38 protein-coding genes are annotated in these 44,862 nt (G+C 41.7%); 11 read left to right on the plus strand and 27 right to left on the minus strand.

Features of this window, described 5'->3' with window-relative positions; translation table 11 throughout:
- Positions 1-498: 498 nt before the first annotated feature.
- The 3 genes from AAGC65_RS08905 (at position 499) to AAGC65_RS08915 (ending at position 4,058) form a co-directional block, all read left to right on the plus strand.
- A complete protein-coding gene (locus AAGC65_RS08905; protein WP_343112089.1) occupies positions 499-1,497 on the plus strand; it encodes a zinc-binding dehydrogenase in 999 nt (332 codons plus the stop codon).
- A gap of 72 nt (positions 1,498-1,569) precedes the next feature.
- A complete protein-coding gene (locus AAGC65_RS08910; RefSeq protein ID WP_343112090.1) occupies positions 1,570-3,024 on the plus strand; it encodes an amino acid permease in 1,455 nt (484 codons plus the stop codon).
- A gap of 5 nt (positions 3,025-3,029) precedes the next feature.
- On the plus strand, positions 3,030-4,058 hold the full coding sequence (locus AAGC65_RS08915; protein ID WP_343112091.1) for a ferredoxin--NADP reductase: 1,029 nt from the start codon (positions 3,030-3,032) through the stop codon (positions 4,056-4,058).
- Positions 4,059-4,121: 63 nt separating this feature from the next.
- Here AAGC65_RS08915 and AAGC65_RS08920 read toward each other — a convergent pair whose 3' ends face one another.
- The 9 genes from AAGC65_RS08920 to AAGC65_RS08960 form a co-directional block, all read right to left on the minus strand.
- On the minus strand, positions 4,122-5,114 hold the full coding sequence (locus tag AAGC65_RS08920) for a hypothetical protein (protein ID WP_343112092.1): 993 nt from the start codon (positions 5,112-5,114) through the stop codon (positions 4,122-4,124).
- A 39-nt stretch (positions 5,115-5,153) separates the two neighbouring features.
- Positions 5,154-5,519 (minus strand): hypothetical protein, encoded by a 366-nt coding sequence (locus tag AAGC65_RS08925; RefSeq protein ID WP_343112093.1) that lies wholly within the window; start codon positions 5,517-5,519, stop codon positions 5,154-5,156.
- A 60-nt stretch (positions 5,520-5,579) separates the two neighbouring features.
- The gene (locus AAGC65_RS08930) at positions 5,580-7,763 is read right to left on the minus strand and encodes a carboxypeptidase-like regulatory domain-containing protein (protein WP_343112094.1); all 2,184 of its coding nucleotides are present in this window, start codon (positions 7,761-7,763) and stop codon (positions 5,580-5,582) included.
- A gap of 13 nt (positions 7,764-7,776) precedes the next feature.
- On the minus strand, positions 7,777-8,742 hold the full coding sequence (locus AAGC65_RS08935; RefSeq protein ID WP_343112095.1) for a FecR domain-containing protein: 966 nt from the start codon (positions 8,740-8,742) through the stop codon (positions 7,777-7,779).
- Entirely contained in the window at positions 8,739-9,290 is a 552-nt protein-coding gene (locus AAGC65_RS08940) for an RNA polymerase sigma-70 factor (protein ID WP_343112096.1), read from the minus strand. The genes AAGC65_RS08935 and AAGC65_RS08940 overlap by 4 nt, the downstream gene beginning before the upstream one ends.
- A gap of 219 nt (positions 9,291-9,509) precedes the next feature.
- A complete protein-coding gene (locus tag AAGC65_RS08945) occupies positions 9,510-9,818 on the minus strand; it encodes a putative quinol monooxygenase (protein WP_343112097.1) in 309 nt (102 codons plus the stop codon).
- Positions 9,790-10,425, minus strand: a complete 636-nt coding sequence (locus AAGC65_RS08950; protein ID WP_343112098.1) for an NAD(P)H-dependent oxidoreductase — start codon at positions 10,423-10,425, stop codon at positions 9,790-9,792. The genes AAGC65_RS08945 and AAGC65_RS08950 overlap by 29 nt, the downstream gene beginning before the upstream one ends.
- A gap of 254 nt (positions 10,426-10,679) precedes the next feature.
- On the minus strand, positions 10,680-12,218 hold the full coding sequence (locus AAGC65_RS08955; RefSeq protein WP_343112099.1) for an aldehyde dehydrogenase (NADP(+)): 1,539 nt from the start codon (positions 12,216-12,218) through the stop codon (positions 10,680-10,682).
- A 217-nt stretch (positions 12,219-12,435) separates the two neighbouring features.
- Positions 12,436-13,164, minus strand: coding sequence for a GntR family transcriptional regulator (locus AAGC65_RS08960; RefSeq protein ID WP_343112100.1), 729 nt, complete (start codon positions 13,162-13,164; stop codon positions 12,436-12,438).
- A 271-nt stretch (positions 13,165-13,435) separates the two neighbouring features.
- Here AAGC65_RS08960 and AAGC65_RS08965 point away from each other — a divergent pair, with 271 nt between their 5' ends.
- Positions 13,436-15,256 (plus strand): class I mannose-6-phosphate isomerase, encoded by a 1,821-nt coding sequence (locus AAGC65_RS08965; protein WP_343112101.1) that lies wholly within the window; start codon positions 13,436-13,438, stop codon positions 15,254-15,256.
- Between the two features lie 117 nt (positions 15,257-15,373).
- On the opposite strand, the gene lgt is transcribed toward AAGC65_RS08965, so the two are convergent.
- Both lgt and AAGC65_RS08975 read right to left on the minus strand, forming a co-directional pair.
- Positions 15,374-16,216 carry a prolipoprotein diacylglyceryl transferase gene (gene lgt, locus AAGC65_RS08970; RefSeq protein ID WP_343112102.1) on the minus strand — a complete coding sequence of 281 codons (843 nt, stop codon included), beginning with the start codon at positions 16,214-16,216 and terminating at the stop codon, positions 15,374-15,376.
- A 19-nt stretch (positions 16,217-16,235) separates the two neighbouring features.
- The gene (locus tag AAGC65_RS08975; protein ID WP_343112103.1) at positions 16,236-17,216 is read right to left on the minus strand and encodes a GTP-binding protein; all 981 of its coding nucleotides are present in this window, start codon (positions 17,214-17,216) and stop codon (positions 16,236-16,238) included.
- A gap of 197 nt (positions 17,217-17,413) precedes the next feature.
- On the opposite strand from AAGC65_RS08975, the gene AAGC65_RS08980 reads away from it, so the two are divergent.
- Positions 17,414-18,640 carry a multiheme c-type cytochrome gene (locus tag AAGC65_RS08980; RefSeq protein ID WP_343112104.1) on the plus strand — a complete coding sequence of 409 codons (1,227 nt, stop codon included), beginning with the start codon at positions 17,414-17,416 and terminating at the stop codon, positions 18,638-18,640.
- 1 nt (position 18,641) lies between these two features.
- On the opposite strand, the gene AAGC65_RS08985 is transcribed toward AAGC65_RS08980, so the two are convergent.
- The 13 genes from AAGC65_RS08985 to AAGC65_RS09045 all read right to left on the minus strand — a co-directional run bounded on the left by AAGC65_RS08985 (position 18,642) and on the right by AAGC65_RS09045 (position 32,233).
- The gene (locus tag AAGC65_RS08985) at positions 18,642-20,948 is read right to left on the minus strand and encodes a multicopper oxidase domain-containing protein (RefSeq protein WP_343112105.1); all 2,307 of its coding nucleotides are present in this window, start codon (positions 20,946-20,948) and stop codon (positions 18,642-18,644) included.
- Between the two features lie 13 nt (positions 20,949-20,961).
- Positions 20,962-21,474 (minus strand): DUF3347 domain-containing protein, encoded by a 513-nt coding sequence (locus tag AAGC65_RS08990; RefSeq protein WP_343112106.1) that lies wholly within the window; start codon positions 21,472-21,474, stop codon positions 20,962-20,964.
- 152 nt (positions 21,475-21,626) lie between these two features.
- Positions 21,627-22,034: a hypothetical protein gene (locus tag AAGC65_RS08995; protein WP_343112107.1), complete on the minus strand. Its 408-nt coding sequence runs from the start codon at positions 22,032-22,034 to the stop codon at positions 21,627-21,629.
- Positions 22,035-22,107: 73 nt separating this feature from the next.
- Positions 22,108-23,925, minus strand: coding sequence for a glycoside hydrolase family 15 protein (locus AAGC65_RS09000; protein WP_343112108.1), 1,818 nt, complete (start codon positions 23,923-23,925; stop codon positions 22,108-22,110).
- Between the two features lie 68 nt (positions 23,926-23,993).
- Complete coding sequence (locus tag AAGC65_RS09005) at positions 23,994-24,413, minus strand: DUF1801 domain-containing protein (protein WP_343112109.1); 420 nt, start codon at positions 24,411-24,413, stop codon at positions 23,994-23,996.
- A 387-nt stretch (positions 24,414-24,800) separates the two neighbouring features.
- Positions 24,801-26,228 carry a hypothetical protein gene (locus AAGC65_RS09010; RefSeq protein WP_343112110.1) on the minus strand — a complete coding sequence of 476 codons (1,428 nt, stop codon included), beginning with the start codon at positions 26,226-26,228 and terminating at the stop codon, positions 24,801-24,803.
- A gap of 62 nt (positions 26,229-26,290) precedes the next feature.
- Positions 26,291-26,884 (minus strand): penicillin-binding protein activator LpoB, encoded by a 594-nt coding sequence (locus tag AAGC65_RS09015; protein ID WP_343112111.1) that lies wholly within the window; start codon positions 26,882-26,884, stop codon positions 26,291-26,293.
- 53 nt (positions 26,885-26,937) lie between these two features.
- On the minus strand, positions 26,938-27,366 hold the full coding sequence (locus tag AAGC65_RS09020) for a hypothetical protein (protein ID WP_343112112.1): 429 nt from the start codon (positions 27,364-27,366) through the stop codon (positions 26,938-26,940).
- Between the two features lie 479 nt (positions 27,367-27,845).
- A complete protein-coding gene (locus tag AAGC65_RS09025) occupies positions 27,846-29,045 on the minus strand; it encodes a CehA/McbA family metallohydrolase (RefSeq protein ID WP_343112113.1) in 1,200 nt (399 codons plus the stop codon).
- Positions 29,046-29,278: 233 nt separating this feature from the next.
- Positions 29,279-29,692: a nucleoside deaminase gene (locus AAGC65_RS09030; RefSeq protein WP_343112114.1), complete on the minus strand. Its 414-nt coding sequence runs from the start codon at positions 29,690-29,692 to the stop codon at positions 29,279-29,281.
- 93 nt (positions 29,693-29,785) lie between these two features.
- Positions 29,786-30,658 carry an alpha/beta hydrolase gene (locus tag AAGC65_RS09035; RefSeq protein WP_343112115.1) on the minus strand — a complete coding sequence of 291 codons (873 nt, stop codon included), beginning with the start codon at positions 30,656-30,658 and terminating at the stop codon, positions 29,786-29,788.
- 138 nt (positions 30,659-30,796) lie between these two features.
- Positions 30,797-31,357 (minus strand): TetR/AcrR family transcriptional regulator, encoded by a 561-nt coding sequence (locus AAGC65_RS09040; RefSeq protein WP_343112116.1) that lies wholly within the window; start codon positions 31,355-31,357, stop codon positions 30,797-30,799.
- 93 nt (positions 31,358-31,450) lie between these two features.
- Positions 31,451-32,233, minus strand: coding sequence for an MBL fold metallo-hydrolase (locus tag AAGC65_RS09045; protein ID WP_343112117.1), 783 nt, complete (start codon positions 32,231-32,233; stop codon positions 31,451-31,453).
- Positions 32,234-32,651: 418 nt separating this feature from the next.
- On the opposite strand from AAGC65_RS09045, the gene AAGC65_RS09050 reads away from it, so the two are divergent.
- The 5 genes from AAGC65_RS09050 to AAGC65_RS09070 all read left to right on the plus strand — a co-directional run bounded on the left by AAGC65_RS09050 (position 32,652) and on the right by AAGC65_RS09070 (position 40,545).
- On the plus strand, positions 32,652-33,248 hold the full coding sequence (locus AAGC65_RS09050; RefSeq protein ID WP_343112118.1) for an RNA polymerase sigma-70 factor: 597 nt from the start codon (positions 32,652-32,654) through the stop codon (positions 33,246-33,248).
- Positions 33,249-33,469: 221 nt separating this feature from the next.
- Positions 33,470-34,411 carry a FecR family protein gene (locus AAGC65_RS09055; RefSeq protein ID WP_343112119.1) on the plus strand — a complete coding sequence of 314 codons (942 nt, stop codon included), beginning with the start codon at positions 33,470-33,472 and terminating at the stop codon, positions 34,409-34,411.
- 237 nt (positions 34,412-34,648) lie between these two features.
- A complete protein-coding gene (locus tag AAGC65_RS09060) occupies positions 34,649-38,038 on the plus strand; it encodes a SusC/RagA family TonB-linked outer membrane protein (RefSeq protein ID WP_343112120.1) in 3,390 nt (1,129 codons plus the stop codon).
- A gap of 18 nt (positions 38,039-38,056) precedes the next feature.
- The gene (locus tag AAGC65_RS09065) at positions 38,057-39,568 is read left to right on the plus strand and encodes a SusD/RagB family nutrient-binding outer membrane lipoprotein (RefSeq protein ID WP_343112121.1); all 1,512 of its coding nucleotides are present in this window, start codon (positions 38,057-38,059) and stop codon (positions 39,566-39,568) included.
- 23 nt (positions 39,569-39,591) lie between these two features.
- Positions 39,592-40,545 (plus strand): DUF1735 domain-containing protein, encoded by a 954-nt coding sequence (locus AAGC65_RS09070; protein ID WP_343112122.1) that lies wholly within the window; start codon positions 39,592-39,594, stop codon positions 40,543-40,545.
- Between the two features lie 132 nt (positions 40,546-40,677).
- On the opposite strand, the gene AAGC65_RS09075 is transcribed toward AAGC65_RS09070, so the two are convergent.
- The 3 genes from AAGC65_RS09075 to AAGC65_RS09085 form a co-directional block, all read right to left on the minus strand.
- Positions 40,678-41,430 carry an SDR family oxidoreductase gene (locus AAGC65_RS09075; protein WP_343112123.1) on the minus strand — a complete coding sequence of 251 codons (753 nt, stop codon included), beginning with the start codon at positions 41,428-41,430 and terminating at the stop codon, positions 40,678-40,680.
- Between the two features lie 158 nt (positions 41,431-41,588).
- Positions 41,589-42,329: an SDR family oxidoreductase gene (locus tag AAGC65_RS09080; RefSeq protein WP_343112124.1), complete on the minus strand. Its 741-nt coding sequence runs from the start codon at positions 42,327-42,329 to the stop codon at positions 41,589-41,591.
- 102 nt (positions 42,330-42,431) lie between these two features.
- Positions 42,432-43,364: an AraC family transcriptional regulator gene (locus AAGC65_RS09085; protein ID WP_343112125.1), complete on the minus strand. Its 933-nt coding sequence runs from the start codon at positions 43,362-43,364 to the stop codon at positions 42,432-42,434.
- 355 nt (positions 43,365-43,719) lie between these two features.
- On the opposite strand from AAGC65_RS09085, the gene AAGC65_RS09090 reads away from it, so the two are divergent.
- Positions 43,720-44,718, plus strand: a complete 999-nt coding sequence (locus tag AAGC65_RS09090) for a transporter (protein WP_343112126.1) — start codon at positions 43,720-43,722, stop codon at positions 44,716-44,718.
- Positions 44,719-44,862: the final 144 nt, after the last annotated feature.

Consider the following 44,862-nt stretch of genomic DNA (forward strand, 5'->3'; position numbering starts at 1 on the left):
ATTTTTTTCCTTTACAGTTTAAATTTGCTTATTGAACCTGCTTTTGTTTTTTTTGCTTCGTACCTCGCAATGACGCGAGATTTTTACCCCCCCCCCCCCGCGCTCCCCGCACTTTCGCACCTGATTCACCCCGCACCTTCCAATAATATTTTGTAAATTTGTATGTACAGCAGCCCGGGTTTCTTTTATCAGAAATCCGGGCTGTTTGGTTAAGGGCAGGAACAAGCCGGAAATGTTTAAATTGTTATTTAATTTATTGTATGTCAACTTATTAAAGTTTTTAAACCTATTGATAATTGATCAAAAATGCACTGAAAGTGAGGAATTACAAGCGATTTCGCCTATTTTCTGCCAATTTTCACCCATTTTTTGAACAGAATTATGTTAAAATAGCACTTTAAAAAGTTTTTGAACAATAACAGGCCGTTGGAGTTTTTATAATGTAGTTTTTGTTAACCCCTGCTTATTCTGTAAATTTATTTAAATCGTACCCATCTCATGAAAGCCATAGTTTTAGAAGCCGCCAACAAGCCACTGGTATATAAAGAAGTTGAAAAGCCAACCCTCGCCCCCGGCGAAGTGCTGGTACACATTAAAGCCGCCGCCCTGAACCGTCGTGATTACTGGATAACTATTGGTAAATACGCGGGCCTTAAATACCCAAGCATATTAGGGTCAGACGGGGCAGGTATCGTGGCCGAGGTTGGCAACGAGCAGGACAAAGAATGGCTTAACCAGGAGGTGATCATTAACCCCAGCAATAACTACGGCCAAAGCGATGATTTTCAAGGCGCGGATTTTAAAATATTAGGCTTGCCCGATGATGGTACCTTTGCCGAGTATGTAAAAACCCGTGTAGAATACCTGCATCACAAACCCGCACACCTGACCTGGGAACAGGCTGCCGCTATTCCGCTGGCGGGCTTAACGGCTTACCGGGCCTTGTTCACCAAAGCCAAAGCAAAAAAAGGCGATACGGTTTTAATATCAGGCGTTGGGGCAGGTACGGGGGCTTTTGCCCTGCAATGGGCTGTTGCAGCCGGCTGCAAGGTGTTTGTAACCTCAGGCAGCGGCGAAAAAATTGATCGTGCCAGGCATCTGGGCGCAGCAGCGGGTGTAAACTACAAAGCGCAGGACTGGGCCGACCAGCTGAAACTGATGGCCCACGGTTTTGATATTATTATAGATAGCGCCCTGGGCTCTGGCTTCGCTAAGTTCCCTGACCTTTGTAACCCCGGCGGCCGCATCGTGATATTTGGCGCTACAACCGGCGATATTCCTCATCTTGACGGGCGTAAATTTTTCTGGAAACAGCTGCAATTGTTAGGCACTACGATGGGTACGAAGGATGATTTTGAAGCTATGCTTGCCTTTGTGAATAAGCACAAAATTATCCCGGTGGTTGATGAGGCATTCCCTTTGAAGGACGCGCAAAAGGCTGTTGATAAAATGGCCAATTCCTCACAGTTTGGTAAAATTGTACTGCTGAACCTATAAGTATACTATTCAATTTGGGGTTTATGGACTGATTGCCCCGTAATCTGCTAATTTTGCAGACTTATTTTAGGCATGATCAAGAAACCCATAGACCTGCTGCTGAAAGAATCGGCAGAAGAAGGTGACCATTCATTAAAACGCACGCTTGGCCCGGTTAACCTTATCCTTATCGGGATAGGTATTATCATAGGTGCAGGTTTGTTCTCATTAACAGGTATAGCGGCAGGGCAGCATTCTGGTCCGGCAGTAACCATATCATTTTTAATTGCCGCGGTAGGCTGTACATTCGCGGCGCTTTGTTATGCCGAGTTTTCGGCTATGATACCGGTTGCCGGTAGTGCTTATACCTATTCCTACGCCACAATGGGCGAGCTTTTTGCCTGGATCATTGGCTGGGATCTGGTGCTGGAATATTCTGTTGGCGCGGCTACGGTGGCCATTAGTTGGTCGCAGTACCTCACTAAGTTTTTATCCTGGTTTGATCTGTACCTGCCACCGCAATTAACCCTGTCGCCCTTTGAAACAGCCAAAGCTGCAAATGGCGATGTTATCAGCGGTATTATTAACCTGCCTGCGGCGCTTATTGTAATCTTGGTTACCAGTATCATTATCAGGGGTACTAAAGGTTCGGCATTGGTTAATGCCATTATCGTGACTTTAAAAGTAGGGGTGGTACTGGTGTTTATAGCAGTAGGCTGGTCGTTCATCAATCCGCAAAATTATCATCCTTACATACCTCAAAATACAGGCGTCTGGGGCGATTATGGCTGGTCGGGCATACTGAGGGGTGCCGGTCTGGTTTTCTTTGTGTTCATCGGTTTCGATGCGGTATCAACCGCTGCTCAGGAAGCTAAAAATCCGCAGCGAAATATGCCTATCGGTATCATTGGTTCATTGGTGGTTTGTACCATTCTGTTCGTGATCTTTGCGCATGTAATGACGGGAATGGCCAATTATAAAGAGTTTATAGGCTCGGGCGCGCCGGTGGCCATAGCTATTGAAAAAACACATTACCAATGGTTAAGCAAAGCCATTGTGCTGGCTATATTGATTGGCTATACCTCGGTGATCCTGGTTGATCTACTGGGGCAATCGCGGGTGTTTTTTTCGATGTCAAAGGATGGGTTGCTGCCAAAGGCGTTTTCGGATGTTCACCCTAAATTCCGCACACCCTGGAAATCAAACATATTGCTGTGCAGCTTTATCGCCTTGTTCGCGGCCTTTGTGCCTATCCGGGTGGTTGGCGAAATGACCAGCATTGGTACCTTGCTGGCCTTTGTAATGGTTTGCGCGGGTGTGCTCATTTTACGCAAACAGCAGCCCAATGTTCACCGGCCTTTTAAAACCCCTTTAGTACCTTTGGTGCCTATATTGGGCATCTTGGTTTGTTTTGCCATGATGACATTTTTACCCGGCGACACCTGGTTACGACTTATCATCTGGCTGGGCATAGGCCTGGTCATATATTTTACCTATGGTAAAAAGAACAGCGTGATACGCAAAATACTCGCGGCCAAACAGGTATAATTTCTATGACTGAGGATATATTAAAATTAAGAATTGAGCGGATAAAGTGGGAAACTAAAGATGTCGCCACCTTTTATTTAAGCAATGTTTCGGGCCTGCCCGTTTCGTATAAAGCGGGTCAGTTCATTAGCCTGATATTTAACCATCGGCATGAGGAGATCCGCCGGTCGTACTCCTTAGGTTCTTCGCCCGATGAGGCGTTGCTGGCCATTACGGTAAAGCGGATAACCAATGGCGAGATATCACGCTTTATGCTGGCTAAAGAGCATCCCGGCGATATTTTGAAGGCACTTGCTCCGGCCGGCCGGTTTACGGTAAGCGGTTTTGAGCAGGAAAAAGATATCCTGTTTTTCGCGGGTGGTACAGGTATCACCCCTATATTTTCGCAGATCAAGTATATATTGAAACGCCCGGGAAAAAGCAGGCTCACCCTTATTTACAGCAATCAGGATGCTAACTCCATTGTGTTTAAGGAGGAGCTGAATGAATTGGCAATAAAGCACTCTGACAGGTTTAAAATCATTTATTTCCTGAGCAACGAAGCCAACCGCCTCAATACTGAAAGGGTTGAAGAGCTTACCCGGCAAATTGTAAAACACGATTTCAAGAAAGCCGAATTTTATTTGTGCGGTCCGTTCCCGTATATGCGCATGATCAGGTTCGCGCTGGTGTATATGGGGATTGACCCGGGGCAAATTCGCCGTGAAAATTTTGTGCTCGAAACCGTAGCTGTTACCAGCAGCACCGTTAATTTTCCGCCGCGCAACATCCGAATCAGTTTTAAAAACGAAGTGCATGACCTTGTCGTTGGCGAAAATCAATCTATATTACAAGCAGCTTTACAAAATAACGTAGCCCTGCCCTACAGCTGCAGGAATGGGGTATGCTCAACCTGTACAGCCAAATGTACCAGCGGTAAAATTGAAATGGTGAAAAATGATGTACTTACAGATGCCGATATTCAAGAAGGACTAATATTAACCTGCACCGGGCATCCAATAAGTGATGATGTGGTGATAGCTTTTGGCGAGTGAATACTTATTCGTTAATGGTTCACATAAAGAGATATATTCCTTAAGTGAACCATTAAATGTAGCTTACTTCAATTTAAAGTGATAGCCTAATTTGAGCGATAAGGCATCCTGAATGAGACGATGGCCGTAGTTATCATACTTAGCTCCAATATCCAATCCGTTTTTAAGCTTGAAGCCTAATGATGGGGTGTACACAAATGAGGAGTTTCTTTTGGTTGCCAATGCAACTCCTGCTTCGCCACCTAAATAAAATATATCGGCTAAATAAAGGCGCAGGCCAACCTTAACCGGTACTACATTCTGTACGGTATAGTTGGTATTGTAGTACACATGGCCTGAAGCGTCGGGAAGTCCGTAGTCAAAGTAATAGGATTTGAACATATGGGCATAACCAACCGAAAATGTAGCCTCAACATTGCTGGATAATGGTTTATATAAAGTAACATCGCCGCCCAGGATATGATCGTCAGACGATTCGATGTTTACACCAGGGTTAATGCTTACGCCCAATTCCAGATCATTGCTTTCATGTTTGGTTTTGTGTGAGCTTAGTTTACGTGCACCAAAACCGTAGGCCAGTCGCAGGGCAATGTTTTTGGTGGCCTTGTCTTTAGTATAATCCTCATACTTCAAACTCAGGTCGATGCCGTTTTTAAAAGCTAAACCTACGGCCGGTGAGTATACAAATGAAGTTCCCCATTGCTCAAAGGCAAAACCAGCGCCTGCCTCGCCACCTAAATAAAGGTTATCCACTACAAAATATTTAAGGCCCAGCTTAACCGGGATTACGTTGTACGGGCTGCCGTACTGACTGTAACCTGCAAAATGGTCCTTTTCAAAAAAATGGCTGAAGCCCGTGGTAAACGTGCCTGACCAGCGTTGGTTAAAATCCTTCTGTACGCGTATATCTCCGCCTAAGGCATATTTAAAGGCGTCGGCTGTAGATACCCCGGCATCGATACCAAAGCCTATGCGCCAGCTGCTGTTGCTTTGGGCATGGGTTGTGGTTGTACTTAATACAGTCAGGATAAAGAATAATAAAAATAAATGTTTCATGAAGTGTAATTGATTGATGAATAATATGTTGTATAGGTATTAATCGGCAGGTAAAAAATCGACCGCTTTTTTTATGGTGATCAGGCTGATGCCCAAAACTATATAAGCAGCCTGCTGCTGACTTTTAAGCAGGTAGGATATAAACAATACAATAAAGAAAACGCTGAGTATGCTCAGCAAAATGAATTTTATAAACCCGGCATCGGTACTGTTTAATTCCTGCGGTGCCTGATAATTGCGGAGACTGGTAATGGTACTTTTTAGCAATACCAGGGCAAAAAGCAGCGACATTCCGAGTGCTTTCGGTAATACTTGCCACATCAGCAGACTGTAAATAATAAACAAGGAGCCGGTCAGTAAAAATAACATCAGTACAGCAAGCGCTGTTTCACGAACTCTTTCCATAATTGTTGTTTTTGAGCATGTGACAACAACTATGGCTTTTACCCCTATAGCCTAATGATATTATTTACCTAATTTAAACCGATAGGCCAGGCGCAGTGCAAATTGTTTGTAATTTGATTGCAGGCCGTAGTCCTCGAATTTGAAACTGGTTTCGAGTCCGCTGCGAAAACTAAATCCGGCAGATACACTATACATTAATGAACGGTATGGTTTTTCAACTACGGGTCTATTATAATAAGGATAGCTGCCGTAATCTGCTTGATTAAACAGACCGAATGCTTCACCAACCTCACCACCTATAAAGAAAGTTTTACCGGTGTATAGCCTTATACCTGCCTTAACAGGTATAAGTTTTGCCGATGTATTAGGCTGTTGTATCTTGATTTGGTGGTAGTTTTCATCCGGGGGAGAGTAATAATAATTGTGGTATAAAAAATAGGTATACCCTACAGATAAGGTTCCTGTTATATGTTCGCCAAGTTCACGATGAGTAAATAGCTCGGTGCCGGAAACAATTCCGCTATCGTCCCAGGGAATACCTGCGGTAGCAGCGGCACCTATATACCATGCGCTTGAATTATCATGTACTTTATGTGCAGGATCAAAGGCTTTGCTAAAAACAGAATTAAAAGCAATACCAGCCTCCCAGCCAATCCATTTCCTGATCTGGTGGCTATCTAAAGAGGGGTCATTATTAGGGTATTCGGGTGCATTGGTCACATTCTTAAATCCGGTAATATGATATGTGCCGCTGTGGTTATAGCGGTTAAATGTTGGGCCGGCCATCAGGCTGATGTTTTTTGCAAGCTGTACATTCAGCAATAACTTGCCCTGTTCCCACCGATCGTCAAATGATGAGCCTGTATGGGCAAATTGGTAAGCTGCTTCGGCCGAAAAATAAACCTGTCGGCTTAGCATAAAATCATGCCCAATACCCAAGCCAAAATAATGCAGCTTATTGTTTGGCGATATGTTTGATCCTATGTATACCGAACTATAAAAGTCATGCGTCCCCGTTTTTAAACTCAGGTTAGTGTTAGCAACATCATTACTTGTTAGGCTCACCTTGTAAAAGCCGTTGCCAATAATATTTACCAGGCCTATGCTGGCGCCTTTGGAGGTATCAACCCGGTTTACTAAACCTATTTGCAGCCCTTTTAATTTACCGGCCTCATTGTGCAGAGCTGATAATTGCATGCCTTCAACTTCGCTTTCGGCTTTGTTAATAAAACCGGCTACCTGTAAACCGCGAACGGTATCTAAAGCCCGGTTATGTGCGCCTGCTGCCTGTACACCAGTAACCGTACCGCCTACCAGATTGAATACTCCCGCGAGCTGCAGGTACCGGGAATCCATTTTGTTGATGTTAAACAGCCCTCCGAACTCCAAACCGTTAACACCGGCAGTGTAGCCACCTATGAGGTTTAATGAAAATTTATTCACCACCTGCGGACTAAACATACCATGCGAGCTCAGTCCTGGAGTAAGTGAGACCTGAAAAGGTCGCTTCGCAAAAAAATCTGGAATGTTAAGGCTCTGTATGCGTTGCTTTGCCGATGAAAATAAATGCCCCATAGCCGTGCGCTCTACGCGGTTGCTTTTATTGGTAGTATTGTTGTAGGCATCAGTTTGTGAGCGACTGCTGATTGATACACTCTGTAAAAAATTAATTGAAGTATCCTTGTAAGCCAGCTTACTGGCTGTTAAACTGATTTGCCCCGGGTTATCGGCTTTAAACTTTAGCTTAAAGTAGCCATGCTCATCGGTTAAAACCGAGGTTAGCTGTTCTTTAACGTAAACACTGGCATTCATCAGGCGCTCGCCGGTACGTTCATCTACTACCAATCCGCTAATAGAGTAGGTGTTGTTATCATTGGTGATATCAGTGTTCTGCAGAGACAGGTTAGGCAGGTTAAGGTCGATAATGATGTGGTCATTCAACTCTTTAAATTCGTATTTGCCATGAAACAGCATCACCATAATGCCCGATACGGTTTGATTGGTTGCAGTCAGGCTAACCAGGCTATCCTGCGGCAGCAACCTGCCATTATAGGCAAAGTAAAAATTGCCTTGTTTGCCTATATGATGCAATGCATCGGCCAGGCGGATATGGTTAAAATTGATATTTATTTTTTTGTTGAGCAAACCCTGGGCCTGCGTTTTACCAATGCAGAGCATCATCAGTAAAACCACAGGCAGTAGTTTGCGTAATAGTGATAGGTTATAGGTAGATGTTTTTATCATTAAAGCTGCAGGCTTATTTAAGTATAATGTGGTTGTTGTGCTGTTCAATAGTGATTTTAAATGTATGGCTTATTACTTTCAGTATATCATCTAATGAATCATCGGTTTTAAAAGTTGTATTCAGGGGTAATTTATTCAGTTCTTTTCGTTCAATGGTAATATGACTGCCGTAGGCTTCATTCAGTACCTCCACCATACGGTACAGGGGGACATTATCTGCTACAAACTCTTTGCTGCGATAATAATTATACAAATGATCGGGACTGTTGGCCTTAACCGGTTTGTTCATATGGGCTTGGATCAGGGCCATCTCGCCCGGATGAAGTGATACGGTATATTGTCCCTGGCTTACCTGTACAATACCGGTTTCTACAATTACTTCAACAGCGCCGTTTTTGTTTTTAACGTTGAAGGAAGTGCCAACCACCCGTATAGTAGTATTGCCCGTGCTGATAATAAATGGTTTAGCTTTATTGGGGGTAACACTAAAAAAGGCTTCACCTTTTAAAAGATCAACATTGCGCTGTGAACCCTTAAAGGTATGCGGATAACTCAGCAGCGCGTATTTGTTGAGTGTAACTACCGATCCGTCAGACAGGGTATCGCTTTTTACAGTTTCCTGTGTGGCAAACTCCACGTGCCTATTGTTATGTTTTATAAACAGCCAGGCACATCCTGCTATCATCATAAGGGCTGCTGCAATTTTTAACCAGTTATACCTGTTGTATAAGGGTACAACTTTGGAGCGTTGCATAGCTGCCCTTTGCTTTACCTTTTGCAGGGATGCCCGGGCATCAATATCAGGGTCGGCGGTGAAGTTTTTGCTGCTATCCCATATCAGCCTGAATTGTTCAAAGCGGTGCTCGTTGGCTGTATCGGCGGCCCGCCACTCTTCCACCTCACGGGCCTGCACGGCCGATACCTCTTTGAGCAGGTAGCTGATCAATAACTCATCATTTATATGTAAATGTTTATTCATGCTAATAGTTTAATTAATAACCATATCATTAAAGGCAGGTAGTCTGCCAATTGTAGCCTGAGCCTTTTCAATGCCTTACCCATTTGATTATCTACCGTTTTTATGGAGATGCCCAGTTGCGTGGCTATTTCGGCATACTTCAAGTTTTCAAAGCGGCTCATCTGGAAAATGGCTCTGCATTGCTCGGGCAGGTCGTTGATTGATTTGTACAACCGCGTTTCAAATTCCCGGTACTGCAGTTTATCAAGCGGATGTTCTGTTTCCTGGTCCATTTTATAAAAGGTGTGGGTTTGATATTTCTGTTTTACCTTATGGTGTTTAAAATAATTCATGCACTCATTATGTACCGAGCGATATAGGTAGGCTTTAAGCGACGTGTGAATGGCAATAGGTTCCTGCTTTTCCAGGATCTTTAAAAACACATCCTGTACCATTTCATCAGCCAGGGCGCTGTCATTAAGCAGGGTAAGGGCATAATGGTGCAGCGCCGGGTAATGATCAAGGTATATTTGATCAAAATCCTGATCTTCTGCATTCAGCTGCAGCATGAAAGGTGTTTTATAGGTATGGTCTGTTTGCAAAGTTTGGGTTTAAAAGTAACATTTTAACTTTTATTACCCAGCAGACAACAACCCGGGCATAACCCCCTATGCCGATATGAAATTTTTTATGTCATAAAAAAAGCAGGTGAAGATGGGATAATAGTTAATAAAAAAGCGGCTTTGCCATTACAGCAAGCCGCTTCCTTCTATTTATCATCTACTCAATTACAAGCTTTTTGAATTTTTACTCACAAGTTGGGTTTTGTAAATAATGATATCGCCGTCGCGAAGATCATTAGTGTTATTAATGAAATTTTGGATATGCGGTTGGGTGTTATGTAATTCCAGTCCGGCGGCATCACTCCACTCTTCGTGAAAAATGAAGGTATCGGGATCACTTTCAACCTGGTGCAAATCATACTGCAGGCAGGCAGCTTCCTGGGTAGAATGACTAATCAGTTCCAGTAAATGAGTTTTTAAAGCCTCGGCCTGGCCAGGTTTGCTTTTAATTATCGCAGTTAAGTAAATGCTCATGTTTTGCTGTTTTATTATTGATGAATGTTTTGGTTAAGTGATTTTTGTACTCTGCCAGATCACGCTGAATATCGGCATTCTTCTCCACATCATGAAAGTGCATACTTTGCAAAGGTGTCATGCCGGTAAAGGCATTCATACGATGGAAGCCGAACAATATCCCATCATCAACACTGGTCTCATTAAAAAACTCACCAGGCAGGGTAAAAGCTTCTTTAGGAGCGTTCCAGGAAGTGGTAACCATGTATTGTTTGCCATGCAGAGAACCTCCGGTTCCGTAATTAATTGCCGGGTTGGCAGATGAGCGGCCGTCGCTGCGATAAATTCCTTTGCCGTAGCCTTCATCAAATACCACATCAATATATTTTTTTAACCCGTTTGGTACCTGGAACCAAAAGATAGGTGTGTGGTATATCACTACATCGGCCCAAACATAATTTTCAACCTGTTGGGCTGGGTCATAGGCTTCGTTAACGTTTATATAGCGAACTTCAAAATCAGGATTGTTTTCAAAAAATTCAACCGTAGTATCAGTTATGGTTTGGTTATACCTACCACCGGAGTGGCCAAATTGCTGGCCACCGTTTATTACAAATATTTTCTTCATTGTGTTGTTGTTAAATTTCACAACACAAAATTACGCTGGGTTTTATTACTATAAAAATAACTTAAATTATAGGTTTGTATTATAATTATGATAGATTTAATTGTAAAAAAATGTCATTTAGATAGAGCATGTTAGGGCATGAGCGATGCGCGAAAGAGAAATCTTGTACAATATGCAGGCGGATCAGCAACATGTATAAGATTTCTCCTCGTTCCTCGTCGAAATGACAATCTTAATTGAAAAAAAATGGTTTTTTATTTCTTCCACTCATTATCAACCAGTCGCCATATCTGTAATGGATTGCTGTTTTGCAGAGCTAAGGGCAACAGGTTATCGGGCCAGTTTTGATAGCATACCGGGCGTACCCAGCGTTTTACGGCGTTAATACCAACGGCGGTGAAGCGGCTGTCGGTAGTGGCTGGGTAGGGGCCGCCATGTACCATTGCAGCGCAGACCTCAACACCGGTTGGCGCGCCATTAAATAATATACGACCTGCAATGGATGGCAGCAGATCAATAAGACTGCTGTGATTCTCCAGATCCTGAACGGTGCCCATTACCGTGGCGGTAAGCTGCCCTGATACCGATTTTAATACGGTTATCAGTTCCTGTTTATCCTTACAACTTACCATTAAAGAGTATGGGCCAAAAACTTCCTCATGTAGTAATGGGTTGGCTAAAAATGTTTGCCCGCTAACCTGGGCTATAACTGGTCTGGCTTCAATATCTTTTGCTTCTGTAGTAGCTTGCTCAACTATAGCTACACCTTCCTGCTCAAGAGCGGCATGGCTCTTTTTTTCGTAAGCGGTGTGGATGCCGGTATGCAGCATTTTGGCAGGTTGTACCTCTTTAATACGGTTGCCTAAATGGTTCAGGAAAGCCTGCAGGTCAGAGCTTTCTACAGCCAGCATTAATCCCGGATTAGTACAAAACTGCCCCATACCCAAAGTAATGGAATTGGCATATTGCGTAGCCAGATCGGCGGCATTATTTTGCAGGGTTTGCGGTAAAAATATAACCGGGTTTATACTACCCATTTCTGAAAAAACGGGTATAGGATTTTTTCTTTGCGCCGAATAATCAAACAAGGCCTTACCACCCGCGGTTGAACCTGTAAAACCTACAGCCGCGGTATGCTCTGCCTGTACCAGTGCTTTGCCACTTTCAAAAGAGGTTCCATGCACGTGCTGAAAAACATCATCGGGCATGTTGCAGCTGGTAATAGCTTTTTTAATGGCCTGATAAACCATTTCTGATGTTTGAGCATGTGCCGGATGGGCTTTTACTACAACAGAACAACCAGCGGCAAGTGCGCTGGCTGTATCGCCGCCGGCAGTTGAATACGCGAAAGGAAAGTTACTTGCCCCAAAAACAACAACCGGTCCAAGCGGGATCAGTATTTTACGTACATCCGGTTTTGGAAGCGGTGTGCGATCAGGTTGGGCGGTATCAATAATGGCCTCTACCCAGCTGCCTTCGCGCAGCATGGTAGCAAACATACGCAGCTGCGCGGTAGTACGGCCGCGTTCGCCTGTTAAGCGGGCTATCGGCAGGTTGGTTTCTTCGGAGGCCTTTTGTAAAAGGGGATCGCCTAAGGCTTCAATTTCATTGGCTATGGTATCCAGAAAAACACTCTTTTCTTCGATGTTCTTTTTTTGAAAAGCCTCAAACGCGGTGTGTGAGCGCTGCATTACCTGGTTTATTTCTTCAACAGTGGTTTCTTTAAATTGGTTGGTCATGGCAGATGTTAAAAGATGGTTATAAACACAACACGTGTATTTATATTTTAACAAATATATTTAAACAGGGTTCAATATAATTCACAAATACTATCCTTTATTGCTAAGATTTTGGCATAGGAAATAATGCAGGGCTATTGATGCATATATGATTAAATGTGATGGAATCTTCCTGAGCCGGGAAATCTTTTATTTGGAAGCGGCATGTGATGATGAAATTTAATTTGATGAGTCAGGCATCAAATTAAATAGGTGTGCGGGTGTAATCAGGTTATCGGGTGCTTTCTACAGTATATACAAAGCTATCAGCTTTATAGTAGCCCAGGTTGTATTCAATGGGTCTTTCGCCCTGGTCAAAAACAAATCTTTTGCGTAGTAATACGGCGCTGCCAACTCCAACTCTCAGTTTATCGGCAATAAAAGTGCTGGCGGCTTTAGCGCTGATCTCTTCTTTTGAAAGGGTAGCAACTACGGAGTGTTCCTGCTCCAGCATTTCGTACAATGGCCTTTTAAAGTCTTCATCGCCGGTAAGGCCAACGCGGGGGTGAAAGTAGGATGCAAAGTATACAAAAGGTTCATCAGAACGTCCCCTTACGCGTTCCATTTTTAATATCTTTCTGTCGGTTTTTATCTCAAAAAACTTGGCCAGCATTTCATCAGGGTATACCCAGGTAACGTGCAGCTCAAAGTTTCTGATGGGAATGCCCCGGAGCGCCATCTCCTGCGAAAAACTTAGCCAATTGTTTGATTTGGAACTTACTGCCGCCTGGGCAACTTTGGTGCCGAACCTTTTTTTGCGGATCAGCAATCCTTCAAAAACCAATTTGTTAATGGCTTGTCGTAAAGTAGTGCGTGATATGGCCAGTTTTTTGGCAAGGTCAACTTCGTTAGGTAAAAGTTTTCCTTCCTGATAATCATCCTCTGCTATTAACTTTCTTAAAAGAGCTTCGGCCTGTACATGTAGAGGAACAGGGCTTTTATGGTCTATAGCGTATTTCATTTAATGGAGTAATTTGCAATAATAACTATTTTAATTAATACCTGTATTTGTTACTACATAAAGACGAATGGAAGTGCGTTTTATTATTGATTGTCTGTATCTTGTAAAACAAAAATAAATTGATTTGAAAATTGTCTGAATAGTTAAATTATTTATATGTTTGTACATAATAAATATCAATTCAAATTATTTTGTATACTATTTCATAAAAATGATTGCCTGCTGAATTTTTATAAATACAATTTAATATGTTCATACATTAATACAATAAATGAATCTTAACCAATCTAATGCAAATAATTCCGGTCAGCAGGAAACTGGCGGAACTTTGTTTCGGAAAACTTCTCAATATTTAATGCCCGTAAAATTAAACGGGACGAATACATCACAGCACGAATACCATATTTACCCGGTAAGCTCATTGGGCTCTGGGAAAATTTTTAATGGCTTTGCTTCTCTTGCAAATTACATTGCTGATAAAAAAACGGTTGTTATCGATGGGTACACAGGCGTTTTCTGGGATAGGATAACGACTGCGTTAAATGAATGGTTTGCAGCAAAAGGTTTAAGCGTAAACTGGATTGAAACATCAGCCTATTTAAAACCAGGGGCTGAGGTTGAGGAGTTGGTTAAACCGTTTTTAGGAACGCCCGAATCTGTTTGGGGAACCAAGTGTACATTGCAACTTCAAGACCTGTACCAGGTTGAGCAATTATCCCAGCAAATTCCAGATAGCAAATGCGATATTAACGTAGTAATTGGTTGTGGCGCTGCATTGAGCAGCTGGAATGCTCCGTTAATTTATATCGATCTGCCTAAAAATGAGTTACAGTTCAGGATGCGTGCAGGTTCCATTACCAATTTGGGTGTAACCGGTGTTGAGGAGCCCTTCAGCATGTATAAGCGTTTTTACTTTGTTGATTGGGTTTTACTAAACGCTCATAAAAAACAAAATCTTAATAAAATAGCCGTAATAGCCGATGGTCAATGGCCTGATACGATTAATTGGATGCATGCCGCCGATTTTAAGGCCGGCCTGAATCATTTGAGCCAATCGGTGTTCAGGGTTAGACCATGGTTTGAACCCGGTGCATGGGGCGGACACTGGATACGTGAACGCATTAAAAACCTGAATAAGGACGTAGTAAATTATGCCTGGTCGTTTGAGTTGATCGTGCCCGAAAATGGTTTAGTATTTGAGAGCGACAGCTACCTGCTGGAGGTATCTTTTGATTTCCTGATGTTTCATAACCAGGAGCAGGTATTAGGCGCCCATGCCGCAAAATTTAGAGATGAGTTTCCTATCCGTTTTGATTTTCTGGATACCTTTGATGGCGGCAACTTATCAATCCAGTGCCATCCTAAACTAAAATATATTCAGGATAACTTTGGCGAAACCATAACCCAGGACGAGACTTATTACATACTGGATTGCCAGGGTAAAGCGCAGGTATATCTTGGCTTTCAGGACAACATCGATCCGCAGGAGTTCAGAGCTGCGCTGGAAAACAGCCAGGCCGAAAGTAAGGAAATTGAGATCACCGATTACGTACAATCTCATACGGCTAAAAAGCATGATCTGTTCCTGATCCCTAACGGAACGGTACACAGTGCCGGTGCCGATAACCTGGTATTGGAGATTAGCGCTACGCCCTACATATTTACCTTTAAAATGTATGACTGGTTGAGGCTTGATCTTGACGGCAACCCGCGCCCAATTAATATAGAGCATGCATTCAACAATCTTGACTTTAGCCGCAAGGGGCAAAAGGTGCAGGACGAGTTGATATCAAAACAAACGGTTATTGAACAAGGCGCAGACTGGCAGTTGGTTCATGTACCTACACACAAGGAGCATTTTTATGATGTTCACCGCATGGAGTTTGATAAGGAGATTTCAGTGGAAACCAATAACCAATGCCACGTAATGATGCTGGTTGAGGGAGAGGCTGTAGCTGTTAAAACTGATGATGGAACTGAGCAGGTTTTTGCCTACGCGGAAACTTTTGTGGTTCCTGCTGCTGCAAAATCATACGTGTTAACCAACAAGGGCCAAAGCCGTGCAAAGGTTATTAAAGCGTTTTTAAAATAATTGATGATAACTAAGGATAGGATAAGCTACCAATAAAGATAATGGCAGATTTAGGCCGTTTTTAAAATTTGATTTAAGAGACGCCGCCGGTAATGTACCGCGGCGTTTTTTAATGACCTAAACTTCGTGTTCCGCATAATTTGGTTTGCTGTTACCTGATCTTTTGAAGGTAATCAAAGCTAAGCCTGCCAATATAAATGGGATACTTAATAGCTGCCCCATATTTAAAGCCATATTTGCTTCAAAATCTGATTGATCGGCCTTTACAAACTCTAATAAAAAGCGGGCGGTGAAGGTAAGCATCAGGAATACACCCAGCAGGAAGCCATTTTTTGATGGCTTGTAACGTGCTATGAGATTCAATACAATAAATATGCTGAGGTATGACAGGGCCTCATAAAGTTGCGCAGGATGCCGGGGGATGCTATCATTCTGTACAAAAATAAAAGCCCAGCTTACATGAGTTGGTTTGCCGATGATCTCTGAATTCATGATGTTGCCCAGCCTGATGCAGCAACCTGCCAGCGGAACAACCAAGGCCAGCTGATCCATGATCCAGAGCAGGTTAACGTACTTTTTAAAACGCTGATTATACAAAAAAAGAGCTAAAAATATCCCAATACCGCCACCATGACTGGCTAAGCCCTGGTAACCGGTAACTTTAAAGGGGCCGAATTGAAAAGGTAAAAATATCTCGGCAATGTGCTTGCTATAATATTCCCAATCGTAAAAAAAGCAGTGACCAAGCCTTGCGCCAACAAGCGTGCCCAATACTACATACATGGTTAATTTTTCGAGCAGGTAAAGATGAAGATTCGCGTTTTTAAAGCGTTCTTTCAAAATAATGAAACTCAAAACAAAGCCGCTTAAAAATAAAAGCGAGTACCAGCGTAGGGCATAAAAACCAAGATCAAAAATATCGGGGTTGGGGTTCCAGGTAATGTAGGCCGGTGTATGCATGTAAATTGTTTAAATATAATCAGACAGATTGATAAAAGCACTGCCGCAACATTTTTTCAAACCCGGCAGGTTCCAGATTTTTGCCGATGAACACAATGCAGCTGTTTTTTTCTGCATCATTAGCCCATTTATCACCAGTGGCTACGGCCAGGTCGTTAATAACAGATTGTATGATGATCCTTTGCGATTGGCCACGAATGTTAAATATCCCTTTCATCCTGTAAACATCCTTAGCCTGAAAATTAACAAATACCGTTAAACGATGCGATAAAAGCTGCAAATCAAATGCCTCGGTAAAATTAAAGCTTAACGACACTATATCCTGGTGCTGGTGGCGCTGATGCTGTAATGCAAAACCACGATTAGTGCTTTTGGGTAAATTAACCCGTATCACGGCTTTGCGTTGCGCGTTATAAATTTCATCAAAAGGATAACGGTCACGGTTACCCGATAGTACAACCGCAAAGGGATTAATTGCCTTCAGCAGCTTTTCGAGGCCAGCTAATTTTTCGTTTTCAATTGTATCTGTTTTGGTGATCAATAAAATATCACTGAAACTGATCTGGTTACGGGCCTCTTCAGTTTCACGGAGCTGTTGCTCTATATTACGGGCATCAACCAAACAAATTACTCTTTTGAGCTTGTAATAATAGGGTACCTGCGTATTGGTTAAAAAAGGCGCCGCCACAGAAGCCGGATTGGCTATACCCGTAGTTTCAATTATTAACTCATCAAACTCATCTTTGCCATTCCATAGTACTTCTAAAAGCGAATAAAAATCTTCGTTAAGGCTACAGCACAGGCAGCCGTTATTCAGTTCAAATAAGCTATCATCAACACCAATCACCAAATTGCCGTCTATACCTTCCTGTCCAAATTCATTTTCAACTACGGCCAGTTGCTGCCCCTTTTTGTACGCTATCAAAGCATTTAAAAAAGTAGTTTTACCGGCACCTAAAAAGCCTGTAAGTATAGTGACCGGTTTGGCTTCTGTTATCATAGTAGATTGTTTATAGTAGGGTACAAATATATCATTAATTAACAAAAGCAACATAGTTGCTTTTGTTAATTAATGGATGGCATTTAATTTTAATTTGTTTTATTTAATTATTGGCCTAAATTGTTGCTGATTTTTCCGGCTCGTTGATACATTAACCAATTTAAACCGCCGCGCCTTAATTCACGAAGTAAAAACACATGCTTAAAAAAAGAATTTTCTTTTTTGTTGTAATATCCCTTATTCCCTTAAGTTTTATTTTAACACAATGCTACCAGCAGGGCGCGCCCGATAATGATCCGCGCGGGCAGGTGTACGCGGGTTCGGCCAGTTGTGTTAAATGCCATAGCGCAATTTATAATTCCTACGTACATACCGCGCATTTTCAAACCTCGGGCCCGGCATCAGAAAATACGATTAAGGGGAGTTTTGTTAATGGCGCAAATTTTTTTGAGTACGGCAATGGCCTTAAAGTAAGCATGCAAAAACGGGGCGACAGCCTTTACCAGGTAGGTTATGCAAACGGCAAGGAAATTGGAGCCGAAAAATTTGAAATAAACATTGGGCTTTTTAATGCTCAAACCTATTTATATTGGAAAGACCAGCAATTATTTGAGTTACCGGTATCGTACTTTTCGGCCCTTCACGGCTGGGCAAACAGTCCTGGTTATGATACCACGCGGATCAACTTTAACCGGCCGGTTATGAAACAATGCCTGGAGTGCCACACCTCATACATTGCCGATGTTCCGCTGCCGCAAATGCAGCATGGCTTTGATAAGGCTACGCTCATATACGGTATTGATTGCGAACGCTGCCACGGGCCCGCTGCCAATCATGTAAATTATCAAATCGCAAACCCTGATGATAGAAAGGCAAAATATATAACTACCTACAGCTCCCTTAGCCGGGCCCAAAAAATGGATGCCTGCGCGGTATGCCATTCAGGAACGAAAAGCTCATTTCTGCGTACCGCATTTGATTTTAAAATGGGTGATAATTTGGCGGCATTTAAAGAACCAGATTTCTCTGGCGAAAAAAACGAACCAACTAAGCTTGATGTACATGGTAACCAAAGTACGTTGTTACCCTCAAGTAAATGTTTTATCATGAGTAAGATGGATTGCGGTACCTGTCATGACCCGCACGTGAACCAAAGCCGCAGCATAGCCATGTATACCCAAAAATGCCTGAACTGCCATACTGAGGCTAAGCATAACTTTTGTAGTATGGCTCCACAGTTAGGTGCCGCTATCAATAACTATTGCGTTAATTGCCATATGCCCCAGAAAGCATCCAATGTTATTAAAATTGGAGCTTCCCGAGGGCAAATGGATGCGCCGTATCTGCTGCACTCGCACCGTATAGCCATATATCCTGATGAGGCTAAAAAGGTATTAGCCTTTATTAAAACACAGCGTATGTAATTTAATAAGTCAGCGTTAGGCCGCCGCCTAAGCCCATATCGCTATCATAATGGGTAGAGAAGGCAAAGTTGCGGGTAACAATGTATCTGAAGCCTGCTGAATACTCTTTATCGGTATTGCCCATAAATGTGAAACGCAGGCGGCTGGTAAGCGGTACATCATCACGGCTTATCTGAAACCTGAGCTTACCATTACCATCTATACGGGCATCGGCAACTAACAGCATAGGCAAAGTATAAGCTACACCGGCAATTACTGTATGGCGGTTGTTTTTATTGCTGATCTGACCGAACAGGTTCTTTTCCTTACCACTCTCTTTTTTATAGTGATAATCAAAACCTCCGTAAGCGTATAGCCATTGCGTTTGCCCAAAGTAGCGACCGATCATTGTCTCGCTTTCATAACCGTCATAGTCGTGCAAACCAAGATGCCATAGGGTTGAAAACTTCCAGCGGGTGTTGGCAATGGCTGCTGTACCATCACTACCATTGCTTTCCAGTCCTACCCTCGCTGATGCATAAAAGTGCTGGTCATCGGCGTATATTTTTTTGATGGCCGCTGCCGGGTCGGGGATCTCGGGATTTGGCGGCGAGTTTTCATAACTGAATATACGCCCCATACCGCTCATCATATGGTACAAAATATGACAATGGAAAAACCAGTCGCCGCTTTCTGTTGCCCTGAACTCAATGGTATCCCTTTCCATCGGCATAATATCCAGCGTGTTCTTTAATGGCGAGTATTCACCTTGTCCGTTAAGCACCCGGAAGTAATGGCCGTGCAGGTGCATTGGGTGGCGCATCATGGTATTGTTGTATAAAATGATACGTACATTTTCACCGTTTTTGATCAATATCTTGTCAGATTCTGATACCGTTTTGTTGTTAATGGTCCAAACGTAACGGTTCATGTTGCCAGTTAAATCAAACTTTAACTCTTTGGTAGGTCCGGCAGGCAGCGTAGTAACCCTGGTTGACTTAAGCATACCATAATTAAGGGTAACTATATCGCCCGATGAACTTCCGGCCATGTTCATACCCGGCATATCGTCCATTTTCATGTCGCCCATCTGATGGTCCATTTTAGCTACGTGGTCACCTTTTTTGGTCGCGGGTTTTTCAGCATCACCGGTTATTTCGGGGTACATTACGGTATTCATGTCCATCACCTGGTTGTTCATCACCATGCCGTCCATTCCCTTCATGTTGCCGTTCATATCCATCATATCGTTCATCATTTTCATACCCTCAAAATATTTGAGTTTAGGTAAATGAGCCGCTTTATGTTGCATACCCTGGCCAAGCCACAAAGAGGTGAAATTGGTCCGATCTTCGGGCGTAGCCAAAAACTCATAGCTGCCATCTTTGGGGATGGTAATCTCTACATCATAAGTTTCGGCAACGGCAATGATGAGCCTGTCCACCTGAACGGGTTCGGTATCTTCGCCGTCATTGGCTACTACGGTGATCTTTCCACCGGCATAATTAAGCCAGAAATAGGTTGATGAACTACCGTTGACCACATGCAGCCTCACTTTATCACCTGCCTTAAACTGAGGGGCAGTATTTTGAACCTTACCATTGCTGAAAAAGCGGTTGTAAAACACATCGCTCACATCCATCGCGTTCATTCTTTTCCACTCGTTGCCAACTTTGGTTTTAAAATGACCTGTTTTAATAGCCTCCAGGTAGTTTTGGGTGCTGCCTTTTTTTATGGCAAACCAATCGCTGGCATTGTGCAGTAAACGCTGTACCTGGTCGGGATTTTCATCGGTCCAGTCACTTAGTAACAGGGTATAATCCTTTACAGGAATGGGCTGTTTGGGGTTGATGATAAACGCGCCATACATACCACTTTGTTGCTGCGTCATGGTGTGCGAATGATACCAGTAAGTACCATGCTGAACCAGCGGAAATTTATAATGATGCGTTTCGCCTGCCTTTACAGGCGATGTGGTTAGGTACGATACTCCATCATACCGGTTAGGTAAAATCAAGCCATGCCAGTGGATGGAGGTTTCCATCATCATGTTATTATGTACATAGATCTCAGCGGTATCGCCCTCAGTAAAAGTGAGGGTAGGCGCCGGGATGCTGCCATTGATAGCCATAGCAGGTCTGGCTTTACCGGTATAGTTTACAGAGGTATCGTTAATGTATAAATGATAAATTTCCCTGTTGCCAATTTTGGTGTAAAAGGGCTTTCGTTCAGCCGCGGTCCCTTTATCAATTGGCATACTCATATGATGCTGGCTAAAAGCATATGCCGATAGCAGCAGGCTAACGCCAATTAAAAATAAGCTTTTCATATAGTCCTCAATATTACTTAGCCGGAGCTAATGTTTCCTTTGTACTACCACAGGTAAGCATTTGTTTGCCGTAGTAAGGGTTTTTAACGGCATTGCTTTCGCTTAACCAGGTAGCTTTTTTCATAGGGCAATATTGCTCGTAAATAGTTGAGGTATTTAATTTCAAAGCTTTAACAGTCTCATACATGTTTTTTGACAGGCTGGTAAAATGCTCGCGCTGGTGATCAATGGCATCACTTTCGCTGATGTGGCGACTGTCAAACTGCAGTTTTTCAAAATACGTCATCCAGGTTTTGTGCTGATCGGCAGTAAGTTTATCCATCGGTACAGCGGTTACAGCGGTCAGCAGGTCTTTTGCTTTAGCTTTTGTAACAGCGGAGTTATCGGCTATCAAAGCATTTTTAACGTCAAGATAAGCAGCTAATACCTTGTTAACGGCCGTAACCGCAGGGTTATCCTGGGCCTTAACGCTTGAATAAGAAACTAATACAGTTAATAATATGATGAGTGTTTTTAAAGGTTTCATGATTTTAATTTTAAAATGATTTGAATTTTTACTTATTGACGTATAGCATCAAATGGGCAATAGCGCTTATTGAATGCGATAGCATGTTTCTAAAATAGAAATAAAACAGGGCAATAGAATATCAGGTTGTATAACAACTGACTGATGATTGATCAGATCTGGAGGGAACGTAGTTTTATAGAAATAAACTTGCCGGATATACCCGGAGGAGCTTTTCCATAGGGTAATTCGGGCGAGTAAACTGGGGAGTAATTCTTAGCGACAGTTATATAATTAAACTGCTGAATTAAGGCAGCTAACTGCGGAGCTTGCAGATCAACAGTTGCCGGTTTTATGTTTTCTTTAATTACGTAGTTGCCATGCTTTTTGCAGCAATCACAATCTTTATCATTTGGTTTATGCTGATGTTTTCCCTGATGATGGTTATCATTAGGGTGCATGGCCATAGTCATTTTGGGTTGAAAAATGCTTTCGCCGGCACAGTGTATCATACATACAAACATCCCTGTGGTGAGTAACAGGTAAAACGCTGTAAGACTTATTATGGCCGCTTTCTTCATTTAAAACAAAGCTAAGCTATTAGGCGAGATATGTTTTATAAAATTTTGTCTGTGATTTATAAAATTTTGGATCTTAAATAATGCGGCTTATCTGCTTATCCAGTTCAAGAGCAGCGCTAATCAAAGCCAGGTGTGTAAAAGCTTGTGGAAAATTACCCAGATGCTCGCCTTTTTTGCCCAACTCTTCGCTGAAAAGACCGAGGTGATTGGCATACCCCATCATTTTTTCGAAAGATTCAACCGCTTGGTCTATTTTACCACTTTTGGCCAGCGCCTCAATGTACCAGAATGAGCACAGATTAAATGTACCTTCTTCACCATCAAGGCCATCAATTTTTTCTGCCGCGTTTTGGTAACGATAAAGCAGTACATCAAGTTTCAGATTATTTTCAATAGCATCCATAGTTAAAAGCCAGCGGGGTTCCAGGGGCGATATATAATGTGTTAAGGGCATCAGCAATACGCTGGCATCAACAACACTGGCACCTTTATACTGTACCCAGGCTTTGATATCCTCGTTCCAGAAATTATGGTAAATGTCTGTATAAATTTTATCGCGAACTTCAGTCCATTCCAGCACGGGGTAGGGGAACGAACGGTCCTCGGCAATTTTTATGGCCCTATCCATAGCTACCCAGCACATGAGGCGTGTGTGCAAAAACTCCCGTTTCTCGCTCCTGATCTCCCATATGCCATGATCGGGCAACTGCCAGTCGCGAATCACGGCATCAACCAGCTGGCATATCAGCGACCAAAATTCAAATGTTATGGGTTTGTATGATTTGTTGTAGATGTAAATAGTGTCAATCAACTCACCATAGATATCAATTTGTAACTGATTAACGGCAGCATTACCTATGCGTACCGGTTTCGATTTCTGGTAACCCTCCAAATGATCGAGTGCGGTTTCCTGTAGTTCGGTACCGCCATCAACCCCATAAATCAGCTGTAGTTTGTTCTCCTTGCAAAGGTCAAATATCCATTTTAAAAAATCCGTTGCTTCTTCATTTAATCCTAAGCGTAAAAAGGCATACATGGTAAAAGCTGCGTCCCTGATCCAGGTGAAACGGTAATCCCAGTTGCGATTGCCTTTGATTGTTTCAGGTAGCCCGAACGTGGCGGCCGCCACTACAGATCCAAACTCACAGGCCGTTAGCAACTTTAAGGTTATAGCTGATTGGTGTACCAATTCGCTCCAGCGGCCCGAATACGCTGATTTCTTCACCCACTGGCGCCAGTCGCTGATGGTTTCGGTATAGGTATGTTTAGCGTAATGGTCAATATCCCGGAAATGGTGTTCATCGCCTTCCTCAACAGATTCTAAAACAATGTGGGCAATGGTTCCTTCCTCAAGCGTAAATTCTGCATAGCCATCTTTATTTTTTAATTGCAGCGGTATATCAGCAATAAGCCTAACGCTGGCATTGCCATCATTAATTGACGAAAATTGGATATGATTGCCGCTTAATTTGCTTTTATGTTTGGCCTGGGCATAATCAAACCGGGGCGAGCAGTGCATTTTATAAGTGATGCTCCCCCTGATGGTTTTTACCTTACGAATGATATTGCTTTGCGAGTTTCCGGTGGCCTTGTTCATAGGCATGTAATCAATGATCTCGGCTATGCCCTCGTCGGCAAAAAAACGGGTAAGCAGCACGGCCGTACCCGGAATATATAACTGCTTGCTTTTATAATTTTTCATTTGCGGTTCAATGGAAAAGTAACCGCCGGTGTTGGCATCAAGCATGGCGGCGAATATGGTTGGTGAATCAAACCGTGGGAATGACATGAAATCGATTGACCCGGAAAGTGATACCAGTGCCACCGTTTTAAGGTTGCCGATAATGCCGTAGTTTTCAATAGGTTGGTAAGGCCTGTGCTGATGTTTCATTTCAACTTAACAAGAAACTGAACAGCTTGTTTAAAAACCGTATAGCTGTAAGGAATAGGTAAACTCTGTTAAGCGGGATACTTCTCTTTTAAATAGGCTATTGACGACGAGGCTATTTTCAAAAGTACATCTATATCAATATCCTGTAGCTTTTTAATGCGGATGCAGCCGCCATCGGTTTTGTATTTGCCCAAATTGGTAAGTTGTGTTTCTCGTTCAATCTGGTTCAGCATAAGGTAAATAGAAATTTCGGCTTTACGGGGCGAAAACCCAACCAGTGGAGCGTCGCCCTCGCGGCCGCTTTCATATTTGTAATGATAACTGCCAAAGCCCACAATGGCTGGCCCCCACATTTTGGCTTGGTAACCAGTTTGATTTTCCATGATCTCTACCAGTTTAAAGCTATCGGAACGTTTAGTATCGTCGGTTATGGTGTTCAAAAAATCGGTGACACTGACATTAGTTTCAGTTGTTTTGTTTTGCGCCATGACTTATATTTAGGTTGATTGGGGTTTACCACACATAAATATAACAGTTAAAGAGCTGAAAAGACACATGTAATGTGAATCTACGTTTGAACCGGGATTCGCTGTTCAAAGTCTCTGATTTCGAATCTCTATGCCTGTAGTTTGCAACCAAAACTGTAGTCTTGAGACTACAAGCATAGAAGTCCGAAGTCAGAGACTTCGGACAGCAGGGGGTTGAATTGATATCATATTAAAATTCGTCATTGCGAGGAGGAACGACGAAGCAATCGCGAATTACCCAAGTTTCTCTGTAATGTTCGCGGTTGCCACGCTACGCTCGCAATGACAAAATCGGATTCCTATATTGTTTAATCCGCTGTTGGAAAGCCATAGGTCCTTGTTTACAACCTATCTTAATGTTGAATAATTATAAAACTGCAGCCTGCCTGTGCCATTTACCTTAATGGTTTTGGTTTCATCAGTACCGCGGGCATTTTTTAGGGTGATGGTTATTTGGTTTTCGCCTTTTTGCAATGGGATGCGGGCGTATGATATATTGGCCGGCAGGGTTTGCCAGTTGCGGGTATCGGCTTTTTCAGATAATAAGCTGTACAGTTGCACGCCATAGCCCAATCCTTCTAATAAGGAGTTGTTTTTGCCATCGCCGCTTTTGGCACTTGCTCGCAACGCGTATTCGGCAATTTTTTTAGCTGCGAGCCTGCTTAATATTTTGCCCATTTCGTTAAGGGTGCGCTGCTGTAGGGTTTTAAAGGCCAGTTGGTTAATATCTTCGGCCTTTTGCAGCGGAATCTGGGTTTGGTTGGCTGTAATTATAGCACTTGAAAAATAAGGTGTTTGCGCTACATACTTAGGCCAGGCCACCCGTAAGCTTTCTACCGATTTGGTATTCACTCTGTTCCGATCGCCGTTGTAATAAAAGGGGAGTACCAGGCCGCCTGCCGCATCTGTAAAAAAGAGATCGCCATCACTGTTCCTGATCAAACTAAAAAACAGATCAACCTGGGTTTTAACCGGTGCAAGGCCATTTTCCCAGAAAAATATCAGGTCGCCGCCTTCACTTGGTTTTTGAGGCTGATAGGTGATGCCAAATGTTTTTTCAAACTGATCGGCCTCGGTGGTAAAGCCGTTTAGTGATGCCGTGCGAATTACGTCTTGCTGCAATCCTAAAGGCATGGGCGTACCATAATAAGTTTTATCAGGAGCTTTCAAATATATTTCGGCCGCGTTACGGTATGATATAAAGGCATTGTTGATATCGTTATTGCTTTCATAAAGCATACCCTGCAGCATGAGCGAAAACGCATCGTTACTGTAGCGCTTATCTTTATTATTGAATTTATCGCCTTGTTCCTGAGCCTGCAGGCTGATGCGCCTGGCTTCAACTATAGCATCTTCAGTATTGTTCAGGTACATGTAATTAAGGGCTTTATAGTAATGGATCATGAATTTTTCAAAATCCTCGCCCTTGTACCTTTGCGACATCGGGTTCAGCAATACACCTACCGCTTCATCAGCGGTACTCGTTAAGCCTTGTTCTAATAGCGAATCGGCCTGGTTAAAATATGTGTTACTGTTGTTATATTCTCCGTTCAGGTGCGCTACGCGGCCTTTTTCCATTAAAAAAAGTAATTGGTTACGCGGCTTTTGCAGGAGGCTGTTTTTGTCGAGCTCGGTTTCTGCCGCCTTATAGTTTCCTGCCGAAATATTTTTATAGTACGGAATAATGCGGTCGTTGTAAGATGCGCAGCCTAACAAAAAAAGCATCAACCCTATTACAGACGATGCCTGGAGAATATACCTACGAATGTTTATCATTATGAAATATAAATTGCCCTGAACGTTGGGTTGCAAGGTTCAGGGCAATGAAAAATGCTGGATCAGTTTTTAACGTACTTGGCTATTTTCTTTTCGCCTATCCAAACAACTTCATTAGTTTGAATATTGGTAAGTTCCAGGTTTACCTGGTAATAAACCACTTTTTGACGTTTGTGTGCATCAACAATTGAATTGATAGAGCCTTGCAAAATGTAATCGGCACCGCTTTCCAAACCAAATTTTTTCATACTTGAAACTGTGGCGTTGGTTTGCTGATCGGCTTTCTCAGCCCGCAGTTCTTCACGTTTTTTGCCGCCCTGTACCAAGCGTACTTTTTGAGTTTGGATAAATGCGCTTTCCACATCTTTTACAAATGTTTCGGCATCAATATGTTCATGGCTTTTGTTTTGAACAAAGCCTACAATAACTACCGGTTTTTTACCCTGATGTTCTTCCTGATGGGTATTTATCCAATTGGCATTTAATATTTTATCAGTTAGGTCGGCAGCAACCATTCTGGAGTCGCTGTTATTCCAGTTACCGCTAATGTCTATGGTTTCGTCTGTACTTAAGCGGGTAACTTGTCTGGAGCATGATGCGATAAGCATCCCTGAAACTGCAATGGCAGCAACTGTTAAAAGTTTATTTAATTTCATTTGTGTTTAATCGTGGGTTTTATGATGTTTTAGATTGTGTTAAGTTTAAATTGTTACCAGCCATAGCCAATACCAATGCTGGCCCGGCCACCCCAGCGGCGGCCGCCCCAACCGCCCCAGCGGTTTCCGTAGCCATTACCCCAGCCATAGCCAAAGCTACTGTATGGATAAGAGTACCCACCGTAAAGACCCCATGATGGAGAGTCATAATATCCGTTCAGACGTTCCTGATGACGCCATTCGCGGTTTTGCTGGCGGCGTACTAATTTGGCCTCATACCAGTCATAGGCTTTATAAGTATTTTGAATGGTAGTGCCATGCAGGCTGTTCAGAGTGTCTGCATTTCTGACATATTTATACTCGCTTTCCAGATACCTTGGGTTTTGATCTGGCGCCAGTTTGGTGGTTTGCTGGGCATGTACTACCCCGCTATAAAAACTACTGATGAGCAAGCTGGCAATGATGATTAATTTCCTTTGCATGACTTTAAATTATATAACAAATATATAGCAAAAACTATGCGCTTGTGCTTAAGCTAAGTTGATACACAGTCATATTTATTTAACTTATTTTAACCTGTAATGAACATAGCTAAATGAATATGACCTTAAGTACAAACTTACCCTAACATTCGCCCTTGTTTTGAAGGCGTTCAGAAAAAATAGAAGGAGGTGTCATTTCGACGAGGAACAAGGAGAAATTTAATACGAGCAGTAAGTCTGCCAGTATATTGTATAAGATTTCTCGGTCGCGCTACACGCATTCCCGCCCATGCTCTCTCGAAATGACAACCTTTTTTTGTTTTTACTTCTTCTGAACACTTGTTGTGTTTGACTTACGATTTAATAAATGGATTAGTTACCCGTATAATTTTTATTTACTTGAATTTAAGCATAATAGCTTGAAATAAAAAAACCTGCAATGAATATTGCAGGCTTTTTAAAATAGAGTTTGTCAGAAATTAAAAATTCGGGTCGAAGTTGAAGTAGATAGGATTTGATAAGCCAACCATATTGCCGCTCAAGGCTGCCGATTCTGGAACTTGCGGATAGGCTGTAGGCGGGCCTTCTACGGTAACACGATAATAAGTACGGCCGATTGTTTTTGGTGTGTCCGTAAATTCAACGGTAGGTGCTTTACCTGTAGCTTTAAAGGTACCAAAAGGGTTACCATCTTTAACAACATTAACGGTGTAAGTTGCGTCGGCAACGGTGTTACCTGTTAGCTTTACCTGAAATTTTACCGGTTTACCTGTAGCTTTAACATTGTCGCCCATCATCATATCCATTTTGCCATCCTGGTTAATGTCGGCGTAAAATTCAACACGGGGTGCGTATGGGTTTGAGCTTACACAAACGCGACCATTGGTAAGTGCGTCAATAATAGCCTGCGAAGTACGTGCCGTAGCAAATACCCATGTGGTAGGTGTGCCCACATAGTTGGCTTTGGCCTGGTAGCTGTTTTTGGTTGCTTTATCAGGGCTGTCAGGAACGCCGTGATGAGCATCGCTTCCGCCGCGACCAGTTAATTTACGACCTGATGAAAGCATATCGTCCCAGATCATGATGGCATTGGCATTTTTTGGCCAAACAGCCGAGTTCCATACTTCGATAGAGTTAACCATATCATATGAGTATCCGAAATGGTCTTTTCCGCTCGGGTGATTGGCCGATAGATGAACGCCGAGTTCTTTCTTCACGGCACCAACAACTACGTCGCGCTGATCACGAACGTCATACAGTCGCTGATGATCATATGGTTTAGCTGAAAAAACATTGCCGTGACCGCGCGTGGTTGTCCACTCGGCACCGTATAGCATAATGAGCGAATTGTCTGATTTGAAATCAGGATCGGCCCAGGTATTGTGCGCAATATCGCCATCCACGTGGTTGTCATGATCGGTAATGCAGATATAATCCATACCTACAGATTTGGAGAAGGCAACTATTTTTGAGATTGGGTTGTTAGATGACTCTTTACTATGACTGGAGTGCAGGTGAAGCTCGCCTTTTAACCATACGCCGTTGCTCAAACCGGCAACGGGTGGCAACTCGCCTAATTCGGTAGGTGCCCAGGGACTCTTATGAGTTGATTGCTCCTGTGCATTGCTGTTTATGCAAGCCGTAAGCATAACCATTAATCCGGCACAGACCCTGCTCATGAAAGGGCTTATTTTTCTTTTAAATAACATAACGTTTTGTGGGTAATATATTTTGGCTGCCAACATACCCCACTGATATTAACAAAGCATTAACAGGAGTAAAATGCAGTATAAATGTGACAAAGCATACCATTAAAAAAGTGAGTAAACAGTATTTTAAAAGTATACCAAGCTTACCCTTATTTGCATATACAGCAAAGGGGGCCATTTAAAGATTAAGTCTGATATTAAAATCAGTCGGCATTATAAATGTGAACAACAGGGGCAGATATCCAGCTGTTTATTGCATTAGTGGTTAGTATATTGAATTTTTCATTAGTCCCGCCCAGCTCCCCGCAGTATTTATTAAATACTACCGCTGCGATTTTATGATGCCTGATAACATAGGAGCAAAGTATACAAGGCTCCACGTTTGAGTAGAGTGTCGCTCCCTCGCAGGTTCCATGTTTTTGTATCGCATCTAAAATAGCAACCACTTCGGCATGGCGGGTAACATCTTTAAGCTGACGGCTTTTCTCGTAGCCCTCGCCTATAATTTCACCGTTTTGCACAACAACACAGCCCACCGCGCTTTCGCCCTGTGATGCAGCCATTGCAGCCAGTTCAAAGCAACGATCCATATATATATTGTGCGGGTTAGTATCCATAGCCAAAGTTTAAATGTTTTTAAAGGTACTGATAATGATAAAAGCATACCACTGATCATGAAACATCAGTGGTATGCTTTTATGTTGTTAATATTATTTTCCTGTTTTTTTATCTAAAAATTGCCTGATAGTATCGGCAATTTCTTTACCGTTGCTTTCCAAAGCAAAGTGGCCGGCATCATATAAATGGTATTCAAGGTTTTTAACATCTTTTTTATAAGCTTCTGCTCCGGCTACAGGGAAAATATAATCGTTTTTACCGTATACGATCAGCATCTCCGGACTATGGGTACGTAAATACTGCTGCCATTTAGGGTATAGCTCAACATTGGTACGGTAATCGTAAAACATATCTAACTGAATCTGATCGTTTTCCGGCCTTTCCAGGTGGCGAAGGTCAATTTCCCAATTATCAGGGCTAATCACGCTTTCGTCGGGAACGCCATGGGTATATTGCCATTTTAAACCATTGGCATCATGGAATGTTCTTAAGGTAGCTTCTGCCTCTTTATCATTCTTGTTTTTCCAATAGGCTTTGATCGGGTCCCAGAAAGTTTCCAGGCCTTCGTCATAAGCACAGCCGTTTTGAACGATCAGGGTATCAATCCTCTCAGGATGATTTGATGCAATGCGCCATCCAACCGGTGCGCCGTAATCCATCAGATATAAGCTGTATTTTTTAATATTAAGCTGATCTAAAAGTTCTTGTACAATTATTGAGTAGTTTTCAAAAGTGTAAGAAAACTCAGCGATGGGAGGCTGTTCGCTTCTGCCATAGCCCGGGTAATCGGGAGCAATTAAATGATATTTATCAGACAGGTCATTGATTAAGTTCCTGTACATGTGCGATGAGCTTGGGTAGCCATGTAGTAATACCAATACAGGTGCATCTTTAGGACCTGCTTCGCGATAAAAAATGTTTACACCATTAATGTTGCGGTAGTGGTGTTGTGTTTGACTTTTCATGGTTATTTAATTTTAAGTTGTTTTTATTGAATGATTAAAATTACCGAACGTTCGGTAAAAAATAAAATCAAAAAGCAATTTTCCATAATTAGTACCATTAATACCATAACTAATACAACAAACGCTGGAAGATTTGAATTAAATAGCCAACAAAGGGGGGATTTTGGCCAAGCCATCTTTAAAATAACTTACATCGCCTGTAGCTCCGGCCAACACAAGTGAACCTTGAATTATGGGGTTAATAGTTTTTGCCAGTTGCTTTGCTTTTTCTGGCGATATGCCCATATCAATGGCGATAGTCGCAAAGCCATCGGCAATCAGGTTAAAACAATTATTAACCTGTTCTTTAAATTTGTAGGCATCTGTGCCTATGGTTAAAGTTCTGAGCAGGCAGTTATTAGCACCGCCATTATATAACTCATCAATTGCCGTTATTATTTTTTGTAGCCGGGTTTCGGGTTTTAGTTTTTTATCAGCCGCTACTATCACAATATTTTGCTGTATCCATTCCTCAACAATACTTAGCGCGCGTTGTGCCATTTCTTGTTTTCCTTTTGGAAAACGGTGATACAGACTTGCTTTTTTTAATCCTGTTGCCTGTGCCAGCAGTTCCATTGATGACCCTTCATAACCAAACTCGCTGAAGGTTTCAAACAATTTCAGATCTACATTTTCCGGATCAACCTTTTGAGTACGCATATTTAAATTTTAATAAAAAGGATCTGTTAACTTGATACCGACTGTATTTAAGCAGGTGTTCAAGTTAACAGATTCTGTGCTTTTATAGTGTATTTACACAGGCAAACTTTCTGAAATGCCGGCCGGTAATATTTTTAAGCGGTTGCCTATACCTAACGCATTAAAACTTTGAGTAAGTGCATCCTGCCCCTGTGTATAGTGCGACCAGCCTTCATAGTGCAGCGGAATTACTATAGCCTCAGGGAAAACATAAGATGTATCTAAAACATCATTTGTGCTCATGGTAACAAAAAATGGCCCCCTTGGCTGTGCTCCGCCTGCATTTGCAAATATATAAGCTGGTTTATACTTTTTAGCAACTTGCGCAACCCCATCATAATATACAGTATCGCCGGTGATGTATAACTCATAGTTTGCACTGCCACTCACGGTGATGATATATCCGGTAACCTCACCAGAAATTTTTTCTATGCCTGCAGGTCCGTGCCTGGCTGGTGTACTGGTAATGGTTACCTTGTCGCCATTTGGTGCGTCCATAATATAGCTCTCCCAGGGATGCAGACCAATGCTTGAACCCTTCATACGCTCGGCACCTTCGGCGGTAATAAATACCTTATCAACTTTTTTGGCTAATTCGCGGCCTGCGCCATCAAAATTATCATAGTGCTGATCATGGCTAAGCAGTATAGCATCGATATGGCCAATATCAGTTGATACAGGGCCAGCTGTTTTGGTAACTGTTAAATTGGGGCCTAATGGATAAGTGGTATTTGCCTCATCGAAAGTAGGATCGACAATGAAGCGGATCCCTGAAATTTCCAGGATGATTGTTGGGCCACCCAGGTAGGTAACTTTTAAATTTTCTGTGTTTTCCATTTGAATAGTATATGTTTGGTTTGAGGCAAATGTACAGGGCGTTCAGTGAGATAAATGGCATTTAAATATGAATGCCGAAATATGACATACAAATAAAGAATGACGCGCAAATGTTGATTAGTGCATATTAACACGCTTTTCGTAAGTAACAATCTGAAATAATTATATATAATTAATATTGCTTACTTAAGTGTCTTTAAATTAACTGTTTAAACAATATTTAAAAGCATTAATTGATATTTATGATTAGTGAACTTTCAGGTGCCTATATAGTAAATAATACTTATTAAGTATGTGTTGAAATTGCTAAATGTTTATTGAATTTGACATGCTATTGTAAATTTTGTAAATTTGTTATTATTACGTTAATTGAATTTTAATTTTGAGCTTCAGCAATGACAAATCACTAATCCAAACATTGAAAGTTAATTCCGCGGATAACGAACAATTTTTGTTGCAACAATTAATTGAGGGCAATGAGCAAAGCTTTAACAAGATTTATGAATTGCACAGCCGTGAGATTTTTCGTTTCGTCATAAAATTTGTTAACTCGGTACCCTTAGCTGAAGACCTGACGCAGGAAATATTTATCAAGATATGGGAAAATCGTCATCGTCTTGAAAATGTTCAATCATTTAAAGCTTATTTGTTTGTTACAGCCCGCAACCATACTTTTAACCGGCTAAAAGAAGTTTTTAAATCAGATGTTGCTATAACAGAGGTGGTAAAAGGTTTTATCCAATTACGGAATGTTACCGAAGATGATATCATCGACAAAGAATATCTCCTGTTTTTAAAACGCACTCTTAATTCTCTGCCTGAGCGTACTAAAGAAATATTTAAACAATGCCGCGAGTATGGCCGAACTTATGATGAGGTAGCTGCTACGCTTAATATTTCAAGAAACGCGGTAAAAAACCATATGGTGCATGCCATGAAGGTTTTCCGGTCATCTGTTGAAAAGGAGCTGGATATTTTGGTATCTCTGCTTCTGTTTGTCATTTTTAAGCGCTAATATTTTCTTGTTTTCTTAAAAGGTAAAACTTTTCAGGTTTTTACTTATGTTTTTTAATTGTTTGAGTTTTTGAGACGAAAAACCAGGAGTAAATCTGTTAATTAATATTTATTTAAAAAAAAGTTAATCTTTTAGCTACCCTATGACCCTCTTTTTTTGTCTTATGGGTGTAATCGGAACATATGGGCGAAAATTACTACAGGATTTTAGTTAAAAGATACGTGGATAAAAAACTTACTGACGATGAGTTACAGGTTTTTATTCATTTAATGGCGCAAGGTAAGCTGGATAGTTATATCAGCGAAGCTATGGATAGCCATACAGATCTTGACAACCACTCTATTAATGAAATTCCTGTAAAAATAAACAGATCATCTTCATGGAAGTGGTGGTCAATAGCCGCAACCATCATCATTGTGCTGGGTTTTGGATTGTATTTAACAAACCTGAATAAAAAAAGTGTAATAAACCCGGCTAAAGATGTCAACGTTATCCGGATTGTTAATTCTTCGGCCCTGATCAGTAAGCAAACGCTCCCTGATGGCAGTACTATCTGGATACAGCCGGGCACTACTATAAGTTATCCAGCTAATTTTACTCAAAAAAGTTTACGTGAGGTTAATATGAGTGGTGAGGCATTTTTTGAAGTAACAAAAGATGCCGCGCATCCATTTGTAATTACAACGGGTAAGGTATTAACCAAGGTTTGGGGTACCAGCTTCAAGATCAGCTCAATTCCTGGCCGGCTTACCCGGGTATCGGTGCTAACCGGTAAAGTATCAGTAAGTATTAATGATAATAACACTTCAGTTGCTGAAAAAAATAACACCAGCAAGTTAAATGTAATGCTGAAACCTGATGAGGAGGCTATTTATGCCGAAAATAACAAAGACCTGAAAAAAACTAATGTTAGCCCTCAAACTGGCTTATTGATATGGCATAAGCTAAACCTCACTTTTGAGAATGCCAGCCTGGGCACTGTAATCAAGGCATTGCAGAATAACTATCAGGTAAATATTAAAACCTCAAGTCCGGATTTAAACGACCGGCACATAACCGCCGATTTAAACGGCAATAATTTGCCCGATATTTTAATGATGATATCCAAATCGTTGCATGTTACTTATAGCATGCAGGGTAATGATATTGTTATTTCAAAATAGTAATAAATGAAAAAAAGTAGGATTTAAAACAAGTCATATGTAAAAAAACAAACGCTGCGCAGCCCATAACCAGAAAAGATGAACAGGAGTGTCGTTACCACCCCTGTTCAGAAAAACCACCTCTTGATTATAGAGCCCCAGAGCTCTGAAGGGGATTATTTGTCTCATTTTTTTCCAAAAGAAACAATCTAATCTATGAATTTATTTTTACATGATCGTATTGACTTATATAAAATAATGAAAGTCACTCTGAGTCAGTTAGCCATTGCACTTGCTATAACGGGTGCCTCATATGCCAGCACAACTAAGGCCCAAAGTGTGGCTTTAGAACGGCATATAAACTTTTCGGCAAAAAACACTGCGTTAAAATCTGTACTCAAAAAAGTAGCAGCCATAGCTGACGTAAAATTTGTTTACAGTAAGGATGTTATTAATGCAGATCAGTTAGTTTCTGTTGACGCGAACGACATCACCCTGAAAGACGCGCTGAACAACCTGCTTGATCAGCATAATATTAAGTACGAGGTGGTTAATGATGCCATTGTACTTGATAACAAGCCTTCTGCAGGTAATGCTGTTGCCATTACCGTAACAGGTATCGTAAAAAGTGCTGCCGGCGAAACATTGCCAGGTGTAGCAGTTGCGGTAAAAGGTACCACAATAGGCGTAAGTACTGATATAAATGGTAAATACAGCATCAAAGTGCCTGATAATAACAGCGTACTGGTATTTACCTTTATTGGTTTTACCCGTTTAGAGGTGCCTGTAAATGGCAAAACCAACCTTGATGTAGTATTGCATGACGATGTTAGGCAGGTAAGCGAGGTTGTGGTAACCGCGTTAGGTATCAAAAGGTCATCGCGCGAGTTGGGTTATGCTACCCAGCAGGTAAACGCTAAGGATCTTACAGCAGGCAGGCCTACTAACCTGGCAACAGGCCTATCAGGTAAGGTAGCTGGTTTGCAGATCATACAAACCAATAACCAAATTGATGCCGGTGATCAGGTTAGGGTTGTATTGCGTGGTAACCGCTCTTTTTCGGGTAATAACCAGGCTTTATTGGTTTTAGATGGTGTTGTAGCTCCATTATCATACCTAAACTCCATTAACCCTAATGATGTTGAAAGTGTAAACATACTGAAGGGTGCCAACGCGGCTGCCTTGTACGGTTCAGAGGCTTCAAATGGAGTTATGGTTGTAACAACTAAGCATGGTAAAAAAGATATCAGCGAGGTAACTTACACCAATACAACTTCATTAAACCAGCTGGCTTATTTCCCTAAAATGCAAACGCAGTTTGGTGGTGGTTCTGGCCAGGATATTTACGGTTTTCCGCAATATACACCTTTTGAAAACCAAAACTTTGGTGATAGATTTGATGGTAGCATCCGCCCAATCGGCCGTCCTTTGCCTGATGGTACTATCCAGATGGTTCCTTACAGCAACCAATCTGGCGAGAAAGAGAAATTCTTTAATACCGGTGTTGACGAGCAAAATGATCTGAGCTTTACCACAGGTAACGACAATGGTTCTACCTACTTCAATATCCAGCGTGTAGATAGCAAGGGATATGTACCCGGCGATAAATCAAACAGAACGGCAGTGCGTTTAAACGGTACCCGTAACTATAACAAGTTTAAACTTGATTATACCTTTGATTATACGCAGCGCAATATTGATAAATCAAACGCGCAGTTGTACAATAACGTTATCAATACCCCTGCCGAAATTCCACTTTCACAGTATAGCGATATCAACTCACTATATGGTAACCTGAATAATTATTTTAATGATTATGGTTTAAACCCATATTATTACCTGCAGCAAGTGCGCAACAATGAGCGCCGGGATGATCTGCTGGGGAGCTTAACTTTAAGTTATGATGTAGCTCCGTGGCTTAACTTAACTGCCAAAGGTGGTATCAATACAAGTAACCGTAATGGCAAAAACATTACACAAGCAATAAACTATTCTGATTTTGCAACTGAAAGTGGTAAGGCAATTGCAAACCCTCAAAGCCGTCAGGCAGGTGAGGGTGATTATTCCTATTTCAAAAGCAGAATGGAAGGCAGCTTTTTGGCTACGTTTAAAAAGAAGGTAGGTGATTTCAACGCAAATCTTATTTTAGGTACTCAGGTTATCCAAGAATCAGTGCGTAACCTCTCTGTAGGTACCGACTTTTTGGTTATCCCCGATTTTTATAACGTAGGTTCACGTGCGGGCGATGCGAATGTTTCAGAAGGTAGTACAAAATATCGTAGGGAAGGAGCTTTTGGCGACTTAACTGTTGGCTACAAAAACTACCTGTTTTTACATGCATCTGGCCGTAATGACTGGGATTCCAGATTATCGAAAGAAAATCGCTCGTTTTTTTACCCTTCTGTAGATCTGTCATGGGTATTTACCGATGCCCTTCCGTTCCTGAAGGATAATAAAATAATAAATTATGGTAAGTTAAGAGGTGGTATCGCTAAAGTATCTGCTGTGCAGTTTGATCCGTATCAATTGCAAGCTACCTTTAGTGTAGGCAGCGGATTTCCTTACGGTAATACAGCAGGTTACAGTGTAGGTAACACTGTTTATGCACCTGATTTGAAACCGGAACAAACCGTATCCAAAGAGATCGGGTTAGAATTAGGTTTCCTTAACAATAGAATTTCATTAGAAACCGCAGCTTACTGGGAAACCACCAGCGACCAGGAAATCCTTAAAGGTATCAACATTTCAAATGCTACAGGTTTTACCAATGCAATCATTAACACCGGTTCAGGCAAAAACCACGGTTTTGAGGTTTCATTAAAAGGTACACCAATAGTTAACCAAAATAATGGCTTTACCTGGAACATAGGTGTAAATTACTCTTACAATCAAAATAAGGCTATTTCCTTATACCAAGGCCTACCTAATTTAAGTATTCAGAACGATAACTATATTGTTGTTGGGCAGCCATATCCGGTATTGATGGGTAGCGGCTTTCAAACAGATGGACATGGTCATACGGTTGTTGATGCTACCAGCGGATACCCTAAACTAAGCCAAACCAATCTTTTATTTGGCCAAACAACCCCTAAAAATATATTAGGTGTTAGCACAAGCTTTAGTTACCATCACTTTACACTGGCTGGTACTGCAGAATATCGTGGCGGTAGCGTTATTTACAGCGGAGCCGGAAGTACCATGGATTTCTCAGGTATCAGCTATGGTTCGGCAACTAACGGCCGCGAACGCTTTGTATATCCTAACTCGGTAATTGAAACTTCGCCTGGTTCAGGTGTATATGTACCCAATACTAACGTTACTACCAACTCGGGAGGTATTGATTATTGGGCAGGCTCAACAACCCGTTATGGCGTAATGCAAAACTATGTAACCAGCGCTGCTTTTATAAAAATTCGTGAGCTATCATTAGGCTATGAAGTTCCTGCCGAATATTTACGCGGTATTAAATTTATTAAAAGGGCAAGTTTTGCACTGGTAGGCCGTAACCTGTTTATGTTCAGGCCTAAGAGCAATCCGTATTCCGATCCGGAGTTTAACAACACCACTGACAATGCCCAGGGATCAACCGGCTTGAACCAAACTCCGCCAACGCGCATCTATGGTTTTACAGCAAGTTTTACACTTTAAAAAATTAATGTTACTGTAATGAAAAGCAAACTCATATTATTTTGTTCGGCAGCTGTTACTCTTTTAGGAGGCTGCGCGAAAAATTATTTAGATATAAATACGAACCCGAACAGCCCAACAAATGTTGCATCAGGTTTGGTATTAACCAATGCGTTGAACAGAACAGCTGGAAGTACTACCGGGTCAAGCAATTTTTACCAGTTTGCATCTGCCTGGATAGGCTATTGGAACTACAGCGGTGCTGTGGCGGCTTTTGCAGAAGAACGCAGTTACCAGTTTACCACCAATTATGGTCCGGCTAATGGTATTTGGAACAGTTTATACGATAACCTGGAAGACTATGATTATTTAGAAAAACAGGGTAATGCCACTAATGATGTTTTCTACACGGCTATAGCAAAAACCATGAAAGCTTATGATTATCATAACCTGGTTGATGTGTTTGGTAATATACCCTACAGTGATGCTTTAAAAGCAACAGCATCTATCAGACCTAAATATGATAAAGATCAGGCTGTTTATGAAGATCTGGCTAAAAAACTGGATACTGCAGCAACACTTTTCAAAGGTTTAGTAGGTAAGGTAAGTTCTTCAGATGGCGCTTATGATATCATGTACAAAGGCGATGCGCAAAAATGGGGTAAGTTTGCCAATACTTTAAAACTGCGTATCCTGTTACGTCAGTCGGAAATAGCTGGCAGGGATGCTTACATTAAAGGTGAGATAGCGAAAATTACCGCTAATGGAATGGGCTTTATTGGTGTAGGTGAGGGTGGTTCAGTAAATCCAGGCTTTACCAATTCAACCGGAAAGCAAAATCCATTTTATTCAAGTTTTGGTTACACACCGGCTGGCAAATCATCACCAACTGATAACCACAGGTATTATATAGCCAGCGAATATGCTATTAACTTTTATCAGAATAATAATGATCCGCGTTTGGGTTATTTATACACCACCATTAATGATGGTGCGGGTACTACCTATTCTGGTAGTCGTTTTGGGCCAACCGCACAAAGTCCTCAGGATAACCCTCAAAACCGTTCGGCTATTGGCACAGGTATATTGAAAGGTGCTGATATGGCCCAGCCACTGTTTACTGATTTTGAATCATTGTTTTTACAGGCAGAGGCTGCTCAACGCGGCTATATCACCGGAAGCGTACGGAGCTTGTATGAAAGCGCGGTTCAGCAGTCGTTTACTTATTTAGGTGCAGGCAGCGCGTCAGCTTACCTTGCAATGCCTACCGCGGTGAGCAATTGGGATCAGGCAGCTAATAAGTTAACTCTGATCATGACCCAGAAATGGGCTGCCATGAATGGTATTAATGATATGGAAAGCTGGGCTGATTTCCGCAGGTTAAATATCCCTTCAGATATTCCTGTTTCAGATAACCCAGCCGCCATTGTACGTAAAATACCGGTAAGGATGCTTTATCCGCAAAGCGAGTATAACTACAACCCTGATAACGTTTTGGCACAAGGAACCATCAGCCAGTTTACCTCAAGGATATTCTGGGATATTAACTAATTGCAAAATTTGAATTGATAAACATGAAAAAGAATTTCATATATAAATTATTGACCGGCGTTGTATTGATAAGTGGTTTATCAGGTTGTTTAAAAGATAACTCTCAGCCAGATTTTACAAAAAACAAGCCTATTATTGAGTTACCTATCGGTTCATCTTCAGGTAATGAAGCGGCTAACTCTATCGCTGCATCATTTACCGTGTCAAATACTCCTGCCGATTATTTTGTTTGGGTTAATTACGCGGCACCAGATGCTAATAGTAAAGATGTAACTATTACTTTAAGTGTTGATACGGCTGCAGTAAGCCAGTTTAATAAGGTAAATGGTAAAAGCTATACCCTATTACCAACAGTAGGTTATACGTTAGCATCAAATAAAATTACTATACCTGCCGGAGCACGTAAAGTACAGTTTCCGGTTAAGATCAATACCGCTGCTTTAGACCCTACCAAAACCTATGCTTTTCCGTTAACTATTGTTGATGGAAGTGGATTTACAATCAGTGCAAATTTTGCAAGGTTAATTACCATCATCAGCTTAAAAAATAAGTGGGATGGGGTATACACCGTAACCGGTACCATGACCGACGCGGTTAACCCAGCTATAACAGGCCAATACCCGCATGATATGCAGTTAAGGACTCAGGGCCCTAACACAGATGCTATTTACGATCCGTCGCAAAATACATTTGGGCACGGCATTTTAAATGGCGGCGCAGGTAGTTACTACGGTAGCTTTAGCCCGTTGTTTACTATTGATGGTGCTTCTAATAAAATTACCGCTGTGGTAAATTATTACGGGCAACCGGCAACAAACGGCCGTGCCGCGGTACTTGACGCAAGTGGTGTAAACGCGTTCACCATGTCGTCAGATGGTTCTACCCCTGTTTCATTCAAGGTTAAATATATCATGACCGAAAATGGTAGCAACAGAACATCGTTTGAAGAAACCTGGACATACAAATCGGCCAGATAATACTATTGTTTTAATGTAAAAAGCGGCTGTTCTAGATAAGAACAGCCGCTTTTTTATTGAGACTTTTTATGGGGATGGATCAATTCAACTACACATCGGTATTAACGAATGATTGATCTTGATCAAGGCATATTAATTAGTTGCACCGCCGTTAACTAACAAATGCTGGCCATTTACGAAAGAGGAAAGATCGCTGGCAAAGAATTCAGCTACGTTGGCAACATCTTCCACCTCGGCTAACCGGCCCATAGGGCAGCTGTCAAGTAATTGTTTCCGTAAGCGTGGGTACGAATCGGCTTCGGCAAAAATTCCTGAATGATCAACCGCGAAAGGTATAATTGAGTTTACGGTTACACCGCGATAACCAATCTCTTTTGACAGGATATCAACCAGATACCGTGGGGTAGTTTTACTGCCGCCGTAAACCGCCATTCCAGGTACCGGGAACGAAGTTGTTGAAGATGCGATATAAATGATGCGGCCATTATCCTGAATTTGCTTGGCGGCCTGTTGCATGGTAAAATAGGTGCCTTTGGTATTGATAGAGAATAAGCGGTCAAATTGTTCTTCAGTAAATTCGGTTACCGGTGTTTCCACCATTTCAATACCGGCATTGGCCACCACGATGTCTATTTTGCCGAAGGCGTTTTTAGCTTCTGTAAATAATTTTTCAATTTCGGCTACTTTGCTCACATCGGCTTGTACTGCAATTACGCGCACGCCTAAATCAGTAATGTTTTTTACTACTTCATCGGCAGCTGCTTTATCGCGTGAATAATTGATAACGATGTCGGCACCTAATGATGCGTAACGTTCTGCGATTGCTTTGCCTAAACCTCTTGCTGAGCCGGTAATAAGGGCTACTTTGTTTCTTAATGAGTTCATGATTTTTAGTTTTTAGTCCGAAAGTCCGCAAGTCGGGAAGTCCGGAAGATTGTTTTTAATAGTTGTTTTGCTTATTCAATGATTTGGTTTCCGGACTTTCGACTTCCGGACTTCCGAACCTCTTTTTTGACTTTTTAATTTTGACTTTTTACTTAAGATTAAGCCATCGCGCCATTCAGGCCAATAATTTGTCCGCTGATCCATTTGGCATCATCGCTGGCCAGAAAGGCCACCACTTTGGCAATATCTTCAGGTTCGCCCAGGCGGTTAAAGGCGTTCATAGAATTCAAACGGGCGATTACTTCTTCAGATTTACCTTTGGTGAACAGTTCGGTATTAACGGGGCCAGGCTGTACGGCATTCACATTGATTCCGCGTGCGCCTACCTCTTTAGCAAATACACGGGTAAGTTGTTCTACCGCTCCTTTGGTGGCCACATAGCTGCCATAGGTAGGGGTTAATACACGGGTTTGGGTAGAAGAGAAGTTGATTACCGATCCGTTATCGGCCAGTTTGGTTGCGGCTTCTTTCAGAGTATTAAAAGTACCGGTTACATTGATCTCAAACTGGCGTGTAAACTCTTCTACGGTAGTATCTTTCAGTAATTTGGTGATCATGATGCCCGCGTTATTGATCAGTACATCAATTTTACCATAGTGGGCAATAGCGGCATCAAACATGGCTGTTACTTCATCAGCCTTGCTTACATCGGCTTGCAGGGCTATGGCATCACCGCCATTTGCTTTTATCTCATTAACGGTTTCTTCGGCTGCCTGGGCACCACCTGCATAGTTAATAATTACTTTAGCACCTTCGCCGGCTACTTTTTTAGCTACTGCTGCTCCAATACCTTTAGATGATCCGGTTATTAAAATTACTTTTTCTGATAGCGTTTTCATGACTTTTTATGTTTTGATTGTTATTGTTGTTGTTTGACAAAACAAAGGTCATGTTTATATGAACCAGAAAGTTGTAACTAATAAAGCAATACTTGCATAATTCTAAGATGTAATGGTAGCGTATGCTTTTCTGAAGGTTAATGGGGATGTATTTGTATGTTTTTTGAAGTAATTAGCAAAGTGAGCAGCATCGGTAAAGCCCAGGTTGTAGGCAATTTCTTTAACAGATACATTTGAATTTTGCAATAACGATTTAGCTTCAATAATCGTTTTTTCCGCGATCCATGAACCGATAGGTCTTTCGGTTTTGCTTTTGATAACATTGCTGAGATAGTTGGGATGCAGGTTCTGAGCATCGGCATAATCCTGAACCCGGAACACCTGATTAACCTTGCCCGAATGCAGATCCCGATAGTGTTTTTCTAATAAGCGTTTAAAGTTTTTCACAATTTGCGAGCTGCGGTTGCCCTCACATATGGGGTTATAATCAAGCCAGAAATATTCTTTGATCTTTAAAAGCATAGCTACTAACAAAGTACCGATAAGGCGAGTGCGGTAAGGGGTAGAAGATAGATAAACTTGGTGTATCTGCTTGAAAAGATACTCAAATTCAGCAAATACCTCAGAGCTCACTACCTTTGCCGGATAAGTTTCTGAAAGCAGAAAAGGGAACTCTTCAAAAATATCTCTATGAACATTCGCTTTTAAAAAACTTTCACTCACGGTGATCAGAAAAACCTCGTTTACCTCCGTCCATTCAAAAACGCGGCAGTGGCCCGGGTTAGTGAAATGAATGGTGTTGGGCTTAATTTCAAAAGTTTGTTCATCGATGGTGTAACTACCGCGGCCATGTTTAGTAAAGTTAAATACAAAATAATTTAACCGGCAAACAGGAGATTTAAATGGTAGTGGTTTAAGTTCCTTAACATAGAAAGCGGTAAAATCTGTATTGACATCAATTTGTGCCACTGATACATCAAGGTGCTTAAAAAGGTCGTAGATTCTGTTAAATACTTTGATTTTTTCTTCTTGCATAGATATTGATAGCGATAGTATAAATAGATAATAAAGATACGTGTGTGCGTGAGTGGTCACAATTAGTACACGTGAACAAGCACCCTTTAAGTTAATTTGTATTAAAAATTTTACGTTGTTTAATGTACCTTAAGTTTTTATACCTTTTACACCCGGGTCGGCTACAATTATTATTCTGGATGCTGCCGCCAGTTTGCAGTTTAGTGTACCTATATAACGTTGATGGTAAGTGTTTTTTGTTAGCCTGGCTACCTTTGAAATTTACAGATGATCCTGTAAAATCTACATTTTTTAGCCGTATAGTTAAATGACCTTTGTATTGGGGCGGTCAATTTGCTCCTCAATACAAAACAATATGAAACTATTGCTATATATTTTACGTCAACAAAAAATTTGGTTTACAGGTACTTATAATCGTTTATATTATAAAATAACTGTTTTAATGTTTTTGATGCTGGTGGCCGGTTTATCAGCCTGGGCCCAGGATCCACGTTTGCCGCCAACCAATTTGGGTATTACTAATATGCAGGATGGCAACGCCCCCGGGCCGGGATGGTATTATATGCAGTTTGTCCAAGCGTATCAATCCAATAATTTCAAAAACAGTTTCGGCCAAACAATCACTGATGCGCCACAGGTCAATTCAATACTGGCCATGCAGCAGCTTATATTCATTAGCAAAGCCAAATTCCTGGGAGGCAATTTAGGATATACTACCATTGTTCCGTTGGTGAAACTTTCAGTAACTGGAAGTAATGGCGTAATGCCAACAATTAATCCTAACCCGTTGGGCGATGTAATTACCGGTCTGCTTATTCAGTGGTCAAATAAAAAACTTTGGGGGATGAATTACTCTAACCGGCTGGAGCTTGATCTCGGTATACCAACAGGCGCTTACCAATTGGGCTATGATATTAATCCCGGGGCGCATATTTGGCGCATTTTCCCGCATTATACTTTTACCCTTAGCCCAACAAAAAATTTATCATTCAGCATGCGCCATCACCTTACCTACTATTTTGATGAGATTGGTACAAAGGCAAAGCCTGGGATAACCTATAATTTTAACTATTCGGCCGAATATTCCATTGCGCCAGGAGTAACACTTGAAATAGCGGGTTATTACCTAAACCAACTGCTGCAGGATTCCTATAACGGTAGTACTCACTATTATCAGGATACCTATCACATAAAAAATACCAAAGAACGTGTATTTGCAGTTGGACCTGGTATTGGCTATTTAAGCCCTACAGGTTTATTTATTGAATTGAAAGGTATGCAGGAAACCTCGGCCATAAACAGGTCGGAAGGGTTCAGAACAACCTTGGCAGTTGCGTACAAATTGGACAAATAGACACCGTTATTTTGTATCATCATTACCCACTTTTGTATAAATATAGCTACGGATTTGCCGATAATTTTGGGTCATAATATTTAAGATTATCCATATGTCAAAAACTATTTTTATTACAGGTGCTTCCAAAGGATTTGGAAAAAT

The sequence above is a fragment of the Mucilaginibacter sp. genome, assembly GCF_039207105.1.
Lineage (GTDB): Bacteria > Bacteroidota > Bacteroidia > Sphingobacteriales > Sphingobacteriaceae > Mucilaginibacter.

Excerpts from the sequence above, each read along its gene's own strand:
- AAGC65_RS08920 (WP_343112092.1), bottom strand. The coding sequence starts at position 5,114 with ATGAAACATTTATTTTTATTATTCTTTATCCTGACTGTATTAAGTACA.
- AAGC65_RS08975 (WP_343112103.1), bottom strand. The coding sequence starts at position 17,216 with ATGATAACAGAAGCCAAACCGGTCACTATACTTACAGGCTTTTTAGGT.
- AAGC65_RS08950 (WP_343112098.1), bottom strand. The coding sequence starts at position 10,425 with ATGAAGAAAATATTTGTAATAAACGGTGGCCAGCAATTTGGCCACTCC.
- AAGC65_RS08930 (WP_343112094.1), bottom strand. The coding sequence starts at position 7,763 with ATGATAAAAACATCTACCTATAACCTATCACTATTACGCAAACTACTG.
- AAGC65_RS08935 (WP_343112095.1), bottom strand. The coding sequence starts at position 8,742 with ATGAATAAACATTTACATATAAATGATGAGTTATTGATCAGCTACCTG.
- AAGC65_RS09045 (WP_343112117.1), bottom strand. The coding sequence starts at position 32,233 with ATGGAAAACACAGAAAATTTAAAAGTTACCTACCTGGGTGGCCCAACA.
- AAGC65_RS08985 (WP_343112105.1), bottom strand. The coding sequence starts at position 20,948 with ATGAAAAGCTTATTTTTAATTGGCGTTAGCCTGCTGCTATCGGCATAT.
- AAGC65_RS09085 (WP_343112125.1), bottom strand. The coding sequence starts at position 43,364 with ATGCAAGAAGAAAAAATCAAAGTATTTAACAGAATCTACGACCTTTTT.
- AAGC65_RS08905 (WP_343112089.1), top strand. The coding sequence starts at position 499 with ATGAAAGCCATAGTTTTAGAAGCCGCCAACAAGCCACTGGTATATAAA.
- AAGC65_RS08990 (WP_343112106.1), bottom strand. The coding sequence starts at position 21,474 with ATGAAACCTTTAAAAACACTCATCATATTATTAACTGTATTAGTTTCT.
- AAGC65_RS09040 (WP_343112116.1), bottom strand. The coding sequence starts at position 31,357 with ATGCGTACTCAAAAGGTTGATCCGGAAAATGTAGATCTGAAATTGTTT.
- AAGC65_RS09065 (WP_343112121.1), top strand. The coding sequence starts at position 38,057 with ATGAAAAGCAAACTCATATTATTTTGTTCGGCAGCTGTTACTCTTTTA.
- AAGC65_RS09025 (WP_343112113.1), bottom strand. The coding sequence starts at position 29,045 with ATGAGCAGGGTCTGTGCCGGATTAATGGTTATGCTTACGGCTTGCATA.
- AAGC65_RS08910 (WP_343112090.1), top strand. The coding sequence starts at position 1,570 with ATGATCAAGAAACCCATAGACCTGCTGCTGAAAGAATCGGCAGAAGAA.
- AAGC65_RS08915 (WP_343112091.1), top strand. The coding sequence starts at position 3,030 with ATGACTGAGGATATATTAAAATTAAGAATTGAGCGGATAAAGTGGGAA.
- AAGC65_RS09010 (WP_343112110.1), bottom strand. The coding sequence starts at position 26,228 with ATGATAAACATTCGTAGGTATATTCTCCAGGCATCGTCTGTAATAGGG.
- AAGC65_RS09000 (WP_343112108.1), bottom strand. The coding sequence starts at position 23,925 with ATGAAACATCAGCACAGGCCTTACCAACCTATTGAAAACTACGGCATT.
- AAGC65_RS08995 (WP_343112107.1), bottom strand. The coding sequence starts at position 22,034 with ATGAAGAAAGCGGCCATAATAAGTCTTACAGCGTTTTACCTGTTACTC.
- AAGC65_RS08980 (WP_343112104.1), top strand. The coding sequence starts at position 17,414 with ATGCTTAAAAAAAGAATTTTCTTTTTTGTTGTAATATCCCTTATTCCC.
- AAGC65_RS08960 (WP_343112100.1), bottom strand. The coding sequence starts at position 13,164 with ATGAAATACGCTATAGACCATAAAAGCCCTGTTCCTCTACATGTACAG.
- AAGC65_RS09075 (WP_343112123.1), bottom strand. The coding sequence starts at position 41,430 with ATGAACTCATTAAGAAACAAAGTAGCCCTTATTACCGGCTCAGCAAGA.
- lgt (WP_343112102.1), bottom strand. The coding sequence starts at position 16,216 with ATGCATACACCGGCCTACATTACCTGGAACCCCAACCCCGATATTTTT.
- AAGC65_RS08965 (WP_343112101.1), top strand. The coding sequence starts at position 13,436 with ATGAATCTTAACCAATCTAATGCAAATAATTCCGGTCAGCAGGAAACT.
- AAGC65_RS09020 (WP_343112112.1), bottom strand. The coding sequence starts at position 27,366 with ATGCAAAGGAAATTAATCATCATTGCCAGCTTGCTCATCAGTAGTTTT.
- AAGC65_RS08940 (WP_343112096.1), bottom strand. The coding sequence starts at position 9,290 with ATGCTGCAGCTGAATGCAGAAGATCAGGATTTTGATCAAATATACCTT.
- AAGC65_RS08925 (WP_343112093.1), bottom strand. The coding sequence starts at position 5,519 with ATGGAAAGAGTTCGTGAAACAGCGCTTGCTGTACTGATGTTATTTTTA.
- AAGC65_RS09015 (WP_343112111.1), bottom strand. The coding sequence starts at position 26,884 with ATGAAATTAAATAAACTTTTAACAGTTGCTGCCATTGCAGTTTCAGGG.
- AAGC65_RS09090 (WP_343112126.1), top strand. The coding sequence starts at position 43,720 with ATGAAACTATTGCTATATATTTTACGTCAACAAAAAATTTGGTTTACA.
- AAGC65_RS09005 (WP_343112109.1), bottom strand. The coding sequence starts at position 24,413 with ATGGCGCAAAACAAAACAACTGAAACTAATGTCAGTGTCACCGATTTT.
- AAGC65_RS09080 (WP_343112124.1), bottom strand. The coding sequence starts at position 42,329 with ATGAAAACGCTATCAGAAAAAGTAATTTTAATAACCGGATCATCTAAA.
- AAGC65_RS08945 (WP_343112097.1), bottom strand. The coding sequence starts at position 9,818 with ATGAGCATTTACTTAACTGCGATAATTAAAAGCAAACCTGGCCAGGCC.
- AAGC65_RS09060 (WP_343112120.1), top strand. The coding sequence starts at position 34,649 with ATGAAAGTCACTCTGAGTCAGTTAGCCATTGCACTTGCTATAACGGGT.
- AAGC65_RS09030 (WP_343112114.1), bottom strand. The coding sequence starts at position 29,692 with ATGGATACTAACCCGCACAATATATATATGGATCGTTGCTTTGAACTG.
- AAGC65_RS09070 (WP_343112122.1), top strand. The coding sequence starts at position 39,592 with ATGAAAAAGAATTTCATATATAAATTATTGACCGGCGTTGTATTGATA.
- AAGC65_RS09035 (WP_343112115.1), bottom strand. The coding sequence starts at position 30,658 with ATGAAAAGTCAAACACAACACCACTACCGCAACATTAATGGTGTAAAC.